The following is a 57671-nucleotide window of genomic DNA, read 5'->3' as shown; positions in this document are numbered from 1 at the left end:
GACAACGGTGCCGCTGACTCTCGGTGGCAGTGGTTTCAATGAGTTGAGTTACACCACCGACGAGAATGCGCCAACGGGCGAATGGAACGTCTACCTGTATCTGATTGGCAAGAATAACGACACTTCCACCTTGCTCGGCCATACCGCTGTCAACGTGAAGGAGTTTGAGCCAGACCAGTTGAAGGTGAAGCTGGAGTTGACACCGAACCGGCAGCAAGGGTGGGTAAAACCTTCTGAGCTGCAGGCGAACATCGATGTGCAGAACCTGTTTGGCACACCTGCCCAGGATCGCCGAGTTACCTCGAAGCTGACGCTACGGCCAATGTATCCAAGCTTTGATCGCTTCCCGGATTACGCCTTCTTTGAGAACCGCCAGAATAGCGACGGTTTTGAAACCGAGCTGGAAGACCGTACCACCAACGAGCAGGGCGTGGCGAATATCCCACTGGATCTGAAGTCCTATGCGGATGCCACCTATCAGCTGCAACTGCTGTCGGAAGCCTTCGTCGCGGGGGGCGGGCGTTCCGTTGCCGCCACCGCTCGGGTGCTGGTGTCGCCGTATGACTATCTGGTGGGCGTGAAGCCAGACGGTGATTTAGGCTACATCAACCGGGGTTCGGCGCGGCATCTGAACGTGATTGCCGTCGATCCTTCCCTGAAACAGATCGCACTTTCCGATCTGAAGCAGGTGTTGATCGAGCAGAAATACATCTCGGTGCTGACCAAGCAGGATTCTGGCGTTTATAAATACCAGTCGAAGATGAAAGAGGTGCAGTTGTCCGAGCAGCCGTTGGCGCTGAGCGAGCAGGGCACCGATCTGACCTTGGCAACCGACACCCCGGGTGACTTTGTTCTGGTGATCGAAGATGCGCAGGGTAAGGTGCTCAACCGTATCGCCTATAGCGTGGCGGGCAATGCCAACCTCAGCCGTTCGCTGGATCGCAATGCCGAACTGAAGTTGAAACTGAACCAGGCGGAATATCAGCCGGGTGAAGAAATTGAAGTGGCGATCAACGCGCCTTATACCGGCAGCGGTTTGATCACCATCGAAAAAGACCGTGTCTATGCCTGGCAGTGGTTCCACACCGACACCACCAGCTCGGTGCAGAAAATCCGGGTTCCGGCCGGGATGGAAGGCAACGGTTATATCAACGTGCAGTTTGTGCGCGACGTGAACTCCAGCGAGATCTTTATGAGCCCGCTGAGCTATGGCGTCATGCCGTTTAAAATCAGTACCAAAGCCAGGCAAAACGGCCTGGAAATAGTGACGCCAGAGGTGATTAAGCCGGGTGAAAACCTGACCATGACGGTGAAAACCGATGGTCCACAGCAGGTGGCACTGTTTGCCGTAGATGAAGGGATCTTGCAGGTAGCGCGTTACCGCCTGAAAGATCCGCTGGAGTACTTCTTCCGTAAGCGTGAGTTGAGCGTGGAAAGTTCGCAGATCCTCGATCTGATCCTGCCGGAATTCAGTAAGCTGATGGCGCTTTCTGCGGCACCGGGCGGTGATGCGGGTGAAGGGCTGGATCTCAACCTGAATCCCTTCAAGCGCAAGCGCGACAAGCCGGTGGCCTATTGGTCTGGCATTACCGAAGTCAACGGCGAGAAGCAGTTTACCTATCCGGTGCCGGATTACTTCAACGGCAAGATCCGCGTGATGGCCATTTCGGTTACGCCAAACAAAATCGGCAAGGCCCAAACCTCAGCGACGGTACGTGACAACTTCATCATGACGCCGAACGTGCCTTACATGGTAGCACCGGGGGATGAGTTTGATGTCAGCGTAGGGGTCAGCAATAACCTTGAAGAACTGAACGGTAAACCTGTGGCGATCGCCGTGCAGTTGACGCCGCCGCCACAGTTGGAAGTGGTGGGTAAGGCCGAGCAAAGCCTGTCATTGGCGGAGAAGCGTGAAGGCGTGATCACCTTCCGCCTGCGTGCCAAGGCGGCACTGGGTGATGCTCCGCTGGTGTTTGATGCGCGTTACGGTGATAAAACCAGCCGCCGTACCGTTAGCACCTCGGTACGTCCGGCAATGCCTTACCGCACCCAGACGGTGATGGGCCGGATGAGCGGCAGCAGCCAGAATATTGATAATCTGCGGCAGATGTTTGATGCCTATGCGCAGCGTAGCGCGGCGGTATCTCACTCCCCGTTGGTGCTGACCAACGGCCTGGCGCAGTATCTGGCGGATTATCCGTACTACTGTTCTGAGCAGATCGTCAGCCGTTCCATTCCGCTGATCATGCAAAGCCAGCATCCGGAAATGAAAAGCAGCCTGAGTCAGGCCGAAGTCAGCAAACAGCTGAAAAACCTGCTCGGCGTACTGCGTTCCCGCCAGAACGACAGCGGGGCCATTGGCGCCTGGCGTTCATCGCCGGAAACCGATCCTTTCGTCACGCCATACGTGGTGCAATACCTGCTGGAAGCCAAAGCGGCGGGTTATGCCTTGCCGGTAGGGATGCTGGAAGATGCCAACGGTGCGCTGCGTGAACTTGCAGCCAACCGTTATGATGATATGTATCATCTGCGTTTGCGTACCTGGGCGGTCTACCTGCTGACCTTGCAGGGCGAAATTACCACCAACTCGCTGGCCTCGGTGCAGGATACGTTGCAGAAACTGTATCCAGACAGCTGGAAAACCGATCTGAGTGCCCTGTATCTGGCATCGTCTTACCGTCTGCTGAAAATGGACGATGAGGCTAATGCCTTGTTGCAGCCTAGCTGGAAGCAACTGAGCAAAGCCTATGATAAAGGCTGGTGGACGCAGAATTACTTTGATCCGCTGGTGCAGGACGCAACGCGTCTGTACCTGATCGCTCGCCACTTCCCGGAGAAGGTGTCTTCCATCCCTCCGCAGGTGCTGGAGAACATGGTCAAGGCGTTGAAAGAAGAGCGCTACACCACCTATTCTTCGGCGATGAGTATCCTGGCGCTGGAAAGCTACTCGGCTCAGGTGGCGGCGCAGGCCAATGCTAGCGATTCGCTGACGATTGCGCAGATCGGCAAGCAAGGTAACGTCGATCCGCAGGTGATTTCAGAGATGATAGGGCTGTTTGCCAAAGGCCAGTTTACGGCCGAGGCCAAGGCTATCCGCTTTACCAACAGCGCCGACGCTCCGGCCTGGTATGTGGTCACTCAGGCCGGTTACGATCTGGCTGCTCCACAGAAAGCCATTGCTCGCGGTTTGGAAATTACCCGTGATTACACCGATGAACAGGGCAAACCGGTCACTCAGGTAACGTTAGGACAGAAGATCAACGTTCATCTGAAAATCCGCGCCAATTCGAAAGAAGGGCAGAGCAACCTGGCGATTGTCGATCTGCTGCCTGGCGGATTTGAAGTGGTGCAGCAAACGGCACCAGAGCCAGAATCGACCGGCGAAGACGGTGAAGCCAGCGAGAATACGGATGCAGGGTGGCAGTCACCACTGGCTGCCTCGGGCTCCACTTGGGCACCTGATTACAGTGATATCCGCGAAGACCGGGTGATTATCTATGGTAGCGCCAGCACCGATGTGCAGGAGTTTGTCTACCAGATTAAAGCGACCAACACCGGTAGCTTTGTGATCCCTCCGGCTTATGGCGAAGCCATGTACGATCGTGAAGTGCAGGCCATGTCGGCCAGCAGCGGTAAACTGGTGGTTGTACCGGCGGAAAGTCAATAAGCCATCGCGATGCCCCGCAGCGTTGAGCTGCGGGGTTCGTGGGTATCGAGACTCCATGAAAATCCTTCCTGTATCTGCTGTGGCAAAACGCTGGCTGCAAAATATCCTGATGGCGGTATTTCTGCTGGCGCTGGGCCTGGTAGGTGCCCGGCTGTGGCCGCATCCTCCTCTTTCGCAGGGCGTGCCCTTCTCTACGGTTTACTACGATCGCCACGGGACGCTGATGCGCCTCACGTTGGCCAATGACGACCGTTATCGCCTGTGGACGCCGTTGGAAAAGATCTCGCCGTTGGCGGTGCAGGGTATTTTGCTGCATGAAGATCGCTGGTTCTATTACAACCCCGGATTTAACCCCGTCAGTCTGCTGCGTGGCTTTTGGCGCAGCTACGTAGCCGGCGGCAAAATGCAGGGCGGTTCGACCATCACCATGCAGCTGGCGCGCATGCATTGGCATCTGAATACCCGTACACCTGGTGGTAAACTGATGCAGGTTCTGCGGGCCGTGCAGTTGGAACTCCGCTACTCCAAGCACGATATTCTGGAAGCCTATCTCAATTACGCCCCCTATGGCCGCAATATTGAAAGCATCGGTGCGGCCAGCCTGATCTATTTTGCCAAGGCACCGCAGGATCTGACCTTGCCGGAGGCGCTGACGCTCTCGGTGTTACCACAGTCACCCAGCTATCGTATCGATCCTAAAACCGGCGTGTTGGGGCAAGCCCTGACGCAGGCCCGTAACCGCCTGTTTCAACGCTGGCAGGGCGTGTATAGCACCGACAGTAGTCAGCGTGCCTTGTTTCAACTCCCTTTGGCACTGCGCCAACCAGAACAGATGCCGTACATTGCTCCACACTTTATCGAACAGTTGCGTCAACAGACCCAGCAGTTAGTGCAGTTGGATACCCGTGTGGATACCACGTTGGATGCCGGGCTCCAGCGGCTGATCGAAAGGCAGGTGAACGCGTTTATCGTCCGTAACCAGAGCCGGGGGATCCATAATGCCTCGGTGCTGTTGGTGGATAGCCGTGATATGGGGATAAGGGCGCTGGTAGGCTCTGCCGATTATTACAACCGCGAGATCCAGGGGCAGGTGAACGGGACCAATGCCAAGCGATCCCCTGGTTCGACCCTCAAGCCCTTTATTTATGCTTTGGGGATGGAGCAGGGCGTACTGCATCCGATGACCATCCTGAAGGACGTGCCTTCATCCTTTGGCGCCTATGCGCCAGAAAACTTTGACCGACGTTTCCTGGGGCCGGTAACGGCGACGGATGCGTTGAATTTCAGCCGTAATATTCCTGCGGTGTACGTAGCTTCACAACTACGGCAACCGACGTTTTACCAGTTTTTAAGCCTGTCCGGCATCGCCAACTTGGCCAGTGAAAACCATTATGGATTGTCGCTGGTGTTGGGGGGCGGTGAAATCACTGCTCAGGAACTGGCGAAGCTGTATGCACTGTTGGCTAACCGGGGCGCATTGCGCCCATTACGGATGCAAAAGAGTGATGCCTATCCGCCACCAATCCGTTTGCTCAGCGAAGAAGCCAGCTTTACTACGCTGGATATGCTGCGCCAGCACCGCCGGCCTGGTGATACTTTGGCACAACGCTCGTCATCCCTGCCGGTCTATTGGAAAACAGGGACCTCCTGGGGCTTCCGCGATGCCTGGAGCGTCGGGATCTTCGGGCCTTACGTGCTGGTGGTATGGGAAGGGAATTTCGACAGCAGAGGCAACAACGTGTTTGTGGGGGCCGATGCGGCAGCCCCGCTATTTTTCAATATTATCGACAGCATTAACGCCAGCTATCCGGCCTTGCAGGAGCCGAAACACCCCTTCCCGAAACAGTTGAAGCGGGTGGATATTTGCTTGGCTAGCGGCAACCTGCCGACGCAGTGGTGCCAGCAGAAAGGCAAAGCCTGGTTTATCCCCGGCAAGTCGCCGATCAAGGTCGATACCGTCTATCGCCCGGTGGTGTTGGATATTCACAGCGGTGAGGTGGCCTGCCCGCCGTATGATGAAACACAAACCCGCACCGAAGTGTTTGAGTTCTGGCCTTCCGATCTGGCTAACGTGTTTGCGCAGGCTGGATTACCCAAGCGAGCTCCGCCGGTAAACCATTGCAAGGATAATGCGGTGGCGATCGGTGGCAGCCCGCCGCGCATTACCTCGCCGCTGAAAAATACCACCTATACCTTGCGGCAGTCGCAGCAGGGGCGTGACAAAATCTCCTTCAATGCGGTGACGGACGCGGACAGTAAAACGGTGTATTGGTTTGTCGATGATATTTATCTAGGCAGCAGCGGCAGTAAAACCGCCATCGATTGGCGGCCGGTCAACAATGGCCAGTATCGCATCCGGGCGGTGGACGATCATGGCCGGGCCGATAGCCGCCTGATCACCATTGAGCTGGTGAACTAAGATGCCTCTCCCCTCACCCTAACCCTCTCCCACAGGGAGAGGGGACAGATCGAGCGTGTTTGAAATGGTAGTGACTTACCTTGGATAAAGAAGGTTATTGAGTTTGCTTCTACTTCCAAAACAGCTTTAGAGTTTGCTTGAGATTTTCTCTTTACTGCCAAAAGAGCAGGGCCATCAGCTCGCAATCCTTGCGAAAGAGGGTTGGGATGAGGGGGCGTAAATGCCCGCTTTCTGCGCCATCGTCTGCAAATGACCAAAAACATTACCAACGCGTAAGCCGTTATGCTCATACTCGTTGGTGATCCACGGTGTCAAATTACCCACCTGTTGCGCCGTCGCCAGCGAGAGCTGCAAATCGACATACATATCGCTGAAATAAATGGCGGCGAATACCGGTACCTGATTGTCGAGCAGGCGATCGCTGTTATACAGCGGTGACCACACGCGGCGATCGGCCAGCAGCTTAGCAGGTTCATTGAAGGGGCGCAGAGCGGCGATCTCGGTGAACATCCAGGGATAGATCATTTCCCCGGTCAGGTAAAGCGGGCGCCGATCTTCGGCGAAAGCATTGAAGTTGCCCCGTTGCCGCTGGGCGGCCCAGTTGGTGGCCTTATCCTGTGCGTAGATACTTTCATGCAGCGCGGCAAACAGCGGATTCTCCGCGTAGCTGGTCAACGCCATCACCTGTGACAAAAAGGTGTCGCTGAATTCACCGTCCGGGTTGAAGGCTTCGTCAAACAGCCAAAGTAGCCGCTCGTAGCCTTCACTCATGCCAAGATCGATCCCCAGGCTTTGCAGGCGGCGTACGGTCAGCCGGTCGCCATCAGGCAACAACACCTCTTCCTGCTCCAGCTTGTCGGCAATCTGACCGATAAGCGGCTCCAGATGTGGGTAACGCTGATAGAAGATGCGATTTTTGGCGATCACCTGCGGATAGGTATGAGCGTAGACTTCATCGGCATCGGGCTGCAGGCTTGCCAGGCCTCCGGTCATAAAGCAGCAGTGTAGGCCTTCCGGAGCCTGAGAAAGATAGGTCAGCGTGATAAAGCCGCCATAGCTTTGCCCCAGCGTGCTCCACGGGCGATCGCCAAAGCAGTTTTTACGCAGATATTCGGCATCGCTCACTATCGAGTCGGCGCGGAAGCAGGCCAGGTAATCTGCCGCCTGGTGGGCGGTTAGCCCGGCAAGACTCTTACCTTCAATGCGGCTGCTGCGCCCGGTGCCACGCTGATCGAGCAGGATCACCCGATAACTTTTGAGGGCTTCGGCAATCCAACTGCTGCGTGCCGTAGGGCGTGGGCTTTTCCCTCCGGGACCACCTTGTAAAAACAGCAGACAGGGGAGTTGTTCATCACGGCGTAACGGGTCAACCAACTCACGGGCAAAGATCTCAATGGTGCGGGTATCCTTGTTATTGAACCAATTCAGCGGGACCTGGACCAGGTGTTCACGTACCCAGATCGCTGGCAACAAATATTCTCGTGCAACGCTCATGTTTTTCTCTCCCTGTTATGGTGTTCTCTTTTTTCTGCCGGTTATTTTAATGCCATATCGGTGTTTACCTGGAACGTTCAGATCTACTCTATTTTATCGATAAGCAACAATGGTCCGGAGTTTGAAGAGTGAACATCAGCGTAACAGGAGGAAGGAACTTAGCAAATGCACAAATGATTAAATTTCAGCCAATTTGTGTGAGAATGTGACTGAATAAGTATTCTTGACTGATGAATACAAAGTAAGGGCTGGTGGCGGGGGCCACCAGTCAACATCGCTCGGGCTCAGCCGTTATCGATAACGTCGGCAGCAAGGAACTCAAAGGGAGGGCTGGTTTTAAACTCAGCGGAAACCTCACCGGTAAAATCTGCCATCTCATCTTTACCCAGCGCCAGCTTTTTAACCGGAGCGCCAGCAGCAAAGTCGACCCGTTTCAGGTCTACCCAAAAAGTACTGCTGCCCAGTGCCGATTCAAAGTAATACAGCTTGTTCTTTTGATCGGCCAAGGTGCGCCAACGAGTGGAAGAAATATTGGGTTCTTCAGGGGTCGTGATGCCAAAGGGCACAGAAACATTGCGCATAACGCTCAGCACGCTAGAGGCTGCCAGCCTGGCCTGATGATATTTCGGGATAGCGTTGATATAAAACTGCGCGCGTACAAAACGGTCGGCAGCACGGTTTGTGCCAGGCAGCATGACGTTACCCCCAATCCCTTGCCAGTACTTGGTGATGGCCAACTGCTGCTCGAAGGTAGGGGAATTGGTCAGGACCTGATAGTCGCGGCTATGGTGAATCACTAATTTGCCGTTAATGTATTCGAAAATGGCACTGTCCCCACTGGCATCGGACAACGACAAATGAAGGGAGGCCAAACGTTCCTGGCCAGGCACACCGCCGGTCACAACGATAAAAGGGGCCTTTTCCAGTGAGTTAACCGCTTCTTGCACCGTGGCGAAGTTATCCAACGCATACTGTGCCCATGCTGCCAATGATAAGGTTGGCTGCTGGCCATCGAATGCCGGGTATTGAGATTCAACCAACCACAGCATATTGGCTACCAGACCTTTTTCATTCATACCATCGGTGGTTGCAACACCATAGGCGGAAGTCACGACGCTGCCGTATTTAGATGTCCATTTGATCGAGTTGCTGCCTGCATTACCATTGCGCTCCATTCCTTGTGGGAAAATCCACAGGTCAGAGTGCAGCTGTTCTTTCCAGTCCATAGTGCGGCCGGTGATCACCAGGTTATCTTCGCCGTGGTAGACCGCGCGAGTACAGGCCATTGCCAACTGTGGTGAAAACAGAATGCCGCACATAGACAGTAAAAGGGGGGTTATCAAAAGCGTTATATTCCAATTCACTGTTATCTCTCCTTGCTACTTTTTGTACAGTGTAGGCACTACTGACCCGTGGGGCAAAAACGAGAGCGCCAAACGGGATTTTCGTTTCGTTATTATTTATGTTTGACGATAGAATCAATCAATTACCTATCTCCTTGCCCCTGCAAACCGTGCAGCTTGCAGGGGCAAGGAGATAAAATGCATGATTAATCTATGGAAAAAATCACTCTATGAAGGTGTTGTACCAGGACGAACATCTGATCGCCGTTAACAAACCCTCAGGTTGGCTGGTGCATCGTAGCTGGCTGGATCGTCACGAGACGAGGTTTGTCATGCAAACCGTGCGCGATCAGATTGGCCAGCACGTATTTACCGTACACCGTCTGGATCGTCCTACTTCCGGCGTATTGCTGATGGCGTTGTCCAGCGATGTGGCTCGGTTATTGTCGCAACAGTTTGAACTGCATCAGGTACAGAAAACCTATCACGCGGTGGTGCGGGGCTATGTTTTAGAGGGCGGCACCGTTGACTATGCGCTGACGGAAGAGCTGGATAAGTTGGCGGATAAACATGCCAATCCGGATAAAGGTCCAAAACCGGCGGTAAGTCATTATCAGCCTTTGGCAACGGTGGAGATGCCGGTGGCGATTGGCCGCTATGACACTTCGCGCTACAGCCTGGTTGAGCTGAAACCAGAGACCGGGCGTAAGCATCAGCTGCGTCGTCATATGGTGCACCTGCGCCATCCGATTATTGGTGATACCGCTCACGGCGATCTGCGGCAAAACCGTGGGATGGCCGAACATTTTGGTTGTTCACGCCTGATGCTTCACGCCAGCCATCTTCAACTTACTCATCCGGTGAGCGGCCAACCGCTGCATATTTCCGCGCCCTGGGAAGCGGATTGGCAAGGTGTCATGTCACAATTTGGCTGGCATAACGTGCTGCCAGAACTTGAGTTTCCGCAGGCTAACGGTCAGGATAGCTAATCATTTTTTAACGGTCATAAGGGAGCAGCAACGATGGCTCAGGTCGGCATTTTCGTCGGAACGGTCTACGGTAACTCTTTGTTAGTGGCGGAAGAGGCAGAAAATATCCTGCAACAACAGGGCCATGAGGTCAAAGTGTTTGAGGAAGGGACGCTGGCAGAGTGGCAGTTTTATCGTCAGCATTATGCGCTGGTCGTGACTTCCACCACCGGGCAAGGGGACTTGCCTGACAGTATTGCCCCCCTGTTCCAGGCTATTCGCGACCAGGTGGGCTATCAGCCGGAGCTGCGTTATGGCTTGATTGCTCTGGGTGATAGCAGCTATGACAACTTCTGCGGTGCCGGGCGTACCTTTGATGCTTTGCTGCAGGAGCAGGGGGCGACGCGCGTAGGTGAAGTGCTGGAGATCGATGCGATCGAGCAACCTGAACCGGAAGTGGTTTCCTGCCCGTGGGTAGAGCAGTGGGGCGCCTTGTTGAAATAGCCTCTCGATGCCTGGTGGCGAGCGGCCAGGCACGACTTTATTCCTGCTATCGGTCTGGGATAGTGTGGGGAATATAAAGAAAAAAAACCTAATCCCTTAAGCACTCAAGGCCGCAGCCATCAAGCGTTAAAGAATTAGGTTTTGCCTGCCGGAGCAGTAATAACTCTATCGATTACCGATTTACCCTATTCACCCCTAACCCTCTCCCACAGGGCGAGGGGACTGAACGTGCCACAACTTACCACCTGTACCTGCCTGCGACTCCGGGCTCGCTCCCTCTCCCAATCTCTGTGTTTATGAGATCCCTGGACTCTACAGCGGGAGAGGGCAGGGGTGAGGGGCGACCAATCGTCCTAAACTGACAAATAGTAGACCGAGGGTGGCAGTTATTTACCGCGCGTCAGCTTTTCCAGGTCGGATTCGATCTCGGCAATCTTGTTGGTGACCACGTTTTGCAGATGCTGCAGGTCATCGAGGATCTTGCGTTTCAGATCCACTTCCACCTGGTCGCGCTGGCAGAGTTGATCCAGTTCATCGATCACGTAGCGCAGGTTAGGGTTGATCTCATGGATCTCTTTGTAACCCTGGCCGGCATTGTCTGCTACCACGGTTTTGCGCTGGCGTGGATACTTGAACTTCACGCTCTTGGCAAAGAACTCGCCCTTATCTTTGCGGAAGTAAATCTTGAGGATGTCGTTATTGGCCTCCTGACGCAGGCTATAGCGATCGATATCTTCCGGTTGATTGATACCCAAGCTTTTCAGGTTGTCATACATAATAGCGCCACCTTTTAATCAACTATATTTGCCTGATTAGCCAATATGCAGTGTTGTGAGCTGCAAACTGAAACACATCAGGAATATTCCACTGCCAGAGAGTATGGCGAAAACGCCCGTCACAGACTGTGACGGCCCGCGTATTGAAGGCAAAAAAATGGCGGGTGCTGCACCCGCCGTTCAAGCTTAGTCGATAGTGCGCAATAACTCATTAATCCCGACTTTGCCACGGGTCTTGGCGTCCACTTTCTTGACGATCACAGCGCAATACAGGCTGTAGGAACCATCTTTGGAAGGCAGGTTGCCGGATACAACCACGGAGCCAGCAGGTACGCGGCCATAGTGCACTTCACCGGTTTCACGATCGTAGATGCGGGTGCTTTGGCCCAGATAAACGCCCATTGAGATCACCGAACCTTCTTCCACGATCACGCCTTCAACCACTTCTGAACGCGCGCCGATAAAGCAGTTGTCTTCGATGATGGTTGGGTTGGCCTGCAACGGCTCCAGCACGCCACCGATGCCGACGCCGCCGGACAGGTGAACGTTTTTGCCGATCTGCGCACAAGAGCCTACGGTGGCCCAGGTATCTACCATGGTGCCTTCGTCGACGTAGGCACCGATGTTGACGTAAGAAGGCATCAGCACGGTGTTACGAGCGATAAATGCCCCCTGACGCACGGTAGCCGGTGGCACTACGCGGAAGCCTTCCTTCTGGAAGCGAGCTTCATCGTAGTCAGCGAACTTCATCGGCACTTTGTCGTAATAGCGGGTTTCTGCACCGTCCATTACCTTGTTGTCGTTGATACGGAAAGACAGCAGGACGGCTTTTTTCAGCCACTGATGGGTAACCCATTGCCCCTCGATCTTCTCGGCAACGCGCAGGGCGCCGCTGTCCAGCAGGGCGATCACCTGGTTTACCGCTTCACGCGTTACGGTGTCTACGTTGGCCGGGGTAATATCCGCGCGGCGTTCGAAGGCGCTTTCAATAACGTTCTGTAATTGCTGCATGCTGTTCTCTGTCCTGATTTTATTTACGAAAGGTTACTTTTATCACATTTTATCGGTTGGATTGAGTGCCTCTGTCAACCGTTGTTCTAATTTTCTGCGTGTTTGCGGATCCAGCGCCCGGCGATCGGCATCGGCCAAAATAAACAAATCCTCGACCCGTTCGCCGATAGTGGAGATACGTGCGCCGTGCAGCGACAGGCCCAGATCGGCGAAAACCTCACCCACGCGTGCCAGCAGGCCGGGCTGATCGAGGGCAATTAGCTCCAGATAGCTGCGGCGATCGGTATGAGTTGGCAGGAAGCTGACCTCTGTCGGTACGCTGAAATGGCGTAGTTTGGACGACGGACGTCGAGCGCGCGGCGGTTGATAATCTCGCTGGGTGATAGCTTGCTCCAGCGCATGGCGGATCGCGGCATGACGATCCTGGGCCAGCGGGCTGCCATCCGGCTCCAGCACGATAAAGGTGTCCATGGCCATACCGTCGCGGTTGGTGAAGATCTGGGCGTCATGCACGCTGAGATTGCGCCGATCCAGCTCACCGGCAACGGCGGCGAACAGATAAGGGCGATCCGGGCTCCAGATAAAGATCTCGGTGCCGCCACGCGTGGCCTGGTGGCTGACCAGCACCAATGGCTTGGTTGAGTCATGGGCCAGCAGGTGGCGGGCGTGCCAGGCGAGCTGATTCGGCGAGTGACGCAGGAAATAGTCGGCGCGGCAGCGGCTCCAGATATGGTGCAGCGCTTCTTCATCGATATTATCCATACGCAACAGTGCCAGCGCCTGTAAACGATGGTGGCGCACCCGCTCGCGTAGGTCCGGGCTGTTCTGCATACCACGACGCAGTTGCTTCTCGGTGGCGAAATACAGCTCGCGCAACAGGCTCTGTTTCCAACTGTTCCACAAGGTCTCGTTGGTGGCACAGATATCGGCGACCGTCAGGCAAACCAGGTAGCGTAGACGGGTTTCGCTTTGCACTTCGCTACTGAACTGCTGGATCACGGTCGGGTCCTGAATGTCACGCCGTTGCGCGGTAACCGACATCAGCAGGTGGCAGCGTACCAGCCAGGCAACCAGCTGTGCTTCGCGTGAGTTCAAGCCATGCAATGCAGCAAACTCCAGGGCGTCTTGGGCGCCTAAAATGGAGTGATCGCCCCCGCGCCCTTTGGCGATATCGTGGAACAGCGCTGCCAGCAACAGCAATTCCGGGTGAGGCAGGCGAGGATAAAGCTCCACGCACAGCGGATGGCGTGGGCGAGTTTCCTCATCGGAGAAGCTTTCCAGCTTTTGCAGCACGCGCACGGTATGTTCATCGACGGTATAGGCATGGAACAGGTCAAACTGCATCTGGCCGACGATGCTGCCCCATTGCGGCATATAGGCCCACAGCACGCTGTGGCGATGCATTGGCACCAACGCCCGTGAGACCGCGCCTGGGTGTCGCAGAATGGCCATAAACAGCTCTCTGGCCTCGGGAATGTTGCACAGTGGCTGTTTCAGGTGGCGGCGCGCATGGCGCAACTGGCGCACGGTGGTGGAGTAGATGCCTTTGATTTCGCGGTTGCGTACCATCAGGTAGAACATGCGCATGATGGCTTCGGGCTGGCGGATAAACAGCGTTTCGTCGCGCAAATCGATCAGATCGCCACGCAGCTGAAAATCATCGTTCAGCGGGCGGGGTTTCTCCGTGGCGTCCAATGCCAGGATCGCTTCATCGAACAGCTGTAGCAGCATGTGGTTCAGCTCGCCGACGCGGCGCGTCATGCGATAGAAATCCTTCATCATGCGCTCTACCGGTTCATTGCCTTCCCCTTCGTAGCGCAACAGCTGGGCCACGCTGAGCTGGCGATCGAACAGCAGGCGGTTGTCATAACGCGGCAGCGCCAGGTGCAGGGCAAAACGAATACGCCACAGGAAGCTTTGGCATTCGTTCAATTCGTTGCGCTCGGCCTGAGTCAGGAAGCCAAAACCGACCATCTCATCGAGCGAGGTGGCGCCGAAATGGCGGCGGGCCACCCACATCAGCGTATGAATATCACGCAGGCCACCGGGGCTGCTCTTGATATCCGGCTCCAGGTTGTAGCTGGTACCGTGATAGCGCTGGTGGCGTTGCTGCTGTTCGATCAGCTTGGCGTCAAAGAATTTGGGCGAAGGCCAGAAGCCGTCGCTGAAAATGTGCTTTTGCAATTGCAGGAACAGGGCGACGTCGCCGCAGATCATGCGGGATTCGATCAGGTTGGTGGCAACGGTCAGGTCCGCCAAGCCTTCCAGCAGGCACTCTTCGAGCGTGCGCACGCTGTGGCCGACTTCCAGTTTGAGATCCCACAGCAGGGTAATGAATTCACCGACGCGAGCGGCCTGTTCATCGTTCAGGCGAGTCTGGCTGAGTACCAGCACGTCGATATCAGACAGCGGGTGCAGTTCACCACGGCCATAGCCGCCGACGGCCAGCAGCGCCGTTTCAGGGATAGTGTCAAAGCCGTAAAACAGCCACAGCCGCCGCAATAGCCGATCGATAAACTTGCTGCGCGCCGCCACCAGGCTTTCGGCACTGGCACCAGCATTGAAGGCCGCTGCCAGCCACTGCTGAAACTGCTCAAGCCGCTGTTTGAGGGCCAGGCAATTGATATCTTCATCGGCATAGGTGCTGGGAGCATCCGGCTTCTTGGGTACGGCCGGGGTTTCTAGCTCACGATAATTTTCAGACATGTTTCGCCGCCCATAAAAAAAGCCGGCATAGGCCGGCTTGTCACAAGAACCCTGCGGTTCTTACATCTCGTGCGTAATGATGTTGGGGATGGTGTCATCCTTGCGCAACGTCATTATCTCGCAGCCGTTATCAGTCACCACAATAGTATGCTCATACTGTGCCGACAAGCTGCGATCTTTGGTTTTCACCGTCCAGCCGTCTTTCATGGTGCGGATGCGGTAATCACCGGCGTTGACCATAGGCTCAATGGTGAAGGCCATACCGGCCTGTAGCACCACGCCGCCGTCATCGGCATCGTAATGCAGTACCTGCGGCTCTTCGTGGAAACCTTCGCCGATGCCGTGGCCGCAATATTCGCGCACGACGGAGAACTTCTCTGCTTCAACAAACTGCTGGATGGCTTTACCCAGAGTGCGCAGGCGGATACCCGGTTTGACCATCTTCAAGGCCAGATACAGGCTTTCCTGGGTGATACGGCACAGGCGCTCGCCCAGAATGGTGGGTTTACCGACGATGAACATCTTGGAGGTGTCGCCGTGGAAGCCGTCTTTGATTACGGTCACATCGATATTGACGATATCCCCGTCTTTCAGCACCTTGTCGTCACTTGGGATGCCGTGGCACACCACTTCGTTCACCGAGATACAGACCGATTTTGGGAAGCCGTGGTAGCCCAGGCAGGCCGAGATCGCCTGCTGTTCATTGGTGATATGCTCGTGGCAGATCCTGTCCAGCTCGCCGGTGGTGACGCCGGGTTTAACGTGGGGCTCGATGATTTCCAGCACTTCTGCGGCCAGGCGGCCCGCAACGCGCATCTTTTGAATGTCATCAGGTGTTTTAATTGAAATTGCCATGAAAGTTAGTCCGCAGGTGTCGTTATGGTCGACAAGGTAGAAAGATAAGGCATTGAGTTATGGTATCAGCCCGGCTTGAGGCTGCCAAATTTCATTTGTGAAGGGCTAGGCCAACTGCAACAAAAGTTGGTGTCTGGGGCGGCTTTATGGTATAAAGCGCGCCGGCAGATCCGCATTCGGCCTTGAGTGCCAGTGAGGAAATGACCGAGGTAGTTTTAACTGCACTCACATTGTGTAAATAACACACACGTATCGACACATCCGCCGGGGTGCCTTGAGATGACTCACGTCATTGTCCGGGTCGGCGTTATGGGATACGTGGAGGCATAACCCCAATCAACTCTAATAGAGGTTTTAATCATGGCAACTGTTTCCATGCGCGACATGCTCCAGGCTGGTGTACACTTTGGTCACCAGACCCGTTACTGGAACCCGAAAATGAAGCCTTTCATCTTCGGCGCACGTAACAAGGTTCACATCATCAACCTGGAAAAAACCGTACCAATGGCCAACCTGGCTTTGGCTGAACTGACCAAGATCTCTTCCCGTAAAGGTAAGATCCTGTTCGTTGGTACCAAGCGCGCAGCAAGCGAAGCGGTAAAAGAATATGCTAACGGCTGCGATCAGTTCTTCGTGAACCATCGCTGGTTGGGCGGCATGCTGACTAACTGGAAAACGGTTCGTCAGTCAATCAAACGTTTGAAAGATCTGGAAATCCAGTCCCAAGACGGCACCTTCGACAAGCTGACCAAGAAAGAAGCGCTGATGCGCACTCGTGAACTGGCCAAGCTGGAAAACTCCCTGGGTGGTATCAAGGACATGGGTGGTCTGCCAGACGCTCTGTTTGTTATCGATGCCGATCACGAACACATCGCGATCAAAGAAGCCAACAACCTGGGTATCCCGGTATTCTCTATCGTTGATACCAACTCCGATCCAGACGGCGTTGACTTCATCATCCCTGGTAACGACGACGCAATCCGTGCAATCAAATTGTACCTGACCGCCGTTTCTGCCGCCATCCGTGAAGGTCGTTCTCAAGATCTGGCCGTTCAGGCGGAAGAAAGCTTCGTAGAAGCTGAATAATAAGGTCAAGCCCTTATTAACCAGGTATTGAATATGTTGGTTAGGGGGGCCTTTAAGGGCCCCCTTTGCTTATCTGAATGAGAACTATCTCCGAGCGAGATAACCGAGGAAAAAGAAATGGCTGATATTACCGCTGCCCTGGTAAAAGAACTGCGTGAGCGTACCAGCGCAGGTATGATGGATTGCAAAAAAGCGCTGATCGAATCTAACGGCGACATCGAGCTGGCAATCGAGAACATGCGTAAATCTGGCGCGATCAAAGCGGCGAAAAAAGCAGGCAACGTAGCTGCTGACGGCGTGATCAAAACCAAGATCGAAGGCAACTTCGGCATGATCGTGGAAGTTAACTGCCAGACCGACTTCGTTGCTAAAGACGGCGGTTTCCAGGCTTTCGCTGACAAAGTGTTGGATGCGGCTTTTGCTGGCAAAATCACTGACGTTGACGTGCTGAAAGCGCAGTTCGAAGAAGAGCGCGTTGCGCTGGTGGCAAAAATCGGTGAGAACATCAACATTCGCCGCATTGCTGCTCTGGAAGGCGACGTGTTGGGTAGCTACCTGCACGGTGCTCGCATCGGTGTTCTGGTTGCCGCTACCAAAGGCGCGGATGAAGAGCTGGTTAAGCAGCTGGCAATGCACGTTGCCGCTAGCAAGCCTGAATTCGTCAAGCCTGAAGATGTGTCTGCTGAAGTGGTAGAGAAAGAGTACCAAGTTCAGTTGGACATCGCCATGCAGTCTGGCAAACCGAAAGAAATCGCAGAGAAGATGGTTGAAGGCCGCATGAAGAAATTCACCGGCGAAGTCTCTCTGACCGGTCAGCCTTTCGTGATCGAACCAAGCAAGAGCGTTGCTCAGGTGCTGAAAGAGCACAACACTGACGTAACCAATTTCATCCGCTTTGAAGTGGGTGAAGGCATCGAGAAAGTTGAAGCTGACTTTGCTGCTGAAGTTGCAGCAATGAGCAAACAGTCTTAATGCTGTTAATGGAGCCGCCGCGAGGCGGCTCCATTTTATCCAGCCAGAGAAACGCCGATGATGGGCCCCTCGTGCCCAGGCTAATCGGTTGAAAACCCCAATACTATTACTACTGCTTCTTAGGACAGAACACCATGGCAACCAATGCAAAACCCGTTTATCAGCGTATCCTGCTCAAACTGAGTGGTGAAGCCCTGCAAGGTGCAGAAGGCTTTGGGATCGACGCTAGCGTTTTGGATCGCATGGCTCAGGAAGTAAAAGAGCTGGTCGAGCTGGGCATCCAGGTCGGTGTAGTTATTGGCGGTGGCAATCTTTTCCGTGGTGCAGGTCTGGCACAAGCCGGCATGAACCGCGTAGTGGGCGACCACATGGGAATGCTGGCTACCGTGATGAACGGCCTGGCTATGCGTGATGCACTGCACCGTGCCTATGTGAACGCCCGCCTGATGTCTGCCATTCCGTTGAATGGCGTATGTGACAACTACAGCTGGGCAGAGGCGATCAGCCTGCTGCGTAACAACCGCGTGGTGATTTTCTCCGCCGGTACGGGTAACCCGTTCTTTACCACGGATTCTGCGGCCTGCCTGCGCGGCATCGAAATTGAAGCCGATGTGGTATTGAAAGCGACTAAAGTGGATGGTGTATACTCCGCTGACCCGGTGAAAAACCCGGACGCAACGCTGTACGAACAGATCACCTACCAGGACGTGTTGGAGCGTGAGTTAAAAGTGATGGATCTGGCGGCGTTTACGCTGGCCCGCGATCATGGCTTGCCGATCCGCGTATTCAACATGAACAAGCCGGGCGCACTGCGTCGCGTGGTGATGGGTGAGAACGAAGGTACTCTGATCACCAAATAACGGCTGTTTGGCCAAATTTCGCAGGAGCGGGTAACGCCAGGCGTTGTGTGCTTCTGATAAGTAAAATTCACGGGCTATACTTTTCAGTACAGCCTGCCAAGTAACCAGCTTCCAAGGGTTCGCAACGTGATTAATGAAATCAGAAAAGATGCTGATTCACGCATGGAAAAAAGCGTCGAAGCATTTAAAAACCAAATCAGCAAGATCCGTACTGGCCGTGCTTCTCCAAGCATCCTGGACGGCATCATGGTGGAATACTACGGTGCAGCAACGCCGCTGCGCCAACTGGCCAACGTCACGGTAGAAGATTCCCGTACGCTGGCGATCAACCTGTTTGACCGTTCTTTGGGCTCGGCGGTAGAAAAAGCCATTATGTCTTCCGATCTGGGCCTGAACCCAAGCTCGGCTGGCACCGTGATCCGTGTTCCGCTTCCTCCGTTGACGGAAGAGCGCCGTAAGGATCTGATCAAGGTCGTACGTGGTGAAGCCGAGCAGGGCCGTGTGGCTGTGCGTAACGTGCGCCGCGATGCCAACGATAAAGTGAAGGCACTGCTGAAAGACAAAGAAATCAGCGAAGATGAAGATCGCCGTTCACAAGACGATATCCAGAAAATGACCGATGCCTACATCAAACTGCTTGATGCGGCATTGGCCGATAAAGAAAAAGAACTGATGGATTTCTAATCTCCATCGCCTTGAAATAAAGCGTCGCCTTGGCGGCGCTTTATTTTTTGTGGTGCAGATCTCGTTTTATCGTACGCACAGAGCGTAAACCAGCCGTGATGCAAGTTACACTGTGGTGTACGTCCGATCTCATCACGCAGTAGATTCAGAGCGATCTCATGAAGCAACTGACAATTCTGGGTTCCACCGGTTCCGTGGGCACCAGCACCCTGGCCGTGGTCAGGGAAAATCCCGACCTTTTCGCGATCAAGGCACTGGTAGCTGGCCGTAATGTGGCGGTCATGGCGCAGCAGTGCATAGAGTTCCGCCCGAGTTATGCGGCAATGGCCGATGAGCAGGCCGCCAATGAGTTACGCGCCGTGCTGGCAGAAAACGGTGTGAAAACCGACGTGTTGGCCGGTGAAAAGGCAGCCTGCGAGCTGGCCGCATTAGACGACGTCGATCAGGTGACGGCCGCTATCGTCGGGGCCGCTGGGCTGTTGCCCACCCTGGCCGCTATTCGTGCCGGTAAGCAGGTGCTGCTGGCGAACAAAGAGTCTCTGGTCACCTGTGGCCGCCTGTTTATGGACGCGGTGCAAAAGAGCCAGGCACAGTTGCTGCCGCTGGACAGCGAGCACAACGCCATCTTCCAGAGCCTGCCAGAAAGCATCCAACGCCAACTGGGTTATAGCTCGCTGGAAGCCCACGGCGTTTCGCGCATCGTGCTGACCGGTTCCGGTGGCCCGTTCCGTACTACGCCGATGGAACAGTTCGCCACTATGACGCCGGATCAGGCCTGTGCGCATCCCAACTGGTCGATGGGGCGTAAAATCTCGGTAGATTCCGCCACCATGATGAACAAGGGGCTGGAGTATATCGAGGCTCGCTGGCTGTTCAACGCCTCGGCAGAGCAGATGGAAGTGATCCTCCATCCGCAGTCGGTGATCCACTCCATGGTGCGCTATGCCGATGGTAGCGTGCTGGCCCAACTGGGTACGCCGGATATGCGCACGCCTATTGCCCATGCCATGGCTTATCCGCAGAGGGTCCACTCCGGGGTGGCAGCACTCGATTTCTGCCGTATCGGAGCGCTGACCTTCTCTGAGCCGGAACGTGAGCGCTATCCTTGCCTGTATTTGGCGATCGAAGCTTTCGATGCGGGCCAGGCGGCGACCACCGCGCTCAACGCGGCCAATGAAATTGCCGTAGCGGCATTTTTGCAGCAACAAATTCGTTTCACTGATATTTCAGCCGTGAACCAAAAGGTTGTTGAATGTATGGCGTTGCCGGAGCCAACCAGTATTGAGATGGTGTTGGAGATCGATCGTCAGGCGCGTGAGGTGGCTCGCGGTCTGGTTCGTAACCTGCGGGTTTAATCACTTGGACGGGTTGTACTGAGGGCAAATTCGGCTCTGCTACATTGTCTGAATTTGCTGGTAAACTCGCCAGGCCGCCGTGTGGCCGTTTGTTCAGGCTTCACGGAGGTGTTATAGTCTGCGCCATAATCACCGGTTATACCGTTGAATAATGGCCGGATTGGCAGCCCTTTTTACCTGACAAACGCGGCCAATAGGGCACTGCCAAGCCAGAGAACGGGGAAAACTTACGCCAATCTTTGCCGGGAGCTCCTTGGGGCACCAGGCAGGCAGAATGAAAAGCTGTGTCAGGCACACGGCTTTTTTTGCGCGTAAGGTCCGATATTCCGGCAAGGCTGTGGTGTTTCTACCGAGGAAATAAGTACGAGTTATGTCGTCCGCAAACCAACAAGAAGCTAATCTTTCTGCTCATGGGCCACGTCATGTCGCGATCATTATGGACGGCAATGGGCGTTGGGCTAAACGCCAGGGCAAGTTACGTGTCTTCGGTCATAAAGCAGGGGTGAAATCGGTACGCCGCGCGGTCAGTTTTGCCGCCAGTCACCATTTAGATGCACTCACGCTTTATGCCTTCAGCAGCGAAAACTGGAACCGCCCGGCGCAGGAAGTCTCCGCGCTGATGGAGCTTTTTGTCCGCGCACTGGACAGCGAAGTAAAAAGCCTGCATAAACATAATGTCAGGTTGCGTGTGATCGGCGATGTCAGCCGGTTCAGCGCACGTTTGCAAGAGCGTATCCGCCGCTCGGAGCAACTGACAGAAAATAACGATGGCCTGACGCTTAACGTTGCCGCCAATTACGGTGGCCGTTGGGATATTATTCAGGGAGTGAAGGATCTGGCTGAGCAAGTGCAGCAGGGTACGCTGTGTGTGGACCAGATCAGCGAAGAGTTACTGGGCGAGCGCGTCTGCATGAGCGACCTGTCTCCGGTGGATCTGGTGATCCGTACCGGTGGCGAACATCGCATCAGTAACTTTTTGTTGTGGCAAATTGCTTACGCCGAGCTTTACTTTACTGATGTACTCTGGCCAGATTTTGATGAACTTGTCTTTGAAGGTGCGCTGAATGCATTTGCACAACGCGAGCGTCGCTTCGGAGGAACAACACCTATCGACGCCAATGCGTCCTAGGGGGAACTTTTGCTGAAGTCTCGCATCATAACGGCTCTGATTTTAATTCCGATTGTTATCGCAGCGCTGTTCTTGCTGCCGCCGATGGGCTTTGCCCTGGTAACACTCGCTGTGTGCATGTTAGCCGCCTGGGAATGGGGGCAGTTGGCTGGCTTTGCTGCCCGCCCCCAACGTATCTGGCTGGCGATATTGTGCGGTTTCCTATTGGCGCTGATGATGCTCAGCGTGCCTGCCTACCATCAGTCTGTTCACCAATTGCAGATCGCTGGCCCGCTATGGTTGTCGCTGGGATGGTGGCTGGTGGCTCTGCTGCTGGTGCTGTTCTATCCAGGCTCGGCGGCGCTGTGGCGTAATTCGCGCACCTTGCGGCTGGTCTTTGGCCTGTTGACCATCGTGCCGTTTTTCTGGGGCATGCTGGCACTGCGTCAGTTTGGCTATGAAGAGAATCATTTTACCGGTGCCTGGTGGTTGCTGTACGTTATGCTGCTGGTCTGGGGCGCAGATTCCGGCGCCTACATGTTCGGCAAGCTGTTTGGCAAACACAAGCTGGCACCGAAGGTCTCCCCAGGCAAAACCTGGGAAGGGCTGGTCGGTGGGCTGGTCACGTCTGCCGTGATTTCGTGGCTGTTTGGCCGCTATGCGCCGCTGAACGTGGTGCCTATGACCCTATTGGTCTGTTCGGTAATTGCGGCCCTGGCTTCGGTGTTGGGCGATCTGACGGAAAGCATGTTCAAACGCGAAGCCGGTATCAAGGACAGTGGTCATCTGATCCCGGGGCACGGCGGTATTCTGGATCGTATCGATAGCCTGACCGCAGCGGTACCGGTATTTGCCTGCTTGATGCTGTTAGTGTTTTAATCCGTCATCGGCGGGGGGAGTAAAGGGATTCTATGGTCAGCGTACTCTGGAACTTGGTCGCGTTTATTATCGCTCTGGGTATATTGATCACCGTGCATGAGTTCGGGCACTTTTGGGTGGCCCGCCGCTGTGGCGTCCGCGTGGAGCGCTTCTCTATCGGCTTTGGCCGTGCGCTATGGCGCCGCACCGATCGCCAGGGCACCGAATATGTCGTCGCCATGATCCCCCTTGGCGGCTATGTCAAAATGCTCGATGAGCGCGTTGAAACGGTAGCTCCCGAGCTGCGTCATGAGGCGTTCAATAATAAAACCGTCTGGCAGCGCGCGGCGATTGTCAGCGCGGGCCCTATTGCCAATTTCCTGTTTGCCATTCTTGCCTATTGGGTCGTCTTTATCATCGGCGTGCCGAGTTACCGCCCGGTCATCGGTGAAATTACTCCGCAATCCATTGCCGCTCATGCCGAAATTTCTCCGGGAATGGAACTTAAGTCCGTTGACGGTATCGAAACGCCTGATTGGGAATCTGTTCGTCTGGCGTTGGTGACCAAAATCGGTGATGCGCAAACCGAGGTAGAAATTGCTCCGTTTGGTACCTCACAAAAGGTGAGCAAAACCCTGGATTTGCGCCACTGGAGCTTTGAGCCGGACAAAGAAGATCCCGTGCGTTCTCTAGGCATGATCCCGCGTGGCCCGCAGATTGAATCCGTGCTGGCAGAAGTCCAGACCGGGTCGGCTGCGCAAAAGGCAGGTTTACAAGCGGGGGACAGGATCGTTAAAGTCGATGGTCAGCCACTTGGTCGTTGGGTTACGTTGGTTAAACGTATCCACAATGCTCCAGGGCTTCCGCTGGTTTTAGAGATAGAAAGAAACGGCGCCCCCTTGTCTTTAACGCTGATACCAGATACAAAGCCGGTGGGAAAAGACAAAGCGGTGGGGTTTGCCGGGATTATACCTAAAGTTATCCCTCTGCCGGATGAGTACAAGACCATCCGTCAATATGGGCCGTTCTCTGCGCTGTATCAGGCGGGGGACAAAACCTGGCAGCTGATGCACCTTACGGTCAGCATGATAGGTAAATTAATTACCGGTGATGTAAAGCTGAACAACCTGAGTGGCCCGATTTCCATTGCACAGGGAGCAGGGGCATCAGCAGAGGTGGGTTTTGTGTATTATATGATGTTCCTGGCGTTGATTAGCGTCAACTTAGGGATCATCAACCTCTTCCCATTACCGGTATTAGATGGTGGGCATCTCCTCTTCCTGGCGATAGAAAAGCTGAAGGGGGGGCCAGTTTCTGAGCGAGTACAGGACTACAGCTACCGCATTGGTTCGATCTTGTTGGTACTGCTGATGGGTCTTGCACTTTTCAATGATTTTTCTCGTCTTTAGGGGCGGGGACAGGTTAGGAAGAACGCATAACAACGATGGCGATGAAAAAGTTGCTCATAGCGTCGCTGCTGTTTGGCAGCGCCACCGTATACGGTGCAGACGGGTTCGTAGTGAAGGATATTCATTTCGAAGGCCTGCAACGAGTCGCCGTCGGTGCGGCGTTACTCAACATGCCGGTTCGCGTAGGCGATACCGTCTCTGATGATGATATCGGTAATACCATCCGTGCGTTGTTTGCCACTGGCAACTTCGAGGACGTTCGCGTCCTGCGCGATGGTGATACGCTGATTGTTCAGGTTAAGGAACGCCCTACCATTGCCAGCATCACTTTCTCCGGTAACAAATCGGTGAAAGATGACATGCTCAAGCAAAACCTGGAAGCCTCTGGCGTCCGGGTTGGTGAAGCACTCGACCGCACCACCTTATCCAGCATTGAAAAAGGGTTGGAAGACTTCTACTACAGCGTCGGTAAATACAGTGCCTCGGTGAAAGCCGTTGTCACGCCGTTGCCGCGTAACCGTGTTGACCTGAAACTGGTGTTCACGGAAGGGGTTTCCGCCAAGATTCAACAAATCAACATTGTCGGCAACCAGGCCTTCACCAACGATGAGCTGATCGCGCACTTCCAGTTGCGTGATGATGTGCCGTGGTGGAACGTAGTGGCCGATCGCAAATACCAGAAGCAAAAGCTGGCGGGGGATCTTGAGAGCCTGCGCAGCTTCTATCTGGATCGCGGCTATGCCCGTTTCAATATCGATTCGACGCAGGTCAGCCTGACGCCAGATAAAAAAGGCATCTATATCACCGTTAACATCACCGAAGGCGATCAGTACAAGCTTTCCGGCGTGGTGGTCAATGGCAACCTGGCCGGTCATTCGGCAGAGGTGGCCCAGTTGACCAAGATTGAGCCAGGTGAGCTGTTTAACGGCACCAAAGTGACCAAAATGGAAGATAACATCAAGAAGATGTTTGGCCGTTATGGTTACGCCTATCCTCGCGTACAAACTCAGCCTGAAATCAACGACGCGGATAAAACCGTGAAGCTGAACGTCAACATCGACGCGGGTAACCGTTTCTATGTGCGTCGCATCAAGTTCGAAGGCAACGACACCAGTAAAGATTCCGTTCTGCGCCGCGAAATGCGCCAGATGGAAGGGGCGTGGCTGGGTAACGATCAGGTCGAGCAGGGTAAAGAGCGTCTGAACCGTCTGGGTTACTTCGAGACGGTCGATGTTGAAACCCAGCGTGTACCGGGTTCCCCCGATCAGGTTGATATCACCTATAAGGTGAAAGAACGTAACACCGGGACGCTGAACTTTGGTGTGGGTTACGGTACCGAAAGTGGCGTCAGCTTCCAGGCGGGTGTACAGCAGGATAACTGGCTGGGCACTGGCTACTCTGTTGGCATCAGCGGTACCAAGAACGACTACCAGACCTATACCGAGCTGTCGGTGACCAACCCGTACTTCACCGTTGACGGTGTGAGTCTGGGCGGCCGTATCTTCTATAACGACTTTAAAGCGAATAATGCCGATCTGTCTGACTATACCAACAGCAGTTATGGTGTTGACGGCACGCTGGGCTTCCCAATCAACGAGAACAACTCGCTGCGAGCTGGCCTGGGTTACGTCCATAACTCCTTGTCAGAAATGCAGCCGCAGATTGCCATGTGGCGCTATCTGAACTCGATGGGCGATTATCCTGACTTTAAGGATCGCGCCAGCTTTACAGCCGATGACTTCACGCTGAACCTGGGCTGGACCTATAATAATCTGGACCGTGGCTATTTCCCTACCCAGGGTAACCGCACTACGTTCAACACCAAGGTGACCGTGCCGGGTTCCGACAACTCATACTACAAGATGACGTTGGACACCGCGCAGTATATGCCGCTTAACGATGACAAGACCTGGGTGTTGCTGGGTCGTGGCCGTCTGGGCTATGCGGATGGGTTGGGCGGTAAAGAAATGCCGTTCTATGAAAACTTCTATGCGGGTGGTTCAAGTACCGTACGTGGCTTCCAGTCCAACACTATTGGTCCAAAAGCCGTGTACTACAATTCCAACTCGTATTCTTGCCAGTACGCGCCAGGCACCAGCACCGCTCAGCCGATTTGTAGCTCGAACGATGCGGTAGGCGGTAACGCCATGGCCGTGGCAAGTATGGAGTTGATCACGCCTACGCCGTTCCTCAGCGAGAAATACGCCAACTCGGTGCGTACCTCACTGTTTGTCGATGCCGGTACCGTGTGGGATACCCACTGGGAAAACACCGATCAGACGCTGATGTACGGGGTGCCAGACTACAGCAAGGCGAGCAACATTCGCGTGTCTGCCGGTCTTGCGCTGCAGTGGATGTCTCCACTGGGGCCGTTGGTCTTCTCCTATGCGGATCCGATCAAGAAATACGACGGCGACAGGTCAGAGCAGTTCCAGTTTAACATCGGTAAAACCTGGTAATAACCGGTTTCACCCGTGGGCATAGCGGTACAAGAATCGCAAATGCCAGGCTTAAACCAGCTCATAGCGAGAGAAATCTCATTGTGTAACGTGATAAGTCTGGCAGATTGTGTACTTTCAAAAGTGTCATGTGACACAAATGGGTGATGGTAAGGAGTTTATAGTGAAAAAGTGGTTATGTGCCGCAGGCCTCGGTTTAGCAATGGCTGCTTCTGCAGGCGTTCAGGCAGCAGACAAGATTGCTGTTGTTAACGTTTCTAGCATTTTCCAACAGCTGCCAGCTCGTGAAACCGTAGCCAAGCAGTTGGAAAGCGAATTCAAAGGCCGTGCAAGCGAACTCCAGAACATGGAACGCGATCTGCAAACCAAAATGCAGAAACTGCAGCGTGATGGTTCTACCATGAAAGCCAGCGATCGCACCAAGATGGAAAAAGACGTGATGGCTCAGCGTGAGAAGTTCTCTCAGAAAGCGCAGGCTTTTGAGCAGGATAATCGTCGTCGCCAGATGGAAGAGCGTAACAAGATCCTGAGCCGTATTCAGGATGCTGTGAAAGTCATTGCTAGCAAAGAAGGCTATGACGTCGTCGTCGATGTTAACGCTACTGCTTACTTCGCGGCAGGCAAAGATATTACTGCAGACGTGCTGAAACAGGTTAAATAACGCCATGCCTTCAATTCGACTGGCTGATTTAGCGCAGCAGTTGGATGCACAATTGCACGGTGATGGCGATCTCGTCATCACCGGCATTGCTTCTATGCATTCCGCACAGCCTGGCCAAATCACGTTTTTGTCAAACAGCCGCTACCAAGAGCAGTTGTCTTCCTGCCAAGCGAGTGCCGTGGTACTTACCGAAGCAGACCTACCACACTGCCGTAGCGCAGCGCTGGTGGTGAAAAACCCTTACCTGACCTATGCGCGTATGGCGCAGTTGATGGACACCACGCCAGCACCCGCAGCAGATATCGCGCCAAGCGCGGTGATCTCTCCGCAGGCCAAGCTGGGACAGAACGTTGCTATTGGGGCGAACGCGGTTATCGAATCCGGTGTTGAACTCGGTGATAACGTGGTCATCGGCCCGGGGTGCTTTATCGGCAAGCAGGCACGCATCGGCGCAGGTACGCGTCTGTGGGCCAACGTGACGATTTATCATGAAGTGGAAATCGGCCAGCACTGCCTGATCCAATCGGGAACGGTGATTGGTGCGGACGGTTTCGGCTACGCTAACGAGCGTGGCAACTGGATCAAGATCCCGCAGCTTGGCACGGTGATTATTGGCGATCGCGTTGAGATTGGGGCCTGTACCACCATCGATCGCGGCGCGTTGGATAACACCCAGATTGGGAATGGTGTTATCATAGATAACCAGTGTCAGATTGCACACAACGTGGTGATTGGCGAGAATACCGCCGTCGCGGGCGGTGTGATCATGGCGGGTAGCCTGAAAATCGGGCGCTATTGCCAAATTGGCGGCGCCAGTGTGATCAATGGTCACATGGAGATTGCTGACCAGGTAGTTGTCACCGGGATGGGAATGGTTATGCGACCAATCACCGAACCTGGGGTATACTCCTCTGGCATTCCGTTACAACCCAACAAAGTTTGGCGTAAAACCGCGGCGTTGGTGATGAATATCGATGAGATTAGCAAGCGCTTGAAAGCTGTCGAACGAAAAGTCGGAAAAGACTAATCACCACGGCCCGGGATGCTGGGTATAAAACGAAACGCGTTGGCAATGATGCCAAAAGCGCAAAGAGTTGTTAATTTGCGGCCTGCCTGATGATCTCCTTTTTGGGGTCAACGCAGGCCGTGTTGTTGATGCCATCAGTTTTTAGAGACAGGAAGAGTATTTTGACTACTGACACTCATACTCTAGATATTGCAGAAATTCTGGAACTGCTTCCTCACCGTTATCCATTCTTGCTGGTTGACCGTGTATTGGATTTCGAAGAGCATAAATATCTGCGTGCAGTGAAGAACGTATCCGTTAATGAGCCGTTTTTCCAGGGGCATTTCCCTGGTAAACCGATTTTTCCAGGCGTGCTGATTTTGGAAGCTATGGCTCAGGCCACGGGTATCCTGGCATTTAAGAGCGTGGGTAAACTGGAACCGGGCGAGCTGTACTATTTCGCCGGTATTGACGAAGCTCGCTTCAAGCGCCCTGTGGTGCCTGGCGATCAGATGATTATGGAAGTCACTTTCGAGAAAACCCGCCGTGGTCTGACCCGCTTTAAAGGCGTGGCGACCGTCGACGGAAAAATTGTCTGCGAAGCAACCATGATGTGTGCCCGCAGCCGGGAGGCATAATCCGTGATTGATAAAACCGCCTTTATCCATCCAAGTGCGATCGTTGAAGAAGGCGCCGTCATCGGCGCTGGTGCGCATATAGGTCCCTTCTGCTACGTCGGCTCCCAGGTGGAAATCGGCGCGGGTACGGTCCTCAAATCGCATGTGGTGGTGAACGGTATCACCAAGATTGGCCGCGATAACGAGATCTATCAGTTTGCCTCTATCGGCGAAGTGAATCAGGATCTGAAATACGCTGGCGAACCGACTCGGGTTGAAGTCGGCGATCGTAACCGCATTCGTGAGAGCGTCACCATTCATCGCGGTACTGCGCAGGGAACGGGCCTGACCAAAGTCGGTAATGACAACCTGCTGATGGTCAACGTGCACGTTGCTCATGACTGCGTGGTGGGTAATTCCTGCGTGTTGGCCAACAACGCCACGCTGGCTGGTCACGTGGAGATCGACGATTTCGCCATCATTGGCGGCATGACCGCGATCCACCAATTCTGCGTGATTGGTGCCCATGTGATGGTCGGTGGTTGCTCCGGTGTCGCTCAGGACGTACCGCCTTTTGTCATCGCGCAGGGTAACCACGCGACGCCATTTGGTATTAACGCCGTAGGCCTGAAACGCCGTGGTTTTGATAAGGATGAAATGCAGGCGATCCGCAATGCCTACAAGATCCTTTATCGCAGCGAGAAGACCTTCGACGAGGCTAAAGCAGAGATCGAAACCCTGGCGCAACAGCAGCCCGTGGTGCAGCAGTTCCTCGATTTCTTTGCGCGTTCTACCCGTGGGATTATTCGCTGAGTTATGCCAAATCGTCCATTGACTATCGGATTGGTCGCCGGGGAAACCTCCGGTGATATTCTGGGTGCCGGTTTAATTCGTGCGCTTAAGACGCACTACCCAAGCGCCCGCTTTGTCGGTGTCGCTGGCCCGCTGATGCAGGCCGAAGGGTGTGAAACCTGGTACGAAATGGAAGAGCTGGCAGTGATGGGCGTGGTAGAGGTGCTTGAGCGTCTGCCACGCCTGTTGAAGATCCGCAAGGATCTGACCCGCCGGTTCAGTGAGCTGAAGCCTGACGTGTTTGTCGGTATTGATGCGCCAGACTTCAACCTCACGCTGGAAGGCCGCCTGAAACAGCGCGGTATCCGCACTATTCACTATGTCAGCCCGTCCGTATGGGCCTGGCGTCAGAAACGCGTTTTCAAAATTGGTAAAGCGACCGACTTGGTGTTGGCGTTCCTCCCTTTCGAAAAAGCGTTTTACGATCGTTTCAACGTCCCTTGCCGCTTTATTGGTCATACCATGGCCGATGCGATGCCATTGCAGGCGGATAAGCTGGCCGCACGCGCTACGCTGGGCATTGACCCTGCTGCTCGCTGTTTGGCATTGCTACCCGGCAGCCGTAATGCCGAAGTGGAAATGCTCAGTGGTGATTTCCTGCGTACCGCCCAACTGCTACGCGAGCATTATCCCGATCTGGAAGTGGTGGTGCCTTTGGTCAATGCCAAGCGCCGTGAGCAGTTTGAGCGCATCAAGGCCGAGGTTGCGCCGGAGCTCAAGGTTCACCTGCTGGATGGCAAAGGGCGTGAGGCGATGGTGGCCAGCGATGCGGCCCTGCTGGCTTCCGGCACCGCAGCGCTGGAATGCATGTTGGCAAAATGCCCGATGGTGGTGGGCTACCGCATGAAGCCATTTACCTTCTGGCTGGCGGAGCGGCTGGTGAAAACCCCGTATGTCTCATTGCCTAACCTGCTGGCGGGGCGTGAAATCGTCACCGAACTGCTGCAACACGATTGTGTACCGGATAAGCTGGCCGCGGCGTTATTGCCGCTGCTGGAAGACAGCCCGCAGGCGGAGCTGTTGAAGCAGACCTTCCTTGAACTGCATCAGAGTATTCGCTGTGGTGCCGATGAACAGGCCGCTCAGGCTGTATTGGAGCTGGCAAAAGCATGATGGAACCCTTTGTTTACCCTGCCGCCCGGCTGTTTGCCGGTGTGGATGAAGTAGGGCGCGGGCCTTTGGTGGGTGCCGTAGTGACCGCTGCGGTGATCCTCGATCCTGCACGGCCGATTGTTGGCCTGGCGGATTCCAAAAAGCTCAGCGAGAAGCGCCGCCTGGCGTTATACGACGAGATCGTGGAAAAGGCGCTGTCCTGGAGCCTGGGGCGGGCTGAACCGGTCGAGATCGACCAACTGAATATCCTGCATGCCACCATGCTGGCGATGCAGCGTGCGGTTGCGGGTTTGCATATCGCACCGGACATGGTGTTGATTGATGGCAACCGTTGCCCCAAATTGCCGATGCGCTCGTTAGCGGTGGTGAAAGGGGATAGCCGGGTGGCGGAAATCAGTGCCGCATCGATTCTGGCGAAGGTGACCCGCGATCGCGAGATGACCGAGCTGGATGCGATTTTCCCGGATTACGGCTTTGCCCAACACAAGGGCTATCCCACCGCGTTCCATCTGGAAAAGCTGGCCGTGTTGGGGGCCACCGAGCATCATCGCCGCAGTTTTGCCCCGGTAAGACGGGCGCTGGAGTCTGGCTCGTCAGCTAAGTAACCAAGCCGCATAGTTCACACGATGCTTAATATTACGCCCCCTCTCCTTTTGGGAGAGGGTCGGGGTGAGGGGAAATGGCTACGGTGATCTTCCCCACACCCTAATGTAACCCTGGTTCAGTTTGCTGAACCCCAACACGTTGGTATCTGGATATGGCCGAACCTCGTTTTATTCATCTGCGCGTCCACAGTGACTACTCCATGATTGATGGATTAGCCAAGATCGGCCCGTTGGTGAAAAGAGCTGCCGCGCTAGCCATGCCAGCCTTGGCCGTCACTGACTTCACCAATATGTGTGGTCTGGTGAAGTTTTATGGCAGTGCGCACGGTGCCGGGATCAAACCGATCATCGGTGCGGATTTCCATGTGCAAAGCGAAGAGCTGGGCGATGAGCTGGCACAGCTTACCGTGCTGGCAGCCGATAACGTTGGCTATCAAAACCTCACCCTATTAATCTCCAGGGCGTATCAGCGCGGCTATGGCCCGGCCGGTCCGGTGATCGATCGCGACTGGCTGATAGAACACCGCAGCGGGTTGATCCTGCTTTCCGGTGCGCGCATGGGCGACGTCGGCAAGTTTCTGCTGCGTGGCAACCAGGCCCTGGTCGATCAATGCCTGGAGTTTTACCAGCAGCATTTCCCAGACAGCTATTATCTCGAACTGATCCGCACTGGCCGTGCGGATGAAGAAAACTATCTGCACGCCGCCGTAGCCCTGGCAACCGAACGCGGGTTGCCGGTAGTTGCCACCAACGACGTCCGTTTCCTGGTAGAAGATGATTTTGATGCCCATGAGATCCGCGTAGCGATCCATGATGGCTTCACGCTCGACGATCCCAAACGCCCGAAAAACTACAGCCCGCAGCAGTACATGCGCAGCGAAGAAGATATGTGCGAGCTGTTTGCCGACATCCCGGAAGCGTTGCTAAACAGTGTGGAAATTGCCAAGCGCTGTAACGTCACCATCCGTCTGGGCGAATATTTCCTGCCACAGTTCCCCACCGGCGATATGACCACCGAAGATTTCCTGGTGCTCAAGTCCAAAGAGGGATTGGAAGAACGTTTGGAGTTCCTGTTCCCGGATCCGGAAGTCCGTGCCGAGCGCCGTCCTGAATACGATGAGCGTCTGGATCTGGAACTGAAAGTGATCAACCAGATGGGATTCCCGGGCTACTTCCTGATCGTAATGGAATTCATCCAGTGGTCGAAAGATAACGACGTGCCGGTAGGCCCGGGGCGTGGCTCTGGTGCCGGTTCGTTGGTGGCCTATGCGCTGAAAATCACCGATCTCGACCCGCTGGAGTTTGACCTGCTGTTCGAACGCTTCCTGAACCCGGAACGTGTCTCGATGCCCGACTTCGACGTCGACTTCTGCATGGAAAAACGTGACCTGGTGATCGAGCACGTGGCGGACATGTATGGCCGTGAGGCGGTATCGCAGATCATCACCTTCGGTACCATGGCGGCGAAAGCGGTGATCCGCGACGTGGGACGCGTGCTGGGCCATCCTTATGGCTTCGTTGACCGTATCTCCAAGCTGGTGCCGCCCGATCCGGGCATGACGCTGGAAAAAGCCTTTGCCGCAGAGCCGCAGCTGCCAGAAATCTATGAGGCAGACGAAGAGGTCAAAGCGCTGATCGACATGGCGCGCAAGCTGGAAGGCGTGACGCGTAACGCCGGTAAGCACGCCGGGGGCGTGGTGATTGCGCCAACCAAGATCACCGACTTTGCCCCGCTTTATTGCGATGCCGAAGGTAACCACCCGGTCACCCAGTTTGACAAGAACGACGTGGAATACGCCGGGCTGGTGAAGTTCGACTTCCTCGGCCTGCGTACCCTAACCATCATCGACTGGGCGTTGGAGATGATTAACGCCCGTCGCGCCAAGACCGGGTTGGAACCGATAGATATCGCGGCCATTCCGCTCGATGACAAGAAAAGCTTCGACATGCTGCAACGCTCGGAAACCACTGCGGTATTCCAGCTTGAATCGCGCGGCATGAAGGATTTGATCAAACGTCTGAAGCCTGACTGCTTCGAAGACATGATCGCACTGGTAGCGTTGTTCCGCCCCGGCCCGTTGCAGTCCGGCATGGTAGATAACTTTATCGACCGTAAGCACGGGCGCGAAGAGATCTCCTACCCTGATATCCAGTGGCAGCATGAATCGTTGAAGCCGGTGCTGGAGCCGACCTATGGCATCATCCTGTACCAGGAACAGGTAATGCAGATCGCTCAGGTACTGGCTGGCTATACGCTGGGCGGGGCGGATATGCTGCGTCGCGCCATGGGTAAAAAGAACCCGGTCGAGATGGCCAAGCAGCGCGGCGGTTTTGAAGATGGTGCGAAATCGCGCGGCATTGATGGCGAACTGTCGGTAAAAATCTTCGATCTGGTAGAGAAGTTCGCGGGTTACGGCTTTAACAAATCGCACTCCGCTGCCTATGCGTTGGTGTCTTACCAGACGCTGTGGCTGAAGGCCCACTATCCGGCTGAGTTTATGGCCGCGGTCATGACCGCCGATATGGATAACACCGATAAGGTGGTGGGGCTGGTGGATGAGTGCTGGCGCATGGGCCTGAAAATCCTGCCACCGGATATCAACAGCGGGCAGTATCACTTCCACGTTAATGACGAGGGTGAGATCGTCTATGGCATCGGTGCCATCAAGGGCGTGGGGGAAGGGCCGATCGAAGCAATTATCGAAGCGCGTAATTCCGGCGAGCAGGGGTATTTCAAAGATCTGTTCGACCTGTGCGCCCGCTCCGATATTAAAAAGCTCAACCGCCGTATTCTGGAAAAGCTGATCATGTCTGGGGCGTTCGATCGCCTGGGGCCACACCGCGCCGCGTTGATGAACTCCCTGGGGGATGCGCTTAAAGCGGCCGATCAGCACGCCAAAGCCGAAGCCATCGGCCAGGCGGATATGTTTGGCGTGCTGGCGGAAGCGCCGGAGCAGGTGGAGCAATCCTACGCCAACGTTCCCCCTTGGCAGGAACAGGTGGTGCTGGATGGTGAACGAGAAACGCTGGGGCTGTATCTTACCGGCCACCCGATCACCCAGTACCTCAAAGAAATCGAACGCTATGCTGGTGGCCAGCGTCTGAAGGATATGCACCCGACGGATCGCGGCAAGATGACTACCGCCGTCGGGCTGGTGATTGCTTCCAAGATCATGATGACCAAACGCGGTAACCGCATCGGCATTTGTACGTTGGATGACCGTTCTGGGCGTCTGGACATCATGTTATTCACCGATGCCTTGGAAAAATACCAGCATTTGTTGGAAAAAGACCGTATCCTGATCGCGACTGGACAGGTCAGCTTTGATGACTTTAACGGCGGGCTTAAAATGACCGCTCGTGAATTAATGGACATCAGTGAAGCACGTGAAAAATACGCTCGCGGGCTTGCTATCTCGCTGACGGACAGGCAAATTGATGACCAGCTTTTGAACCGTCTCCGTCAGTCTTTGGAACCCCATCGCTCGGGGACGATTCCAGTGCATCTCTACTATCAACGGGAAGATGCACGGGCAAGATTGCGCTTTGGTGCAACTTGGCGCGTGACGCCGACCGACCGCTTGTTGATAGATTTGCGGACCTTGGTAGGTAATGAGCAGGTGGAACTGGAATTTGACTAAAATAGGAATGCTATGAGTCTGAATTTTCTTGATTTTGAACAGCCGATTGCAGAGCTGGAAGCGAAAATTGACTCGCTGACCGCAGTCAGCCGTCAAGACGAAAAATTAGATATTAATCTGGACGAAGAGGTTCAGCGCCTGCGTGAGAAGAGCGTTGAGCTGACGCGCAAGATTTTTTCCGATCTTGGGGCCTGGCAGATTGCCCAATTGGCACGCCACCCGCGCCGTCCTTATACCCTGGATTATATCGAACACATCTTTACCGATTTTGAAGAGCTGGCAGGCGATCGCGCCTATGCCGATGACAAAGCCATTGTCGGTGGTATTGCGCGCCTCGATGGCCGCCCGGTGATGATCATTGGTCATCAGAAAGGGCGTGAAACCAAAGAGAAAATCCGCCGCAACTTCGGTATGCCAGCACCGGAAGGCTATCGCAAAGCGCTGCGCCTGATGGAAATGGCCTCCCGCTTCAAGATGCCGCTGATCACCTTCATCGACACCCCAGGTGCTTATCCTGGCGTGGGTGCGGAAGAGCGTGGCCAGTCTGAGGCGATCGCCCGCAACCTGCGTGAAATGTCTCGCCTGAATATCCCGGTGATCTGCACCGTGATCGGCGAAGGCGGCTCCGGCGGGGCATTGGCGATCGGCGTGGGCGATAAAGTGAATATGCTGCAGTACAGCACCTATTCGGTGATCTCGCCGGAGGGCTGTGCCTCGATCCTGTGGAAAAGTGCCGATAAGGCACCTATTGCCGCAGAAGCGATGGGCATCACTGCACCACGTCTGAAAGAGCTGAAGCTGATCGATTCTGTGATCCCAGAGCCTTTGGGCTCCGCTCACCGCGACGTACCGGCAATGGCGGCTTCGTTGAAAGCCCAACTGTTGGCGGACCTGGCGGATCTGGATGGCCTGAACAACGAAGAGTTGCTCAACCGTCGCTATCAACGGCTGATGAACTACGGTTACTGCTGAGTTTGTTCGCCTGATGACTAACCGCCTTTCGGGGCGGTTTTTTTATGCGCGTAAGACAGCCCCGGCTTTTTATGTTGTTATAAGCTATTGGTAGTTAACTGAAGGATAGCTGCGATGAATATCATTGCGATCATGAGCCCGATGGGCGTGTATTACAAAGACGAGCCTATCCGCGAACTGCACGTGGCGCTGGCCTCAATGGGTTTCCAACTGGTGTTCCCGAAGAACAGCGGTGACCTGCTCAAGCTGATCGAACACAATGCGCGTATCTGTGGGGTGATTTTTGACTGGGATGAATACAGCCTGGAGCTGTGCAGCGAAATCAATGAGCTGAATGAATACCTGCCGCTGTATGCGTTTATCAACACTCACTCCACCTTCGACGTTCACCTGCACGAAATGCGTATGGTGCTCTATTTCTTCGAGTATGGTCTGAACGCTGCCGACGATATCGCCCAGCGCATTCGCCAGTATACCGATGAGTATATGGATACCATCACCCCTCCGCTGACCAAGGCGCTGTTCACCTATGTGAAGGAGGGGAAATATACCTTCTGTACCCCGGGCCATATGGCGGGCACCGCGTTCCAGAAAAGCCCGGTGGGCTGCCTGTTCTACGATTTCTTTGGTGCCAATACCCTGAAGGCGGATATTTCGATCTCGGTGACAGAGCTCGGTTCGCTGCTGGATCACACCGGCCCGCATCTGGAGGCGGAGGAGTACATTGCCCGTACCTTCAACGCGGAGCAAAGCTATCTGGTGACCAATGGCACCTCTACCGCCAACAAGATTGTCGGCATGTATTCGGCACCTGCCGGAAGTACGGTGCTGATTGACCGTAACTGCCATAAGTCGCTGTGTCACCTGCTGATGATGTGTGACATCGTGCCGATTTACCTGCGCCCGCTGCGTAACGCATACGGTATTTTAGGCGGTATTCCCCAGCGCGAATTTACCCGCGACAGCATTGCCAAGCGGGTGGCAGACACAGCCAACGCCAGCTGGCCGGTGCATGCGGTGATCACCAACTCCACCTATGATGGCCTGCTGTATAACACCGATTACATCAAGCAAACGCTGGACGTGGCGTCGATCCACTTCGATTCGGCCTGGGTACCTTACACCAATTTCCATCCGATTTATGACGGCAAGAGCGGCATGAGTGGCGATCGCATCCCTGGCAAGGTGATCTATGAAACTCAATCGACCCACAAGCTGCTGGCTGCCTTCTCTCAGGCTTCGATGATCCACATTAAAGGGGATTATGACGAGAACACCTTTAACGAAGCCTACATGATGCACACCACTACTTCGCCGCATTACGGCATTGTGGCTTCGATGGAAACCGCCGCGGCGATGCTACGTGGCAATCCGGGGCGGCGCATGATTAACCGCTCCGTGGAGCGAGCCCTGCATTTTCGCCGTGAAGTGCAACGCCTGCGTGCCGAGAGTGACACCTGGTTCTTCGATATCTGGCAGCCGGAAGAGATTGACGAGGCGCAGTGCTGGCCGCTGAACCCGGACGACAACTGGCATGGCTTTGGCCAGACCGACAGCGATCATATGTACCTGGATCCGATCAAGGTCACCATTTTGACGCCGGGGATGAACGAACTGGGTGAACTGGAGGAAAGTGGGATCCCTGCCGCGCTGGTAGCGAAATACCTGGATGAGCGTGGGATCGTGGTGGAGAAAACCGGCCCGTACAACTTGCTGTTCCTGTTTAGCATTGGTATCGACAAGACCAAGGCGATGAGCCTGCTGCGCAGCCTGACGGATTTCAAACGAGCTTACGATCTTAACCTGCGGGTGAAGAACATGCTGCCGGATCTGTATGCTGAAGATCCGGACTTCTACCGCCATATGCGCATTCAGGATCTGGCCGCCGGGATCCACCAACTGATCCGCCAGCACGATTTACCGGGCCTGATGCTGCGTGCGTTTGACGTCCTGCCGGAGATGAAGCTGACGCCTTATGAGATGTTCCAGCAGCAAGTACGCGGCAATGTGGAAACCTGCGAGATCGATCAGTTGATCGGCAAGGTGGCGGCGAACATGATCCTGCCTTATCCGCCGGGCGTACCGGTCGTGATGCCGGGGGAGATGATCACCGAAGAGAGCCGCGCGGTGCTCGATTTCCTGCTGATGCTGTGCTCGATCGGCGAACGCTACCCAGGTTTTGAAACCGATATCCACGGGGCCAAGTTGACCGAGGATGGACGCTATCTGGTGAAGGTGCTGAAAACCTCACAGATCAACTCTTCAACCTGATTACGGCTCTGAATCAGCTCCCTCTCCCTGTGGGAGAGGGTTGGGGTGAGGGGTCACTAAATAACTTACGGAGTCCATCCATGTTGGCATTACGACAGGTTCACCATATAGCGGTGATTGGTTCTGATTACGCCGCCAGTAAGCGCTTTTACTGCGATATCCTGGGGTTCACCCTGTTAGCGGAATATTACCGTGAAGAACGTGACTCCTGGAAAGCCGATCTGGCGCTGAATGGCCAATACGTCATTGAACTGTTTTCTTTCCCATCCCCTCCAGCCAGGCCGAGCCGCCCGGAAGCCTGTGGCCTGCGTCACCTGGCATTCAGCATAGAGGACATCGAGGCATCGATAGCGCATTTACAGGCGGCAGGGGTCATTTGCGAGCCGGTTCGGGTCGATCCCTATACCCAATCCCGCTTTACCTTTTTCAGCGATCCTGACGGATTACCGCTCGAATTATATGAACTATGAATGCTTAATCTGCTGAGAACGGCCCAAGTTATGGGTCGTTATGCTATCATCGCGCCCTTGCCCTCAGTGTCCACAGAGTTATTTCCGCCATGCAAGAGCCTGTTTTCCGCGTCGGGGAGTGGCTGATCACCCCGGCCGACAACCGCATAAGCCGTGATGGGCGTCAACGGACGCTGGAACCGCGCCTGATCGATATGTTGCAGTACTTTGCTCAGCACCCGGACGTGGTGCTCAGCCGCGACGAGCTGATTGATAACATCTGGAAGCGTAATATCGTCACCAACCATGTGGTGACCCAGTGTATTTCCGAACTGCGCAAATATCTGAAAGACGGTGATCCAGACAGCCCTGAATACATCATCACCGTTCCCAAACGCGGTTATAAACTGACGGCGCCGGTCATGTGGTGTGAAGAGGGGGAAGACGCGCCGCCGTTGCTACCCCAAGTGGCCGTGGTAATGCATGAGCCGGAAGATGGCAGCGAGGAAGAGGCTCCCGCCTATATACCACCGCGCCCGGCCACCAAGCCAAAGACCCTGTTACCTACTGCGGCAGGTCGTTTTTATCAACGCTCACCCTTTTGGGTCTGGCTGGCTTTCCTGGCGGCGCTGTCTGCCTGCGTCGCCTTTGTTGGCATTGCAACCCTGTCTCAGCGCATACCGGTGTCCACTATGCCGGTGTTGCTCAACCCACGTGATATCGATATTCGTATCCAGGGGGGGAACAGCTGCAGCAACTGGACGCCACAGCTCTCTTACGTAGTTGGCGTGAGTGAACTGGTCACCGACGCACTGAATACCTATTCCACGTTTCTGGTACACGATCAGACCAACTACAACTTTGCCGGGCCGAGCAGCTCCGGCAAGTCGCTGTATATCGAGTTCGTTAACCAACGCCATTACCGCGCCCAGCAATGTTTCCTGTCGGTGCGGCTGGTGGATAATGCCGACAGCTCGATCATGCTGGATAAGCGCTACTTTATTACCACCGATAATCAGCTAAAAATTCAGCAGGATTTCCTTGCCAGCCTGTCGGCAGCGTTGAAACAGCCTTGGCCGCAGCAACTGGCACAGCGTTTGGCACAGCTACTGCCGCAAAATGGCCCGGCGCTGCAGCGTTTCTATCAGGTACATCAGTTGCTGGTACAGGGGGATGCGGACTCACTGACCCGCGCCAGCAGCCAATTGGAGGCAATAATCAAAGCCTCGCCGGACTTTGAGTATGCCGTTGCCGAAAAAGCGCTGGTGGATTTGTTGCGTAACTCCTACCAACCCCTTGATGCGGCCGAACTCGCACAGCTACGAACGGATATTACCCGGCTGGGGACGTTACCAGCATTGGTAAATTCACCCATCTTGCAGCAGATAGTTACCGTCGATGCCTTGTCGCAGGGAAAAACCGATGAGGCTTATCGCGCCATTAATAAAGCTATCGATCTACAGATGTCATGGTTGAACTATGTATTACTAGGCAAAGTCTACGAAATGCAGGGCCATAACCATCAGGCTGCGGACTCTTATATTACCGCTTTTAACCTGCGCCCCGGTGAAAATACGCTACATTGGATCCGCAATGGCGTATTCCAAACCTCAGTCACCGCAGTTGTTCCTTATTTAGACAACTACGACACGCAAAAATAACTCTATTGCCAACTGTTCTTTTAAAACAGCGACACTTAAAGTCTAAGGTCGGTGGGAGTCATGCAGGTTAGCCGACCGTTGAGCGCAGGGATGCGCGATTGCGAGCCCCCAGGGATGGGTTTACGGCGTGTCGGCGTTCTGCATGACTCCCATCGGCTTCACTCTTAATTCCCGCTATCCCATGTAAATATCCTGTTGTTTCTAAACAAACTTTATCTTTTCTTTAGCTTATCCTGCCTTCTTGATAAGTGAGTCAAAAACCTCCGGATATCATTTGTAGGATCATGAGCGTAATTTCACCTTATCTTTAGGACTTTATTTTGGCGGACCGTTAGCATCCTGATTATCAAGTCTGTTCATTAATCTCGCCTCTTAATGCTCAGCACTTACCAGCATCGATAATCAGGAGAAACTGACCATGGCTTCATCCAAGAAAATAGGGCTTATTGCCTGCACCGGCGTCGTCGCCGGTAATATGATGGGGAGCGGGATTGCCTTATTACCGGCAAACCTGGCAAGTCTGGGATCTATCGCCATCTGGGGATGGGTGATTTCTATCATCGGCGCGATGTCATTGGCTTATGTTTACGCCCGCCTGGCGACCAAAAACCCGCAGCAGGGTGGGCCAATTGCCTATGCGGGGGAAATCTCCCCGGCGTTCGGTTTCCAAACTGGCGTACTTTACTACCATGCCAACTGGATCGGTAACCTGGCAATCGGCATTACCGCCGTTTCTTATCTCTCGACTTTCTTCCCCGCGTTGAATAATCCGGTACCGGCCGGGATTGCCTGTATCGCCATCGTCTGGATATTCACCTTTGTCAATCTGCTGGGGGGCACCTGGGTCAGCCGCTTGACCACGCTGGGCCTGGTACTGGTCTTGATCCCGGTAGTGGTCACCGCCGTGGCCGGTTGGCACTGGTTTGACGTTGCCACCTATCAAGCCAACTGGAATACCTCGGGTACCACCGATAGCCATGCCGTGGTGAAAAGTATCCTGCTCTGCCTGTGGGCGTTTATCGGCGTTGAATCCGCCGCCGTCAGCACCGGGATGGTAAAAAACCCTAAACGTACCGTACCACTGGCGACCATGCTCGGTACCGGCCTGGCAGGGATTATCTATATTGCTGCCACTCAGGTAATGAGCGGGATGTTCCCTGCAGCGCAAATGGCTGCCAGCGGTGCTCCCTTCGCCATCAGCGCCTCCGCCATTATGGGTAACTGGGCGGCCCCGATGGTTTCCGCTTTCACCGCCTTTGCCTGCCTGACCTCGTTAGGTTCCTGGATGATGCTGGTAGGTCAGGCCGGGGTGCGTGCGGCTAACGACGGCAACTTCCCGAAAGTGTATGGCGAACTGGATAAAAACGGCATTCCGAAGAAGGGCCTGCTGTTGGCTAGCTGCAAAATGACCGCGCTGATGGTGTTGATCACCGTGATGAACTCCAGCGGTGGCAAGGCTTCCGACCTGTTCGGCGAACTGACCGGTATCGCGGTGCTGCTGACCATGCTGCCTTACTTCTACTCCTGCGTTGACCTGATCCGCTTTGAAGGTGTCAACGTGCGTAACCTGCTGAGCCTGGTGGCGTCGGTATTGGGCTGTGGATTCTGCTTTATCGCCCTGATGGGCGCCAACTCCTTCGAGCTGTCCGGCACCTTTATCGTCAGCCTGATCATCCTGATGTTCTATGCCCGCAAAATGAATACCCGCCAGGTTGCCAAAGCAGCCGCACCGGTCAACGACAGCACCACGGCCAAAGCGCACTGAGATTGCGTGCTCTGACCCACTGAATTTACCCAGCCCCTTTCTTTCCGACCTGTCAGCCGCGACGGGAAGGGGCCCGCTTTGCCTGGAGAAATGATTATGAACGTTATTGCCATCATGAATCACATGGGTGTCTACTTCAAAGAAGAGCCGATCCGCGAACTGCATCAGGCGCTGGAAAGCCTGGACTTCCGCATCGTCTACCCTAATGACCGTGAAGATTTATTAAAGCTGATCGAAAACAATGCCCGCCTGTGCGGCGTAATTTTCGACTGGGACAAATACAACCTTGAGCTGTGCGAAGAGATCAGCCAGCTCAATGAATACATGCCGCTGTATGCCTTTGCCAATACCTATTCGACGCTTGATGTCAGCCTCAACGATCTGCGCATGCAGGTGCGCTTCTTCGAATACGCGCTGGGCGCGGCAAAAGATATCGCCGCCAAGATCAAACAGAACACCGACGAGTATATCGATGCCATCCTGCCACCGCTGACCAAGGCGCTGTTCAAATACGTGCGTGAAGGCAAATATACCTTCTGTACTCCAGGCCATATGGGCGGCACCGCCTTCCAGAAAAGCCCGGTGGGCAGCCTGTTCTATGACTTCTTTGGCCCGAATACCATGAAGTCTGACATCTCCATTTCGGTTTCCGAACTGGGTTCGCTGTTGGATCACTCCGGCCCGCACAAAGAGGCCGAAGAGTACATTTCCCGCGTGTTCAATGCCGAACGCAGCTACATGGTGACCAACGGCACCTCCACCGCCAACAAGATTGTTGGTATGTATGCCGCTCCGGCAGGCAGTACCGTACTGATCGACCGTAACTGCCACAAATCATTGACCCATCTGATGATGATGAGTGACATCACGCCGATCTACTTCCGGCCAACCCGTAATGCCTACGGTATTCTCGGCGGCATCCCGCAGAGCGAATTCAGCCGCGCCACCATCGCCAAGCGGGTGAAAGAAACGCCGAACGCCAGTTGGCCAGCGCACGCGGTGATCACCAACTCCACCTACGACGGCCTGCTGTACAACACCGATTTCATCAAACAGACTCTGGACGTTAAATCGATCCACTTTGATTCCGCCTGGGTGCCTTACACCAACTTCCATCCGATCTACAAAGGCAAATGCGGCATGAGCGGGGGCCGGGTTGAAGGCAAGGTGATCTATGAAACCCAGTCGACCCACAAACTGCTGGCGGCGTTCTCGCAGGCTTCGATGATCCACGTTAAAGGGGACATCAACGAAGAGACCTTTAACGAAGCCTATATGATGCACACCACCACCTCGCCTCATTACGGCATCGTGGCGTCCACCGAAACCGCCGCTGCGATGATGAAGGGCAACGCCGGTAAGCGCATGATTAACGGTTCCATCGAGCGTGCCATCAAGTTCCGTAAGGAAATCAAACGGCTGAAAGTGGAGTCCGAAGGCTGGTTCTTTGACGTCTGGCAGCCGGAGCATATCGATGAACCAGAATGCTGGCCGCTGCGTTCCGACAGCGCCTGGCACGGCTTCAAAAACATCGATAACGAACATATGTATCTCGACCCGATCAAGGTGACCATCCTCACCCCAGGGATGAGCAAAGAAGGTGAGATGCAACCGTTCGGTATCCCAGCCAGCCTGGTAGCCAAATACCTGGATGAGCGCGGCATCATCGTGGAGAAAACCGGCCCGTACAACCTGCTGTTCCTCTTCAGCATTGGTATCGATAAAACCAAAGCGTTGAGCCTGCTGCGCGCGATGACCGATTTCAAACGCTCGTTCGATTTGAACCTGCGGGTGAAAAACATGCTGCCATCGCTGTATCAGGAAGCGCCTGAGTTCTATGAAAACATGCGCATCCAGGATCTGGCGCAGAACATCCATCGCCTGGTCGAGCATCACAACCTGCCGGACCTGATGTACCGTGCGTTTGAAGTGCTGCCAACCATGGTGATGAACCCTTACCACGCCTTCCAGAAAGAGCTGCACGGCGAAGTGGAGGAAGTCTATCTGGAGGATATGGTCGGCAAGGTCAATGCCAATATGATCCTGCCTTATCCTCCAGGCGTGCCGTTGGTGATGCCGGGGGAAATGCTGACCGAAGAAAGCCGCCCGGTGCTGGAGTTCCTGCAAATGCTGTGTGAAATCGGCGCGCATTATCCGGGCTTTGAAACCGATATTCACGGGGCTTACCGCCAGCCGGATGGTCGCTACACGGTGAAAGTGTTGAAAGCGGAATAATGACATCACAGGGGAAAGCACAGACGCTTTCCCCTTGGTTATCCTGATGGGAGTACACCATGAAAACACCCTCACAACCGCGCGCTATCAACTATGTCGTTGCAATCCAAATCTGGGAGTATTTTAGTTTTTACGGCATGCGCGCGTTACTGATCCTCTATCTGACCCACCAGTTAGGCTACTCCGATAGCCACGCCATCACCCTTTTCAGCGCTTATGCCTCTTTGGTTTATGTCACCCCCATTCTGGGCGGCCTGCTGGCCGATCGCCTGTTGGGTAACCGCGTCTCGGTGATTGCCGGGGCGGCCTTGATGACCTTGGGCCATATCGTATTGGGGTTGGGGGCGGTCTCTGCCAACTCTCTTTATCTGGCGCTGGGCATTATCATCTGCGGCTATGGCCTGTTTAAATCCAATATCAGCTGCCTGTTGGGAGAGCTTTATCAGGCGCAGGACCCACGGCGGGAAGGCGGGTTTTCTCTGCTGTATGCAGCGGGGAACGTTGGCTCTATCCTGGCTCCGATCGCCTGTGGGTTGGCCGCTGAACGCTATGGCTGGCACGTCGGCTTTGCGCTGGCGGGAATAGGGATGTTTGCCGGGCTGATGATCTTCCTGTCGGGGAGTAAACATTTTCGGCATACGCGTGGGGTGAATATCCCGCTGATACAGGCCACCACGCTACGCTTGCCGCATTGGTTCTGGTTGGTGGCTGGGGTGTTGTGTGCTCCACTATTTTTCGCCCTGTTGTTTATTCACAACTGGGCCGGGTATCTGCTTGGCGTCGTGTGCGCCGCTGCGGTAGTGATCGTCATGTGTATCCTCTGGCGGGTGAGTGGTGAACAGCGTCGGGCATTATGGCAAATCATCATCTTGATGCTGCTGGGGACGCTGTTTTGGGCCTTTGCCCAACAGGGCGGCAGTTCGATCAGCCTGTTTATCGATCACTTTGTTGACCGGCAATGGTTCTCCTGGTCGGTGCCTACGGCGCTGTTCCAGTCGGTAAACGCCTTTGCGGTCATGCTGGGCGGCGTGCTGCTGGCCTGGCTGATGCGTGGCAGCCAGGGGAACGCTCAGACCGTGCGCATCTGGTGCAAATTTGCCTTTGGCCTGCTGCTGATTGCCGTGGGCTTTATGCTGATGGCGCTAAATGCGCGCTGGGGAGAACTGCATGGCCAGGCCTCGATGGGGATGATGGTGGCCGGGCTGGCGGTGATGGGATTTGCCGAACTGTTTATCGATCCGGTGGCGATGGCCCAAATCACCCGGTTGGATATTCCTGGCATCACCGGCGTGTTGACCGGTATTTATATGCTGGCGACCGGCTCGGTGGCTAATTATCTCGCGGGCCTGATTGCCAACCAGACCACCGAAAGCCAATTGGGTAATGCGATGATTGAAGCTTACGGCAAGGTTTTCACCCAGATTGGCTGGGGAGCTGCAGGAAGTGCCGCCTTGGTGCTGGCGGCTCTGGGGCTGTGGTGGGGAATGACCCGGCGCAATGATAGCGCGGTTAATGCTTGATTGATGGCGGTGGGCTGGTTAACGTGCAGCTATGTAGATGTCACTAAGCTCAATTGATGAAGACCCACCACCTCCTGACACAGATTGCCGACCCTCTAGGGGCTGAGCGCCAACTGTTGCTGGCGTTCAGCGGCGGCCTGGATTCCAGCGTGCTGTTGCATCTGCTGATGCTGTTGCGCCAGCAGCAACCGGACATTGCACTGCGCGCGGTGCATGTCCACCATGGCCTGAGTCGTTTTGCCGACGATTGGGTGGCACATTGCCAGCAGCAATGCGAACGCTGGCAGGTACCGCTGGTGATAAAACATGTTCAGCTAGAGGGGCGGCCTGGCGGTATCGAGGCCGCGGCCCGTTCGGCCCGCTACGCTGCTTTCGCAGAAACGTTGGCCGTAGACGAGGCTTTGCTGACGGCGCAGCATCTTGACGATCAATGTGAAACCTTCTTGCTGGCCTTAAAACGGGGCAGCGGCCCTGCGGGGCTGTCTGCCATGGCGGCACAAACCCGTTTGGGTAACAATCCCTTATTGCGCCCGCTGTTGGGAATATCGCGCCAGCAGTTGGAAGCCTACGCACACCAGCATCAATTGCAGTGGATCGAGGATGATAGCAATCAGGATCCCCGCTTCGATCGCAACTTCTTACGTCTGAACGTTCTGCCGATAGTGAATCAACGTTGGCCGCATTTTGCTGCCGCCACCGCCCGCAGCGCTGAATTATGTGCCGAGCAGGAGCAACTGCTTGATGAGCTGCTGGCCGAGCAATTGGCCCAACTGCTGGATGGGGAAAACTCGCTCGCTATCGCCGAATTGGCTACCTGTTCTGCGGCCAGGCGCTATGCTTTGCTACGGCGCTGGATTGGGCTGTTTGGCGTCACCATGCCTGCGCGAGATGGCTTGCATCGGCTATGGCAGGAAGTGGCGTTAAGCCGGGAAGATGCCGAACCTCAGCTGCAACTCGGGAACTACCAGATCCGCCGTTTTCGCCAGCGCTTGTATCTGCTACCGCTGATGTCTGATCTGAGCGGCGCACAATTGCCCTGGCCTAATGAGGCCCCACTGGCGTTACCTGACGGACTGGGTACTCTGTGCGTGGGCGAAGGTGAATGCCAGGTACGTGCCCCTTTAGAGCATGAGTCGGTCAGCGTGCGTTTTACCGCCAAGGGCAGGGCGCGGATTGTTGGCCGTGCCGGCTCACGTCCGATAAAAAAACTGTGGCAAGAGTTGGCTATTCCACCGTGGCAACGTGAACGTATCCCGTTGCTCTACTATGATGAGCAGTTAATCGCTGCCGTGGGCGTATTTATTACTGAGGAAGGGCAAGCGTCTGCGGGGCAACCGGCTTGGCGGCTTGGCTGGAAAAAAAATAATAACAATCTGCTGTGAGGAGTGGGCAATGAAATTGGTGAGCGTAATGGTAGTGATGGCAAGCGTGCTGAGTTTTTCCGCCATGGCGGCGGGCGATGTGGCGGCAGGGAAGAATAAATCGGCCAGCTGCATGGCCTGCCACGGCGCGGAAGGCAAGGTTTCGGTACCCATGTACCCGAACCTGGCCGGGCAGAATCAAATGTATCTGGAGCACTCTTTGCAGGCTTACAAGAAAGGGGAGCGCTCTGGCGGGCAGGCGGAAGTAATGAAGGCCTATGTCTCGGGGTTGTCGGATGAGGATATTGCCGACCTGGCGGCCTATTACGCCAGCCTGAAGCCTTAAATGACGAGGGCAGCCCTTGGGCTGCCCTGTGGAGATGGCGTTACCGCTATATCAGTCTGACAGGCTGACAACCACGGTACCGATTTCCGGATGACTGAAACTGAGGATGTGATCCAGACGCAAGCTGAGAGCGCTACCGGCCTGATCGACAATCAGGTACTCAACGCCCTTGGTAAATTTCAACTCGGTGGCAATGCCTTCGAACTTCTCTCCGTCGCGTAACTCTAGCTTCAGAATGTAGTTATGCTGACAGGCGAGTTCCAGGCTTTCATAGTCATCGCAATTGATGGATTGGTACTCATCATTCATCAACATGGTCGCTCACCAATAAGTTAGCGGCGGCAAATGCCGCCTGTTCCCTAACGGAGGACGGTAGCTCGCTATTCGCGGCAACCTCGTCCAATGCCTTTAACACACATGCTAGTGCATCCGGCACGTAGCCTAGATCTCCACTGCCGATCTGAGCGTAAAAACGTCGTACTAACTCACAGTATTGTTGCACAATGGCCTCCCTTTAGGATCTCTGCATTATCGCCACGCAGGCTGCAATAAGGCACAGACACTCGGGGTTAAATCCTATCTAAAGGACTATAGCACAGGTGTTAGTGAGTTATTAGTTCCTCTTTTTGGGCATTAGTCCACTCCTGACGCTCCCCGTGCTGGCTGCGGGCTGCCCTGATCAAGTACAATGTGGCCTGTTAATAAAGAGGTTACCCATGGCGCTGAAAGCAACAATTTACAAAGCCACGCTCAATATCGCTGATATGGACCGTCACTTTTACTTTGATACCACACTCACCCTGGCCCAGCATCCTTCAGAAACCGAACAGCGCATGATGCTGCGCCTACTGGCCTGGATCTGCCATGCCGATGAGCGCCTGGTGTTTACCAAAGGCCTGAGTGCGGAAGACGAGCCGGAAATCTGGCGGCGCAACGACCATAACGGGCTGGAGATGTGGATAGAGCTGGGGCTGCCGGACGAGAAGCGCATCAAGAAAGCCTGCAATCAGTCACCTCGTGTGGTGCTTTACGCCTACGGTGACCGCGCCGGGCATGTTTGGTGGCAGTCTATGCAGAGCAAGGTGGCTAATCACAAGAACCTGAGTATTCGCTTTCTCGATGATGAACAACTGTCTCGCTTGACCGCGTTAGCCAGCCGCAATATGACGCTACAGGCCACGCTGCAGGAAGGCACTATCTGGCTGTCAGACCTTCAGAATAGTCTGGAAATTCAATTTGCCGAATGGCAGCAGGTGCAGGAATAACCGGTGCTGGAACTGTCAAGAAACGTAGCCATACCGGACAACGAAATAGAACTAACGGCGATCCGCGCGCAGGGTGCGGGTGGCCAGCATGTGAATAAAACCTCAACGGCGATCCATTTGCGCTTTGACATCCGGGCGTCCAGCCTGCCAGAGTACTATAAAGAACGGCTGCTGGCGCTTAATCATCATTTAGTGACCGGTGATGGGGTGGTGATTATCAAAGCGCAGGAATATCGCAGCCAGGAAATGAATCGTGAAGCGGCATTGGCCCGGCTGGTGGCGCTGATCCAACAGGCGATGGTGGTCGAAAAGACGCGCAGGGCCACCAAACCAAGTAAAGGCGCCAAATTACGCCGTCTCGAAGGCAAAGTGCGTAAAGGCGCGACCAAGGCGCTGCGCGGCAAGGTTTTACCTTAGGCGGCGTCTTGGCATCAACGGATGACAACAGGAGAATAACTTGAAGCAAATAACCATTGCCCTGTTTTTAGCGGCAGGAGCCCTTTCATTGCTAGGATGTAACAATCAATACCAGCCAAAAGAACAGCCGCTTCAGCCGATGCAGCAGAGCTATCAGGGATTATTGCCCTGTGCTGATTGCAGCGGGCTGGACACCACACTGTTCCTCGATCAAGACGGCACCTTTATCTTGCAGGAAACCTATCGCGGTTCAAGAGATGGCGATAGCACCTTTGCCAGCTACGGTAAATGGGCGCGCACGGCAGATAAATTGGTGCTGACCGAGAGCAATGGTGAAAAGCGCTATTTCCACCCGGAAGGTAAACAATTGAGAATGCTGGACCGCAGTGGAGCACCGATTATCTCTCAGCTTAATTATGTGCTGTCGCCGGTGACCAAAGCCTTGCCGAAAACGCCGATGCCGTTGACCGGGTTGTATACCTATATGGCCGACGCGGCGGTATTCCAGGATTGTGCCACCGGCAAAACCTTCCCGGTAGCGAATAATATTGCGCTGGAGCAGGGCTATCTGAAGGCCCAACGGGCACCGGGCGAACCGGTATTCCTGATGTTGAACGGGCATTTCAGCGTGCAGCCCTCCATGGAGGAAGGGCAGATGCAAAAAGCGCTGATCCCGGAGCCGGGTGGCAAAATAACTTTCGACAACAGCAAGAGCTGTGCTAATTAATCAACGAATTATGGCCTCATCATTTGATGATGGGGTCGTTATTGTTGTCCGTTGCAGTTGTCAGTGTGGGTTGGTTTTTAGCTAACGCCCGCGAACGTAAATAGATCCCCGGCTTGATATGACCAACGTAAACCAGCGCTTTGCTAGGTGCCAGCGTAGCAATATCCCCTTCACGCATATGCAGTAAATCGCCCGGGCTGACCCAGCCAGGAGCGGCCAACGTCAACGGATGTCCGGCGTTTTCAAACGCGGCAATCACAAACTCCGAACAGAAATAGGACGACTCTGTGCCGGTCGGTGCCTTGAGCTGGGCTGCGGCCAAGCCTTGTACACATTGCTGGCGGAAATCGGCAGAGAAGGGGTTCAGCGAACACAGCTGCTTGGTCATCATAAAGGGCACCATCTCGGCAATACCCAGATAGTTATACCGGCTGCCGGCCTTTTGGCTGGCGAATTGGCGGATCTGGCTAGCCTGCTCCGGTGTCAGATCGGGGATGCGCAAAGCAAACATCTTGTCGCTATGGGTCAGCGCGTCTTTCAGGCTGATAATCTGCACGCCTTCCCCTACAGCTTCGGCAACCTGCCCTTCGCCAATATAAACGGCAACATGGCTGACTGACGAAGTACTCAAGATACGGATCCCGAGTGATTTCAAACCAATCGTTGAGGAGAACAGCAGGTCACCCTCTTGCAGGTCGGCCTGATTGATTTCGCGCAGCGTTTTTCCTGGGGCGGAGCTTAACGATTGGAACTGAACGTTGACGGGATTGATGGAGTGTTTTTCACGGTCGGATAAGCCTACGTCCATGGTGCAACCGGTCAAAAACACCGAAAGCAAAGCATACAGGCAGGTAGCCGAGGGGCTGCGTAATGGCATAAGTTAATCCTTTAACAACAATATCCATTAATAAAGCCCCCTATCTGGGGGGCTTGGTCTATCAATTAACGTTGGATCTGGCCCAGTAGGAAATCAACGATTTCGCCGGTTTTGATCATCTGCTTCTCGCCAACGCGGCGATTTTTATACTCAATCTCTTCGCTGTCGAGGTTACGATCGCCAATCACGATGGAGTGAGGCACGCCGATCAGTTCCATATCGGCAAACATCACGCCTGGGCGCTCTTTACGATCGTCGAGGATCACGTCGATGCCATGTGAACGCAGGGTATCGTACAGTTCCTCAGCCAGAGCCTGCACGCGGAATGATTTGTGCATGTTCATTGGCAGAATAGCTACCTGGAACGGGGCAATCGCGTCTGGCCAGATAATGCCACGGTCATCGTGATTCTGTTCGATGGCAGCAGCTACCACGCGCGTCACGCCGATGCCGTAGCAACCCATGGTCAGCACTTGATTACGGCCATCTTCACCCTGTACGGTGGCTTTCATCGCTTCTGAATACTTGGTACCCAGTTGGAAGATGTGGCCCACTTCGATACCGCGCTTGATCAGCAGCGTACCTTTACCATCTGGACTGGCATCGCCTTCCACCACGTTACGGATATCGGCGCTCTGTGGCAGCGGCAGATCACGCTCCCAGTTGATGCCAAAGTAGTGTTTGCCATCGATGTTGGCACCCGCGCCAAAGTCACTCATGGCCGCTACGCTGCGATCGACAACCACTGGGATCGGCAGGTTGACTGGGCCAAGGGAGCCAGGGCCTGCGCCGACGATTGCACGGATTTCTTCTTCCGTAGCGAAAGTCAGTGGAACCGCAACTTGTGGCAGTTTCTCGGCCTTGATTTCATTCAGCTCGTGATCGCCGCGCACCAGCAAGGCAACCAGCTTGTGGCCACTATCTTCACGGGCGTGCACCATCAAGGTTTTCACCGTTTTCTCTACTGGCAGTTGGAATTGCTCTACCAGCTCGGCGATGGTTTTGGCGTTCGGCGTATCGATGATGCGCAGTTCTTCGGTTGCCGCAGCACGTGGCTGAGCAGGGGCAACCGCTTCGGCCAACTCGATGTTGGCAGCATAGTCGGAACCGGTTGAGAACACGATGTCGTCTTCACCGCTGTGTGCCAGCACCTGGAACTCATGTGAAGCGCTGCCGCCGATAGAACCGGTATCGGCCAGCACCGGACGGAAATCCAAGCCCATACGGTTGAAGATCTTGCTGTAGGCCTCGTACATCGCGTCGTAGGTGACCTGCAAGGATTCCTGGGTGGTGTGGAAGGAATAAGCGTCCTTCATCAGGAATTCACGCGAGCGCATTACGCCAAAGCGTGGGCGAACCTCGTCACGGAATTTGGTCTGGATCTGGAAGAAGTTCAGCGGCAGCTGCTTGTAGGAGCTGATTTCGTTGCGGATCAGATCGGTGATCACTTCTTCATGGGTTGGACCAAGTACAAAGGGACGTTCGCCGCGATCGACAAAGCGCAGCAATTCCGGGCCATACTGCTCCCAGCGGCCGCTTTCCAGCCAGAGGTCTGCGGGCTGAACTACCGGCATGGAAACTTCGATCGCGTTAGCATTGTTCATTTCTTCGCGAACGATGTTTTCAACCTTCTTCAGAACGCGCAGGCCGGTCGGCAACCAGGTGTAAAGACCGGAGGCCAGCTTGCGGATCATCCCGGCGCGTAGCATCAGCTGGTGGCTGATCACTTCGGCGTCGGCAGGTGTCTCCTTCAGTGTGGAGAGCAGATATTGGCTTGTACGCATGGTGTTTTGGTTCCGTTAGAACTGCAAATTGCATCGGGCTGCCAGGGTTGGCCGCCAAAATTTTCAAAAGTGGCTTAGTTTACCAGCGCGAGCCGGTTGTCAAAAGAGAGCGGGCGGAATTTTAACGGGCGTCGAGCGACAACACTTCGCTTTGACGATCAACGATCCGCCAGCGCACGTTGAACTCCAACAACCATACCGCATATTCGCGCCCGCTGGCTTCTTCTTTTCGATAGGCGGGGCGAGGATCTTGCGCCAGAACCTGAGTGATAAAACGGCGCAGGTTGGGGTAGCGCCGCACATGTTGCTGCAGCTGTTGTTCCGCTTCGGGTGAGAAATACACCGGCATATCACCAGCCGGAGCAGCCTGAGCAAAACCGGCTCGCGCTTGCGGATGGCTTTCGGCAAACGGCAAATAGGGTTTGATATCGACCACCGGTGTACCGTCAACTAAATCCAGGCTGCCCAACTCCAGTACCACCTCGCCCCCTTGAGTCCGTATGCCTTTCAGTTCGATCAAGGACATACCCAACGGGTTAGGGCGAAAGGTCGAACGGGTGGCGAATACGCCCATACGTGCATTGCCGCCCAGACGAGGAGGCCGCACGGTAGGACGCCAGCCTCCTTCCATGGTTTGATGAAACACAAACATCACCCACAGATGGCTGAATTCGCTGAGGCCACGTACCGCTTCGGGCTGATTGTAAGGCGGCAACAGCACCAGTTCACCGCCGCCGTCTTCAACTAGCCCAGGCTGACGGGGAACCGCGAATTTCTCTTTATACGGAGAACGGATGGTGCCGATCTGCTCAAAGACAAATTCGGTCATTTGGCAGAGACATTAAGCGCAGAGCCTTGACAGATGGCCTGCTGGTAACAACCGGCGACGCCGCTGACAATCTGACAGTCATGCAGTAGCACCGCATTGGCCTTCATGTAGGAAGCTCGGGTCTGCATACGTTTACGTGCGGTATTCAGATTAGGCGGAGAGTCCTGAACCGTGGTCTGACAGGATTCGCCAGAAACCTCACCTAAATCGCGGAAAGGCTTGCCGACCAGTTCTTCTGCACTCTTGTACAGTTTTACCGGGGCCGGGCGGGCTGCTGGGGTGGCTTTTACCGGAGCGGGAGCGGCCGTAGTTGTTGTGCTGTTTGTTGTGGATGGAGCCGTGTGCTGCGTTGAGCATCCAGTCAGCGCGAGCGCTAACAAACAGAGAGGTAAAACACGCATTGAGAGTCCCTGCCATTTTATAATCAAAGTGGCGCTATTGAAGCAATCTCTGGCGCAAATAACAAGACGGGCCGTAGCCCGTCTTGCAATTATCGGAATAAAATGGCTGATGAATGATTACCAGCCTTTTACTGCGCCACCGTTAAAGATCTTGTTGGCTGCTTCGTTAACTTCGTCAGACTGGTAAGCCTGAACGAATTTCTTCACGTTTTCCGCGTCTTTGTTATCTTCACGGGCAACCATGATGTTGACGTAAGGTGAGTCTTTATCTTCAACAAACAGACCGTCTTTGGCCGGCGTCAAACCAATCTGGCTGGCGTAAGTGGTGTTGATAATGGCCAGAGCGATTTGCTGATCGTCCAGTGAACGTGGCAGCTGTGGTGCTTCCAGTTCAACCAGCTTCAGGTTTTTCGGGTTCTCGGTCACGTCCAGCACGGTTGGCAGCAGGCCAACACCGTCTTTCAGCTTGATCAGACCCTGTTTTTGCAGCAGCAACAGTGAACGACCCAGGTTGGTTGGATCGTTAGGCAGTGCTATCTGTGAACCTTCTTGCAGCTCATCAATGGATTTGATCTTTTTGGAGTAACCGGCGATCGGGTACACGAAGGTGTTACCTACCGTAACCAGCTTATAACCACGATCTTTGATCTGCTGATCCAGGTAAGGCTTGTGCTGGAAGGCGTTGACATCGATATCGCCTTTGCTCAGGGCTTCGTTTGGCAACACGTAGTCGTTGAAGGTGACCAGCTCAACGTCCAGGCCGTACTTATCTTTTGCTACTTTTTGTGCCACTTCAGCCACTTGCTGTTCAGCACCAACAATAACACCCACTTTGATATGGTTTGGATCTTTTTCATCCTGGCCACAACCGGCCAGAGCCAGAGTACCGATCAGTGCGCCGATTGTTGCGATGGATTTAAACTTTAACGACATATCCCTTCCTCAATTAGACTCGCATATGAAATACGCCTTACTCTTTATCCTGCCAGATGCAGCAAAACTATCGAGTAGATGTCAGCGCGTGGGTAAAACTATTTGTGGGTAACGGCCTTCACGATACGGTCGCCACCAAACTGGATCAGATACACCAGCACCACCAGTAATATTAATACCGTATTCATCACGGTAGCGTTATAACCAATATAACCATACTGATAACCAATTTGACCTAAGCCACCGGCACCGACGGCACCGCCCATTGCAGAATAGCCCACCAGGGTGATCAGCGTGATGGTAGCTGCATTCACCAAACCTGGCAGCGCTTCAGGCAGCAGCACTTTGGTGATGATTTGCATTGGGGTTGCACCCATGGCACGAGCAGCTTCAACCAGACCTGACGGAATTTCCAACAGGGCGTTTTCTACCATACGGGCAATAAAGGGAGCCGCGCCCACGGTCAGTGGAACGATAGCCGCCTGCAAACCGATAGAGGTGCCAACGATCATGCGAGTGAACGGGATCATCCAGACCAGCAGGATAATGAACGGGATGGAACGGAAAATGTTCACCAACCCGGACAACACCTTATAGACGGTATTGTTGGCAATGATTTGCCCAGGGCGGGTCACATATAACAGTACGCCAACCGGTAAGCCAAGAACAAAGCCAAAGAAGCCGGAGACAAAGGTCATCGTAACGGTTTCCCACACGCCACGTGCCATTAACCACATCATTGCCTCAGACATAACCCAGAACCTCTACTTTTACCTGATTTTCTTGTAGGAACTTAATCGTTGCCTGTGCATCTTCATCGGAGCCGTGCAGTTCAGCCAGCATCACGCCGAACTTCACGCCGCCAGCGTAATCCATCTGTGCGCTGATAATATTGTTGTTCACGTTAAAGCGACGAGCCGCTTCTGACAGTAACGGTGCATCGACCGAGCGGCCGGTAAACTCCAGGCGTAACAGCGGTTGACGGCCTCCGGTACGCTCAGGTACCAGACGTGCGGCATAATCATCCGGGATATCCAGATGCAAAGTAGCCTGGATAAACTGCTGTGCCAGTGGCGTCTTAGGGTGTGAGAACACTTCGCTAACGCTGTCTTTCTCAATCAATTGACCTTGGCTGATAACCGCGACCTGATCGCAGATACGTTTCACTACGTCCATTTCATGGGTGATCAACAGGATGGTCAGCCCCAGGCGGCGGTTGATATCTTTCAGCAGTTCGAGAATGGAGCGGGTGGTGGCAGGGTCCAGCGCACTGGTCGCTTCGTCGCACAGCAGCACTTTAGGATTGCTAGCCAGCGCACGGGCGATGGCCACACGCTGTTTTTGGCCGCCTGACAGATTGGCAGGGTAGGCATCGTGCTTATCTGACAGACCAACCAACTCCAGCAGCTCGACCACGCGTTTTTTGATTTCCGCGCGTGGGGTGTTGTCCAGCTCCAACGGCAGGGCAACGTTACCGAAGACCGTACGTGAAGAGAGCAGGTTAAAGTGTTGGAAGATCATGCCAATCTGGCGGCGTGCGCGCGTCAGCTCACCTTCAGACAGGGAGGTCAGATCCTGGCCATCAACCAGAACGGTACCTGACGTTGGGCGCTCAAGCATGTTGGCGCAGCGGATCAGCGTACTCTTACCGGCGCCTGAGGCACCGATGACGCCATAAATCTGTCCGGCAGGAACGTGAAGAGTCACGTCAGAGAGTGCGCTAATGGAACGCGACCCCTGCTGGAACACTTTGGTGATGTTGGAAAGTTTAATCATATTCTTCTTATTTTTAGCTTGGTTGCCGTGGCCTAATAAAGAGAGACCTTGATCAGCGCCAAGGTCTGGATCAGATGTTAAGGCGTCTAGACGTCCAAGTCAACGTTAACGCTATTCTTCATCATTCTCAGTCTCGGCGAAAACATGCGATACTGTGGCGGTTTTCAGGCTTTCAGGAGCATACCGGTGACACAACGCGTTCCAGCAATTTTCTTAGATCGTGACGGCACGATTAATATCGATCATGGCTACGTCCATGAAATAGATGATTTCCAGTTTATCGATGGCGTGATTGACGCCTGCCGTGAACTGAAAAGCATGGGCTTCGCACTGGTGCTGGTCACCAACCAGTCTGGCATTGCCCGTGGTAAATTCAGCGAAGACCAGTTTATGCGTCTGACAGAATGGATGGACTGGTCGATGGCTGACCGCGACGTCGATCTGGACGGCATCTATTTCTGCCCACATCATCCTGAAGCAGTAATAGAAGAGTATCGCCAGGTTTGTGATTGCCGCAAACCGCAGCCGGGCATGTTGTTGCAGGCGCAGAAAGAACTGAACATCGATTTGGCCGCTTCTTATATGGTTGGCGACAAAATCGAGGATATGCAGGCGGCCGCAGCTGCAGGGGTAGGCACTAAAGTGTTGGTGCGCACCGGCAAGCCAGTGACTGAAGAAGGTGAGAAAGCGGCGGATTGGGTACTAAACAGCCTGCAAGAGCTGCCGGCAGCGATTAAAAAGCGGGTTTAAGCAGCGTTATGCATGAATAGTGAGCGGTCGGAAGAAAAGTGCATATTATCCCTTGTCATTCTGAACCAGCTCCCTATAATGCGCCTCCATCGACACGGAACATGTGAACAACTTCACAGAGTCTCCGGGGGTCGCAGAGAAAAAACCTGAAATTAAGGTTGACTCTGAAAGAGGAAAGCGTAATATACGCCACCTCGAGTTAGCAAGCGAAAGCGCGTAACTCACTGCTCTTTAACAATTTATCAGACAATCTGTGTGGGCACTCACAAGACGATATCCAGCTACTTCGGTAGCAAAAAAATA

Annotated in this window: 48 protein-coding genes (1 of these 48 running past the window's edge); 33 read left to right on the top strand and 15 right to left on the bottom strand. The window is 54.5% G+C overall.

Features of this window, described 5'->3' with window-relative positions; genetic code table 11:
- On the top strand, window positions 1–3667 hold the 3' portion of the coding sequence (locus tag AC6HVW_RS05550) for an alpha-2-macroglobulin family protein (protein WP_186485916.1). The gene continues 2330 nt to the left of window position 1, outside the view; only the last 3667 of its 5997 coding nucleotides appear in the window; its start codon lies beyond the left edge, outside the window; its stop codon occupies window positions 3665–3667.
- 55 nt (window positions 3668–3722) lie between these two features.
- Complete coding sequence (gene pbpC / locus AC6HVW_RS05545; protein ID WP_071682802.1) at window positions 3723–6086, top strand: penicillin-binding protein 1C; 2364 nt, start codon at window positions 3723–3725, stop codon at window positions 6084–6086.
- A 174-nt stretch (window positions 6087–6260) separates the two neighbouring features.
- Here pbpC and AC6HVW_RS05540 read toward each other — a convergent pair whose 3' ends face one another.
- Entirely contained in the window at window positions 6261–7580 is a 1320-nt protein-coding gene (locus tag AC6HVW_RS05540) for an alpha/beta fold hydrolase (RefSeq protein ID WP_059201642.1), read from the bottom strand.
- 284 nt (window positions 7581–7864) lie between these two features.
- Window positions 7865–8944, bottom strand: coding sequence for a linear amide C-N hydrolase (locus AC6HVW_RS05535; protein WP_390900614.1), 1080 nt, complete (start codon window positions 8942–8944; stop codon window positions 7865–7867).
- 209 nt (window positions 8945–9153) lie between these two features.
- On the opposite strand from AC6HVW_RS05535, the gene truC reads away from it, so the two are divergent.
- Window positions 9154–9912 carry a tRNA pseudouridine(65) synthase TruC gene (gene truC, locus AC6HVW_RS05530; RefSeq protein WP_065684162.1) on the top strand — a complete coding sequence of 253 codons (759 nt, stop codon included), beginning with the start codon at window positions 9154–9156 and terminating at the stop codon, window positions 9910–9912.
- A gap of 33 nt (window positions 9913–9945) precedes the next feature.
- The gene (locus AC6HVW_RS05525; protein WP_021806110.1) at window positions 9946–10395 is read left to right on the top strand and encodes a flavodoxin; all 450 of its coding nucleotides are present in this window, start codon (window positions 9946–9948) and stop codon (window positions 10393–10395) included.
- A gap of 386 nt (window positions 10396–10781) precedes the next feature.
- Here AC6HVW_RS05525 and AC6HVW_RS05520 read toward each other — a convergent pair whose 3' ends face one another.
- The 4 genes from AC6HVW_RS05520 to map all read right to left on the bottom strand — a co-directional run bounded on the left by AC6HVW_RS05520 (window position 10782) and on the right by map (window position 15743).
- Entirely contained in the window at window positions 10782–11171 is a 390-nt protein-coding gene (locus tag AC6HVW_RS05520; RefSeq protein ID WP_021179904.1) for a DUF3461 family protein, read from the bottom strand.
- 186 nt (window positions 11172–11357) lie between these two features.
- Window positions 11358–12182: a 2,3,4,5-tetrahydropyridine-2,6-dicarboxylate N-succinyltransferase gene (dapD, locus tag AC6HVW_RS05515; protein ID WP_021179905.1), complete on the bottom strand. Its 825-nt coding sequence runs from the start codon at window positions 12180–12182 to the stop codon at window positions 11358–11360.
- A gap of 42 nt (window positions 12183–12224) precedes the next feature.
- The gene (gene glnD / locus AC6HVW_RS05510; RefSeq protein WP_497569296.1) at window positions 12225–14888 is read right to left on the bottom strand and encodes a bifunctional uridylyltransferase/uridylyl-removing protein GlnD; all 2664 of its coding nucleotides are present in this window, start codon (window positions 14886–14888) and stop codon (window positions 12225–12227) included.
- Window positions 14889–14948: 60 nt separating this feature from the next.
- Entirely contained in the window at window positions 14949–15743 is a 795-nt protein-coding gene (map, locus tag AC6HVW_RS05505) for a type I methionyl aminopeptidase (RefSeq protein ID WP_021179907.1), read from the bottom strand.
- 360 nt (window positions 15744–16103) lie between these two features.
- Between map and rpsB the strand changes: the two genes are divergently transcribed.
- From rpsB to AC6HVW_RS05380, 25 genes are all read left to right on the top strand, one after another.
- Window positions 16104–16829: a 30S ribosomal protein S2 gene (gene rpsB, locus AC6HVW_RS05500; RefSeq protein ID WP_021179908.1), complete on the top strand. Its 726-nt coding sequence runs from the start codon at window positions 16104–16106 to the stop codon at window positions 16827–16829.
- 117 nt (window positions 16830–16946) lie between these two features.
- Window positions 16947–17801, top strand: coding sequence for a translation elongation factor Ts (gene tsf, locus AC6HVW_RS05495; protein WP_021179909.1), 855 nt, complete (start codon window positions 16947–16949; stop codon window positions 17799–17801).
- 134 nt (window positions 17802–17935) lie between these two features.
- Window positions 17936–18661 carry a UMP kinase gene (pyrH, locus tag AC6HVW_RS05490; RefSeq protein WP_021179910.1) on the top strand — a complete coding sequence of 242 codons (726 nt, stop codon included), beginning with the start codon at window positions 17936–17938 and terminating at the stop codon, window positions 18659–18661.
- Window positions 18662–18787: 126 nt separating this feature from the next.
- Window positions 18788–19345, top strand: coding sequence for a ribosome recycling factor (gene frr, locus AC6HVW_RS05485; protein ID WP_024484316.1), 558 nt, complete (start codon window positions 18788–18790; stop codon window positions 19343–19345).
- 158 nt (window positions 19346–19503) lie between these two features.
- Window positions 19504–20700 carry a 1-deoxy-D-xylulose-5-phosphate reductoisomerase gene (gene ispC / locus AC6HVW_RS05480; RefSeq protein ID WP_071682800.1) on the top strand — a complete coding sequence of 399 codons (1197 nt, stop codon included), beginning with the start codon at window positions 19504–19506 and terminating at the stop codon, window positions 20698–20700.
- 370 nt (window positions 20701–21070) lie between these two features.
- Entirely contained in the window at window positions 21071–21829 is a 759-nt protein-coding gene (gene ispU / locus AC6HVW_RS05475) for a (2E,6E)-farnesyl-diphosphate-specific ditrans,polycis-undecaprenyl-diphosphate synthase (RefSeq protein WP_021179913.1), read from the top strand.
- Window positions 21830–21838: 9 nt separating this feature from the next.
- The gene (gene cdsA / locus AC6HVW_RS05470) at window positions 21839–22687 is read left to right on the top strand and encodes a phosphatidate cytidylyltransferase (RefSeq protein WP_021179914.1); all 849 of its coding nucleotides are present in this window, start codon (window positions 21839–21841) and stop codon (window positions 22685–22687) included.
- Between the two features lie 32 nt (window positions 22688–22719).
- Window positions 22720–24075: a sigma E protease regulator RseP gene (rseP, locus tag AC6HVW_RS05465; protein WP_021179915.1), complete on the top strand. Its 1356-nt coding sequence runs from the start codon at window positions 22720–22722 to the stop codon at window positions 24073–24075.
- Window positions 24076–24110: 35 nt separating this feature from the next.
- A complete protein-coding gene (gene bamA / locus AC6HVW_RS05460) occupies window positions 24111–26534 on the top strand; it encodes an outer membrane protein assembly factor BamA (RefSeq protein WP_071682799.1) in 2424 nt (807 codons plus the stop codon).
- Window positions 26535–26697: 163 nt separating this feature from the next.
- Complete coding sequence (gene skp, locus AC6HVW_RS05455) at window positions 26698–27195, top strand: molecular chaperone Skp (protein ID WP_071682798.1); 498 nt, start codon at window positions 26698–26700, stop codon at window positions 27193–27195.
- A 4-nt stretch (window positions 27196–27199) separates the two neighbouring features.
- Entirely contained in the window at window positions 27200–28222 is a 1023-nt protein-coding gene (lpxD, locus tag AC6HVW_RS05450; RefSeq protein ID WP_021806107.1) for a UDP-3-O-(3-hydroxymyristoyl)glucosamine N-acyltransferase, read from the top strand.
- 161 nt (window positions 28223–28383) lie between these two features.
- The gene (gene fabZ, locus AC6HVW_RS05445) at window positions 28384–28839 is read left to right on the top strand and encodes a 3-hydroxyacyl-ACP dehydratase FabZ (RefSeq protein WP_021179919.1); all 456 of its coding nucleotides are present in this window, start codon (window positions 28384–28386) and stop codon (window positions 28837–28839) included.
- Window positions 28840–28842: 3 nt separating this feature from the next.
- The gene (gene lpxA, locus AC6HVW_RS05440) at window positions 28843–29631 is read left to right on the top strand and encodes an acyl-ACP--UDP-N-acetylglucosamine O-acyltransferase (protein WP_021179920.1); all 789 of its coding nucleotides are present in this window, start codon (window positions 28843–28845) and stop codon (window positions 29629–29631) included.
- Between the two features lie 3 nt (window positions 29632–29634).
- Window positions 29635–30783 carry a lipid-A-disaccharide synthase gene (lpxB, locus tag AC6HVW_RS05435; RefSeq protein ID WP_024529512.1) on the top strand — a complete coding sequence of 383 codons (1149 nt, stop codon included), beginning with the start codon at window positions 29635–29637 and terminating at the stop codon, window positions 30781–30783.
- Window positions 30780–31388 carry a ribonuclease HII gene (rnhB, locus tag AC6HVW_RS05430; protein ID WP_024484324.1) on the top strand — a complete coding sequence of 203 codons (609 nt, stop codon included), beginning with the start codon at window positions 30780–30782 and terminating at the stop codon, window positions 31386–31388. Before lpxB ends, rnhB begins: the two co-directional genes overlap by 4 nt.
- Before the next feature lie 152 nt (window positions 31389–31540).
- Window positions 31541–35029: a DNA polymerase III subunit alpha gene (dnaE, locus tag AC6HVW_RS05425; RefSeq protein WP_497569295.1), complete on the top strand. Its 3489-nt coding sequence runs from the start codon at window positions 31541–31543 to the stop codon at window positions 35027–35029.
- A gap of 12 nt (window positions 35030–35041) precedes the next feature.
- Window positions 35042–36001 (top strand): acetyl-CoA carboxylase carboxyl transferase subunit alpha, encoded by a 960-nt coding sequence (accA, locus tag AC6HVW_RS05420; RefSeq protein ID WP_021179924.1) that lies wholly within the window; start codon window positions 35042–35044, stop codon window positions 35999–36001.
- A 114-nt stretch (window positions 36002–36115) separates the two neighbouring features.
- Complete coding sequence (locus AC6HVW_RS05415; RefSeq protein WP_071682795.1) at window positions 36116–38272, top strand: lysine decarboxylase LdcC; 2157 nt, start codon at window positions 36116–36118, stop codon at window positions 38270–38272.
- 80 nt (window positions 38273–38352) lie between these two features.
- A complete protein-coding gene (locus AC6HVW_RS05410) occupies window positions 38353–38742 on the top strand; it encodes a VOC family protein (protein ID WP_071682794.1) in 390 nt (129 codons plus the stop codon).
- An 89-nt stretch (window positions 38743–38831) separates the two neighbouring features.
- Window positions 38832–40382 carry a lysine decarboxylation/transport transcriptional activator CadC gene (gene cadC, locus AC6HVW_RS05405; RefSeq protein ID WP_071682793.1) on the top strand — a complete coding sequence of 517 codons (1551 nt, stop codon included), beginning with the start codon at window positions 38832–38834 and terminating at the stop codon, window positions 40380–40382.
- Window positions 40383–40800: 418 nt separating this feature from the next.
- The gene (cadB, locus tag AC6HVW_RS05400; RefSeq protein WP_497569294.1) at window positions 40801–42147 is read left to right on the top strand and encodes a cadaverine/lysine antiporter; all 1347 of its coding nucleotides are present in this window, start codon (window positions 40801–40803) and stop codon (window positions 42145–42147) included.
- A gap of 96 nt (window positions 42148–42243) precedes the next feature.
- The gene (gene cadA / locus AC6HVW_RS05395; RefSeq protein ID WP_021806099.1) at window positions 42244–44382 is read left to right on the top strand and encodes a lysine decarboxylase CadA; all 2139 of its coding nucleotides are present in this window, start codon (window positions 42244–42246) and stop codon (window positions 44380–44382) included.
- A 59-nt stretch (window positions 44383–44441) separates the two neighbouring features.
- The gene (dtpD, locus tag AC6HVW_RS05390; RefSeq protein ID WP_497569293.1) at window positions 44442–45902 is read left to right on the top strand and encodes a dipeptide permease DtpD; all 1461 of its coding nucleotides are present in this window, start codon (window positions 44442–44444) and stop codon (window positions 45900–45902) included.
- Between the two features lie 56 nt (window positions 45903–45958).
- Window positions 45959–47284 carry a tRNA lysidine(34) synthetase TilS gene (tilS, locus tag AC6HVW_RS05385; RefSeq protein ID WP_071682790.1) on the top strand — a complete coding sequence of 442 codons (1326 nt, stop codon included), beginning with the start codon at window positions 45959–45961 and terminating at the stop codon, window positions 47282–47284.
- A 10-nt stretch (window positions 47285–47294) separates the two neighbouring features.
- Window positions 47295–47609, top strand: coding sequence for a c-type cytochrome (locus AC6HVW_RS05380; RefSeq protein WP_497569292.1), 315 nt, complete (start codon window positions 47295–47297; stop codon window positions 47607–47609).
- A 51-nt stretch (window positions 47610–47660) separates the two neighbouring features.
- Here AC6HVW_RS05380 and rof read toward each other — a convergent pair whose 3' ends face one another.
- Both rof and AC6HVW_RS05370 read right to left on the bottom strand, forming a co-directional pair.
- Window positions 47661–47918 (bottom strand): Rho-binding antiterminator, encoded by a 258-nt coding sequence (rof, locus tag AC6HVW_RS05375; RefSeq protein WP_223499701.1) that lies wholly within the window; start codon window positions 47916–47918, stop codon window positions 47661–47663.
- The gene (locus tag AC6HVW_RS05370; protein WP_024529521.1) at window positions 47911–48111 is read right to left on the bottom strand and encodes a YaeP family protein; all 201 of its coding nucleotides are present in this window, start codon (window positions 48109–48111) and stop codon (window positions 47911–47913) included. The genes rof and AC6HVW_RS05370 overlap by 8 nt, the downstream gene beginning before the upstream one ends.
- Window positions 48112–48325: 214 nt before the next feature.
- On the opposite strand from AC6HVW_RS05370, the gene AC6HVW_RS05365 reads away from it, so the two are divergent.
- From AC6HVW_RS05365 to nlpE, 3 genes are read left to right on the top strand one after another with little or no spacing between them, the layout of a single operon-like run.
- Entirely contained in the window at window positions 48326–48874 is a 549-nt protein-coding gene (locus tag AC6HVW_RS05365) for a YaeQ family protein (protein ID WP_059201626.1), read from the top strand.
- Between the two features lie 3 nt (window positions 48875–48877).
- Window positions 48878–49291 carry an alternative ribosome rescue aminoacyl-tRNA hydrolase ArfB gene (gene arfB, locus AC6HVW_RS05360; RefSeq protein ID WP_021179935.1) on the top strand — a complete coding sequence of 138 codons (414 nt, stop codon included), beginning with the start codon at window positions 48878–48880 and terminating at the stop codon, window positions 49289–49291.
- A gap of 40 nt (window positions 49292–49331) precedes the next feature.
- Window positions 49332–50018 carry an envelope stress response activation lipoprotein NlpE gene (gene nlpE / locus AC6HVW_RS05355; RefSeq protein ID WP_059201625.1) on the top strand — a complete coding sequence of 229 codons (687 nt, stop codon included), beginning with the start codon at window positions 49332–49334 and terminating at the stop codon, window positions 50016–50018.
- Between the two features lie 19 nt (window positions 50019–50037).
- Here nlpE and AC6HVW_RS05350 read toward each other — a convergent pair whose 3' ends face one another.
- The 7 genes from AC6HVW_RS05350 to metN all read right to left on the bottom strand — a co-directional run bounded on the left by AC6HVW_RS05350 (window position 50038) and on the right by metN (window position 56618).
- Window positions 50038–50895 (bottom strand): YaeF family permuted papain-like enzyme, encoded by an 858-nt coding sequence (locus AC6HVW_RS05350; protein ID WP_071682789.1) that lies wholly within the window; start codon window positions 50893–50895, stop codon window positions 50038–50040.
- 65 nt (window positions 50896–50960) lie between these two features.
- Window positions 50961–52679: a proline--tRNA ligase gene (gene proS / locus AC6HVW_RS05345; RefSeq protein ID WP_497569291.1), complete on the bottom strand. Its 1719-nt coding sequence runs from the start codon at window positions 52677–52679 to the stop codon at window positions 50961–50963.
- 121 nt (window positions 52680–52800) lie between these two features.
- Window positions 52801–53508, bottom strand: coding sequence for a tRNA (N6-threonylcarbamoyladenosine(37)-N6)-methyltransferase TrmO (tsaA, locus tag AC6HVW_RS05340; protein ID WP_071682787.1), 708 nt, complete (start codon window positions 53506–53508; stop codon window positions 52801–52803).
- Entirely contained in the window at window positions 53505–53909 is a 405-nt protein-coding gene (gene rcsF / locus AC6HVW_RS05335; protein ID WP_024485562.1) for an envelope stress sensor lipoprotein RcsF, read from the bottom strand. The genes tsaA and rcsF overlap by 4 nt, the downstream gene beginning before the upstream one ends.
- 117 nt (window positions 53910–54026) lie before the next feature.
- Entirely contained in the window at window positions 54027–54842 is an 816-nt protein-coding gene (locus tag AC6HVW_RS05330) for a MetQ/NlpA family lipoprotein (protein ID WP_059201621.1), read from the bottom strand.
- Between the two features lie 98 nt (window positions 54843–54940).
- On the bottom strand, window positions 54941–55594 hold the full coding sequence (locus AC6HVW_RS05325) for a methionine ABC transporter permease MetI (protein ID WP_021179942.1): 654 nt from the start codon (window positions 55592–55594) through the stop codon (window positions 54941–54943).
- Entirely contained in the window at window positions 55587–56618 is a 1032-nt protein-coding gene (metN, locus tag AC6HVW_RS05320; protein ID WP_021806092.1) for a methionine ABC transporter ATP-binding protein MetN, read from the bottom strand. The genes AC6HVW_RS05325 and metN overlap by 8 nt, the downstream gene beginning before the upstream one ends.
- A gap of 186 nt (window positions 56619–56804) precedes the next feature.
- Between metN and gmhB the strand changes: the two genes are divergently transcribed.
- A complete protein-coding gene (gmhB, locus tag AC6HVW_RS05315) occupies window positions 56805–57368 on the top strand; it encodes a D-glycero-beta-D-manno-heptose 1,7-bisphosphate 7-phosphatase (protein WP_021179944.1) in 564 nt (187 codons plus the stop codon).
- Window positions 57369–57671 lie beyond the last annotated feature (303 nt).

Source organism: Serratia sp. NCCP-200, from assembly GCF_059697885.1.
Note: the sequence above shows the minus strand (reverse complement) of the source record. Positions and strands in the feature narration are given on the sequence as shown.

Coding starts and splice junctions, on each gene's coding strand:
- AC6HVW_RS05325 (WP_021179942.1), bottom strand. CDS start 55,594: ATGTCTGAGGCAATGATGTGGTTAATGGCACGTGGCGTGTGGGAAACC.
- AC6HVW_RS05540 (WP_059201642.1), bottom strand. CDS start 7,580: ATGAGCGTTGCACGAGAATATTTGTTGCCAGCGATCTGGGTACGTGAA.
- rcsF (WP_024485562.1), bottom strand. CDS start 53,909: ATGCGTGTTTTACCTCTCTGTTTGTTAGCGCTCGCGCTGACTGGATGC.
- AC6HVW_RS05365 (WP_059201626.1), top strand. CDS start 48,326: ATGGCGCTGAAAGCAACAATTTACAAAGCCACGCTCAATATCGCTGAT.
- glnD (WP_497569296.1), bottom strand. CDS start 14,888: ATGTCTGAAAATTATCGTGAGCTAGAAACCCCGGCCGTACCCAAGAAG.
- dapD (WP_021179905.1), bottom strand. CDS start 12,182: ATGCAGCAATTACAGAACGTTATTGAAAGCGCCTTCGAACGCCGCGCG.
- AC6HVW_RS05330 (WP_059201621.1), bottom strand. CDS start 54,842: ATGTCGTTAAAGTTTAAATCCATCGCAACAATCGGCGCACTGATCGGT.
- AC6HVW_RS05380 (WP_497569292.1), top strand. CDS start 47,295: ATGAAATTGGTGAGCGTAATGGTAGTGATGGCAAGCGTGCTGAGTTTT.
- dtpD (WP_497569293.1), top strand. CDS start 44,442: ATGAAAACACCCTCACAACCGCGCGCTATCAACTATGTCGTTGCAATC.
- tsf (WP_021179909.1), top strand. CDS start 16,947: ATGGCTGATATTACCGCTGCCCTGGTAAAAGAACTGCGTGAGCGTACC.
- lpxB (WP_024529512.1), top strand. CDS start 29,635: ATGCCAAATCGTCCATTGACTATCGGATTGGTCGCCGGGGAAACCTCC.
- AC6HVW_RS05350 (WP_071682789.1), bottom strand. CDS start 50,895: ATGCCATTACGCAGCCCCTCGGCTACCTGCCTGTATGCTTTGCTTTCG.
- tilS (WP_071682790.1), top strand. CDS start 45,959: ATGAAGACCCACCACCTCCTGACACAGATTGCCGACCCTCTAGGGGCT.
- map (WP_021179907.1), bottom strand. CDS start 15,743: ATGGCAATTTCAATTAAAACACCTGATGACATTCAAAAGATGCGCGTT.
- ispU (WP_021179913.1), top strand. CDS start 21,071: ATGTCGTCCGCAAACCAACAAGAAGCTAATCTTTCTGCTCATGGGCCA.
- lpxD (WP_021806107.1), top strand. CDS start 27,200: ATGCCTTCAATTCGACTGGCTGATTTAGCGCAGCAGTTGGATGCACAA.
- rpsB (WP_021179908.1), top strand. CDS start 16,104: ATGGCAACTGTTTCCATGCGCGACATGCTCCAGGCTGGTGTACACTTT.
- rseP (WP_021179915.1), top strand. CDS start 22,720: ATGGTCAGCGTACTCTGGAACTTGGTCGCGTTTATTATCGCTCTGGGT.
- cadA (WP_021806099.1), top strand. CDS start 42,244: ATGAACGTTATTGCCATCATGAATCACATGGGTGTCTACTTCAAAGAA.
- pyrH (WP_021179910.1), top strand. CDS start 17,936: ATGGCAACCAATGCAAAACCCGTTTATCAGCGTATCCTGCTCAAACTG.
- AC6HVW_RS05520 (WP_021179904.1), bottom strand. CDS start 11,171: ATGTATGACAACCTGAAAAGCTTGGGTATCAATCAACCGGAAGATATC.
- tsaA (WP_071682787.1), bottom strand. CDS start 53,508: ATGACCGAATTTGTCTTTGAGCAGATCGGCACCATCCGTTCTCCGTAT.
- cadB (WP_497569294.1), top strand. CDS start 40,801: ATGGCTTCATCCAAGAAAATAGGGCTTATTGCCTGCACCGGCGTCGTC.
- dnaE (WP_497569295.1), top strand. CDS start 31,541: ATGGCCGAACCTCGTTTTATTCATCTGCGCGTCCACAGTGACTACTCC.
- AC6HVW_RS05525 (WP_021806110.1), top strand. CDS start 9,946: ATGGCTCAGGTCGGCATTTTCGTCGGAACGGTCTACGGTAACTCTTTG.
- proS (WP_497569291.1), bottom strand. CDS start 52,679: ATGCGTACAAGCCAATATCTGCTCTCCACACTGAAGGAGACACCTGCC.
- bamA (WP_071682799.1), top strand. CDS start 24,111: ATGGCGATGAAAAAGTTGCTCATAGCGTCGCTGCTGTTTGGCAGCGCC.
- accA (WP_021179924.1), top strand. CDS start 35,042: ATGAGTCTGAATTTTCTTGATTTTGAACAGCCGATTGCAGAGCTGGAA.
- AC6HVW_RS05415 (WP_071682795.1), top strand. CDS start 36,116: ATGAATATCATTGCGATCATGAGCCCGATGGGCGTGTATTACAAAGAC.
- truC (WP_065684162.1), top strand. CDS start 9,154: ATGAAGGTGTTGTACCAGGACGAACATCTGATCGCCGTTAACAAACCC.
- cadC (WP_071682793.1), top strand. CDS start 38,832: ATGCAAGAGCCTGTTTTCCGCGTCGGGGAGTGGCTGATCACCCCGGCC.
- AC6HVW_RS05410 (WP_071682794.1), top strand. CDS start 38,353: ATGTTGGCATTACGACAGGTTCACCATATAGCGGTGATTGGTTCTGAT.
- ispC (WP_071682800.1), top strand. CDS start 19,504: ATGAAGCAACTGACAATTCTGGGTTCCACCGGTTCCGTGGGCACCAGC.
- rnhB (WP_024484324.1), top strand. CDS start 30,780: ATGATGGAACCCTTTGTTTACCCTGCCGCCCGGCTGTTTGCCGGTGTG.
- pbpC (WP_071682802.1), top strand. CDS start 3,723: ATGAAAATCCTTCCTGTATCTGCTGTGGCAAAACGCTGGCTGCAAAAT.
- rof (WP_223499701.1), bottom strand. CDS start 47,918: ATGAATGATGAGTACCAATCCATCAATTGCGATGACTATGAAAGCCTG.
- metN (WP_021806092.1), bottom strand. CDS start 56,618: ATGATTAAACTTTCCAACATCACCAAAGTGTTCCAGCAGGGGTCGCGT.